General features: G+C 72.4%; 49 protein-coding genes and 1 other RNA gene. 35 read left to right on the forward strand and 15 right to left on the reverse strand.

Annotation, left to right across the window (positions count from 1 at the left end):
- Positions 1-123: 123 nt before the first annotated feature.
- From AB0I91_RS09710 to nudC, 4 genes are all read left to right on the forward strand, one after another.
- Complete coding sequence (locus AB0I91_RS09710) at positions 124-1,764, forward strand: DUF2207 domain-containing protein (protein WP_499636318.1); 1,641 nt, start codon at positions 124-126, stop codon at positions 1,762-1,764.
- A gap of 330 nt (positions 1,765-2,094) precedes the next feature.
- Positions 2,095-3,381 carry a M16 family metallopeptidase gene (locus AB0I91_RS09715; protein WP_498774497.1) on the forward strand — a complete coding sequence of 429 codons (1,287 nt, stop codon included), beginning with the start codon at positions 2,095-2,097 and terminating at the stop codon, positions 3,379-3,381.
- Positions 3,378-4,766, forward strand: coding sequence for a M16 family metallopeptidase (locus AB0I91_RS09720; RefSeq protein WP_498774499.1), 1,389 nt, complete (start codon positions 3,378-3,380; stop codon positions 4,764-4,766). The genes AB0I91_RS09715 and AB0I91_RS09720 overlap by 4 nt, the downstream gene beginning before the upstream one ends.
- Entirely contained in the window at positions 4,763-5,713 is a 951-nt protein-coding gene (gene nudC, locus AB0I91_RS09725) for an NAD(+) diphosphatase (protein WP_498774501.1), read from the forward strand. The genes AB0I91_RS09720 and nudC overlap by 4 nt, the downstream gene beginning before the upstream one ends.
- A 265-nt stretch (positions 5,714-5,978) precedes the next feature.
- On the opposite strand, the gene AB0I91_RS09730 is transcribed toward nudC, so the two are convergent.
- Positions 5,979-6,842, reverse strand: a complete 864-nt coding sequence (locus AB0I91_RS09730; RefSeq protein ID WP_499610113.1) for an NmrA/HSCARG family protein — start codon at positions 6,840-6,842, stop codon at positions 5,979-5,981.
- A gap of 58 nt (positions 6,843-6,900) precedes the next feature.
- On the opposite strand from AB0I91_RS09730, the gene AB0I91_RS09735 reads away from it, so the two are divergent.
- Both AB0I91_RS09735 and AB0I91_RS09740 read left to right on the forward strand, forming a co-directional pair.
- Positions 6,901-7,374, forward strand: coding sequence for a MarR family winged helix-turn-helix transcriptional regulator (locus AB0I91_RS09735; protein WP_499636320.1), 474 nt, complete (start codon positions 6,901-6,903; stop codon positions 7,372-7,374).
- 49 nt (positions 7,375-7,423) lie between these two features.
- Positions 7,424-8,626: an ROK family transcriptional regulator gene (locus AB0I91_RS09740; protein ID WP_499636322.1), complete on the forward strand. Its 1,203-nt coding sequence runs from the start codon at positions 7,424-7,426 to the stop codon at positions 8,624-8,626.
- Positions 8,627-8,644: 18 nt separating this feature from the next.
- Here AB0I91_RS09740 and AB0I91_RS09745 read toward each other — a convergent pair whose 3' ends face one another.
- Positions 8,645-9,718, reverse strand: coding sequence for an alkene reductase (locus tag AB0I91_RS09745; protein ID WP_499610109.1), 1,074 nt, complete (start codon positions 9,716-9,718; stop codon positions 8,645-8,647).
- A 114-nt stretch (positions 9,719-9,832) separates the two neighbouring features.
- Here AB0I91_RS09745 and AB0I91_RS09750 point away from each other — a divergent pair, with 114 nt between their 5' ends.
- Positions 9,833-10,204: a MerR family transcriptional regulator gene (locus AB0I91_RS09750; protein WP_498774511.1), complete on the forward strand. Its 372-nt coding sequence runs from the start codon at positions 9,833-9,835 to the stop codon at positions 10,202-10,204.
- 4 nt (positions 10,205-10,208) lie between these two features.
- On the opposite strand, the gene AB0I91_RS09755 is transcribed toward AB0I91_RS09750, so the two are convergent.
- Genes AB0I91_RS09755 through AB0I91_RS09765 form a run of 3 tightly spaced genes read right to left on the reverse strand, consistent with a single transcriptional unit; the run spans position 10,209 to position 17,235 of the window.
- The gene (locus AB0I91_RS09755) at positions 10,209-14,591 is read right to left on the reverse strand and encodes an SbcC/MukB-like Walker B domain-containing protein (protein ID WP_499636324.1); all 4,383 of its coding nucleotides are present in this window, start codon (positions 14,589-14,591) and stop codon (positions 10,209-10,211) included.
- Complete coding sequence (locus tag AB0I91_RS09760) at positions 14,588-15,754, reverse strand: TIGR02678 family protein (RefSeq protein ID WP_499610104.1); 1,167 nt, start codon at positions 15,752-15,754, stop codon at positions 14,588-14,590. Before AB0I91_RS09760 ends, AB0I91_RS09755 begins: the two co-directional genes overlap by 4 nt.
- Complete coding sequence (locus AB0I91_RS09765) at positions 15,754-17,235, reverse strand: DUF2397 domain-containing protein (RefSeq protein ID WP_499610102.1); 1,482 nt, start codon at positions 17,233-17,235, stop codon at positions 15,754-15,756. The genes AB0I91_RS09760 and AB0I91_RS09765 overlap by 1 nt, the downstream gene beginning before the upstream one ends.
- Before the next feature lie 51 nt (positions 17,236-17,286).
- Here AB0I91_RS09765 and AB0I91_RS09770 point away from each other — a divergent pair, with 51 nt between their 5' ends.
- Positions 17,287-18,255, forward strand: a complete 969-nt coding sequence (locus tag AB0I91_RS09770) for a cobalamin biosynthesis protein (protein WP_498774519.1) — start codon at positions 17,287-17,289, stop codon at positions 18,253-18,255.
- On the opposite strand, the gene AB0I91_RS09775 is transcribed toward AB0I91_RS09770, so the two are convergent.
- Genes AB0I91_RS09775 through AB0I91_RS09790 form a run of 4 tightly spaced genes read right to left on the reverse strand, consistent with a single transcriptional unit; the run spans position 18,197 to position 20,870 of the window.
- Positions 18,197-19,000, reverse strand: a complete 804-nt coding sequence (locus tag AB0I91_RS09775) for an SURF1 family cytochrome oxidase biogenesis protein (protein ID WP_498774521.1) — start codon at positions 18,998-19,000, stop codon at positions 18,197-18,199. The two genes, AB0I91_RS09770 and AB0I91_RS09775, sit on opposite strands and share 59 nt — an antisense overlap.
- A gap of 16 nt (positions 19,001-19,016) precedes the next feature.
- On the reverse strand, positions 19,017-19,580 hold the full coding sequence (locus AB0I91_RS09780) for a DUF1349 domain-containing protein (protein ID WP_499610096.1): 564 nt from the start codon (positions 19,578-19,580) through the stop codon (positions 19,017-19,019).
- A 4-nt stretch (positions 19,581-19,584) separates the two neighbouring features.
- Positions 19,585-20,418, reverse strand: a complete 834-nt coding sequence (locus AB0I91_RS09785; RefSeq protein WP_499636327.1) for a fructosamine kinase family protein — start codon at positions 20,416-20,418, stop codon at positions 19,585-19,587.
- A complete protein-coding gene (locus AB0I91_RS09790) occupies positions 20,415-20,870 on the reverse strand; it encodes a low molecular weight protein-tyrosine-phosphatase (RefSeq protein ID WP_498774652.1) in 456 nt (151 codons plus the stop codon). Before AB0I91_RS09790 ends, AB0I91_RS09785 begins: the two co-directional genes overlap by 4 nt.
- Positions 20,871-20,934: 64 nt before the next feature.
- On the opposite strand from AB0I91_RS09790, the gene AB0I91_RS09795 reads away from it, so the two are divergent.
- The 6 genes from AB0I91_RS09795 (at position 20,935) to AB0I91_RS09820 (ending at position 26,537) form a co-directional block, all read left to right on the forward strand.
- Positions 20,935-21,408, forward strand: a complete 474-nt coding sequence (locus AB0I91_RS09795; protein WP_498774527.1) for a hypothetical protein — start codon at positions 20,935-20,937, stop codon at positions 21,406-21,408.
- 362 nt (positions 21,409-21,770) lie between these two features.
- On the forward strand, positions 21,771-22,775 hold the full coding sequence (locus tag AB0I91_RS09800; RefSeq protein ID WP_498774529.1) for a polyprenyl synthetase family protein: 1,005 nt from the start codon (positions 21,771-21,773) through the stop codon (positions 22,773-22,775).
- Between the two features lie 27 nt (positions 22,776-22,802).
- Entirely contained in the window at positions 22,803-23,846 is a 1,044-nt protein-coding gene (gene cobC / locus AB0I91_RS09805) for an Rv2231c family histidinol phosphate aminotransferase CobC (RefSeq protein WP_498774531.1), read from the forward strand.
- Positions 23,843-24,670, forward strand: coding sequence for a Nif3-like dinuclear metal center hexameric protein (locus tag AB0I91_RS09810; RefSeq protein WP_498774533.1), 828 nt, complete (start codon positions 23,843-23,845; stop codon positions 24,668-24,670). The genes cobC and AB0I91_RS09810 overlap by 4 nt, the downstream gene beginning before the upstream one ends.
- Positions 24,667-25,404, forward strand: a complete 738-nt coding sequence (locus AB0I91_RS09815) for a zinc ribbon domain-containing protein (RefSeq protein WP_498774535.1) — start codon at positions 24,667-24,669, stop codon at positions 25,402-25,404. Before AB0I91_RS09810 ends, AB0I91_RS09815 begins: the two co-directional genes overlap by 4 nt.
- Entirely contained in the window at positions 25,401-26,537 is a 1,137-nt protein-coding gene (locus AB0I91_RS09820; protein ID WP_498774537.1) for a bifunctional RNase H/acid phosphatase, read from the forward strand. Before AB0I91_RS09815 ends, AB0I91_RS09820 begins: the two co-directional genes overlap by 4 nt.
- Here the strand turns inward: AB0I91_RS09820 and AB0I91_RS09825 are convergent.
- On the reverse strand, positions 26,534-27,094 hold the full coding sequence (locus AB0I91_RS09825; protein WP_498774539.1) for an NAD(P)H-dependent oxidoreductase: 561 nt from the start codon (positions 27,092-27,094) through the stop codon (positions 26,534-26,536). The two genes, AB0I91_RS09820 and AB0I91_RS09825, sit on opposite strands and share 4 nt — an antisense overlap.
- A gap of 218 nt (positions 27,095-27,312) precedes the next feature.
- Between AB0I91_RS09825 and rnpB the strand changes: the two genes are divergently transcribed.
- An RNA gene (gene rnpB / locus AB0I91_RS09830) (RNase P RNA component class A) lies at positions 27,313-27,713 on the forward strand.
- Between the two features lie 200 nt (positions 27,714-27,913).
- Entirely contained in the window at positions 27,914-29,524 is a 1,611-nt protein-coding gene (locus AB0I91_RS09835; RefSeq protein WP_499636329.1) for a DUF6345 domain-containing protein, read from the forward strand.
- A 79-nt stretch (positions 29,525-29,603) separates the two neighbouring features.
- Here AB0I91_RS09835 and AB0I91_RS09840 read toward each other — a convergent pair whose 3' ends face one another.
- Positions 29,604-29,828, reverse strand: a complete 225-nt coding sequence (locus tag AB0I91_RS09840; RefSeq protein ID WP_498774543.1) for a ParB family protein — start codon at positions 29,826-29,828, stop codon at positions 29,604-29,606.
- Between the two features lie 503 nt (positions 29,829-30,331).
- On the opposite strand from AB0I91_RS09840, the gene AB0I91_RS09845 reads away from it, so the two are divergent.
- The 14 genes from AB0I91_RS09845 (at position 30,332) to AB0I91_RS09910 (ending at position 46,712) form a co-directional block, all read left to right on the forward strand.
- Positions 30,332-30,607 (forward strand): hypothetical protein, encoded by a 276-nt coding sequence (locus tag AB0I91_RS09845; RefSeq protein ID WP_053721548.1) that lies wholly within the window; start codon positions 30,332-30,334, stop codon positions 30,605-30,607.
- A gap of 3 nt (positions 30,608-30,610) precedes the next feature.
- Positions 30,611-31,084, forward strand: coding sequence for a hypothetical protein (locus AB0I91_RS09850; protein ID WP_498774546.1), 474 nt, complete (start codon positions 30,611-30,613; stop codon positions 31,082-31,084).
- Positions 31,085-31,109: 25 nt separating this feature from the next.
- The gene (locus AB0I91_RS09855; RefSeq protein ID WP_498774548.1) at positions 31,110-33,926 is read left to right on the forward strand and encodes an ATP-binding protein; all 2,817 of its coding nucleotides are present in this window, start codon (positions 31,110-31,112) and stop codon (positions 33,924-33,926) included.
- Entirely contained in the window at positions 33,923-35,818 is a 1,896-nt protein-coding gene (locus AB0I91_RS09860; protein ID WP_499636331.1) for a hypothetical protein, read from the forward strand. The genes AB0I91_RS09855 and AB0I91_RS09860 overlap by 4 nt, the downstream gene beginning before the upstream one ends.
- The gene (locus tag AB0I91_RS09865) at positions 35,818-36,426 is read left to right on the forward strand and encodes a hypothetical protein (protein ID WP_499610074.1); all 609 of its coding nucleotides are present in this window, start codon (positions 35,818-35,820) and stop codon (positions 36,424-36,426) included. Before AB0I91_RS09860 ends, AB0I91_RS09865 begins: the two co-directional genes overlap by 1 nt.
- A gap of 2 nt (positions 36,427-36,428) precedes the next feature.
- Positions 36,429-37,430 carry a C40 family peptidase gene (locus AB0I91_RS09870; RefSeq protein WP_498774554.1) on the forward strand — a complete coding sequence of 334 codons (1,002 nt, stop codon included), beginning with the start codon at positions 36,429-36,431 and terminating at the stop codon, positions 37,428-37,430.
- 12 nt (positions 37,431-37,442) lie between these two features.
- Positions 37,443-37,973, forward strand: a complete 531-nt coding sequence (locus AB0I91_RS09875; protein WP_498774556.1) for a hypothetical protein — start codon at positions 37,443-37,445, stop codon at positions 37,971-37,973.
- A gap of 37 nt (positions 37,974-38,010) precedes the next feature.
- Positions 38,011-38,199, forward strand: a complete 189-nt coding sequence (locus AB0I91_RS09880) for a hypothetical protein (RefSeq protein ID WP_157621353.1) — start codon at positions 38,011-38,013, stop codon at positions 38,197-38,199.
- A 21-nt stretch (positions 38,200-38,220) separates the two neighbouring features.
- Positions 38,221-39,630, forward strand: coding sequence for an RNB domain-containing ribonuclease (locus AB0I91_RS09885; protein ID WP_498774558.1), 1,410 nt, complete (start codon positions 38,221-38,223; stop codon positions 39,628-39,630).
- A 327-nt stretch (positions 39,631-39,957) separates the two neighbouring features.
- Positions 39,958-41,550 carry an FAD-binding oxidoreductase gene (locus AB0I91_RS09890; RefSeq protein ID WP_499636333.1) on the forward strand — a complete coding sequence of 531 codons (1,593 nt, stop codon included), beginning with the start codon at positions 39,958-39,960 and terminating at the stop codon, positions 41,548-41,550.
- A gap of 21 nt (positions 41,551-41,571) precedes the next feature.
- Positions 41,572-42,576, forward strand: a complete 1,005-nt coding sequence (fgd, locus tag AB0I91_RS09895) for a glucose-6-phosphate dehydrogenase (coenzyme-F420) (protein ID WP_498774562.1) — start codon at positions 41,572-41,574, stop codon at positions 42,574-42,576.
- 150 nt (positions 42,577-42,726) lie between these two features.
- On the forward strand, positions 42,727-44,292 hold the full coding sequence (locus AB0I91_RS09900; protein ID WP_498774564.1) for a 4-hydroxyphenylacetate 3-hydroxylase family protein: 1,566 nt from the start codon (positions 42,727-42,729) through the stop codon (positions 44,290-44,292).
- 84 nt (positions 44,293-44,376) lie between these two features.
- Positions 44,377-46,377, forward strand: a complete 2,001-nt coding sequence (locus AB0I91_RS09905) for a carbamoyltransferase family protein (RefSeq protein ID WP_499636335.1) — start codon at positions 44,377-44,379, stop codon at positions 46,375-46,377.
- Positions 46,378-46,379: 2 nt separating this feature from the next.
- Positions 46,380-46,712: a hypothetical protein gene (locus tag AB0I91_RS09910; protein WP_498774568.1), complete on the forward strand. Its 333-nt coding sequence runs from the start codon at positions 46,380-46,382 to the stop codon at positions 46,710-46,712.
- A 57-nt stretch (positions 46,713-46,769) separates the two neighbouring features.
- Here AB0I91_RS09910 and AB0I91_RS09915 read toward each other — a convergent pair whose 3' ends face one another.
- The 3 genes from AB0I91_RS09915 to AB0I91_RS09925 all read right to left on the reverse strand — a co-directional run bounded on the left by AB0I91_RS09915 (position 46,770) and on the right by AB0I91_RS09925 (position 50,535).
- Entirely contained in the window at positions 46,770-47,708 is a 939-nt protein-coding gene (locus AB0I91_RS09915) for an LLM class F420-dependent oxidoreductase (RefSeq protein WP_498774570.1), read from the reverse strand.
- 127 nt (positions 47,709-47,835) lie between these two features.
- On the reverse strand, positions 47,836-48,822 hold the full coding sequence (locus tag AB0I91_RS09920; protein ID WP_498774572.1) for a sigma-70 family RNA polymerase sigma factor: 987 nt from the start codon (positions 48,820-48,822) through the stop codon (positions 47,836-47,838).
- Between the two features lie 765 nt (positions 48,823-49,587).
- Positions 49,588-50,535, reverse strand: coding sequence for an LLM class F420-dependent oxidoreductase (locus tag AB0I91_RS09925; RefSeq protein WP_498774574.1), 948 nt, complete (start codon positions 50,533-50,535; stop codon positions 49,588-49,590).
- A 317-nt stretch (positions 50,536-50,852) separates the two neighbouring features.
- On the opposite strand from AB0I91_RS09925, the gene AB0I91_RS09930 reads away from it, so the two are divergent.
- From AB0I91_RS09930 to AB0I91_RS09950, 5 genes are all read left to right on the forward strand, one after another.
- Positions 50,853-52,493, forward strand: coding sequence for an amidase (locus AB0I91_RS09930; RefSeq protein WP_498774576.1), 1,641 nt, complete (start codon positions 50,853-50,855; stop codon positions 52,491-52,493).
- Positions 52,494-52,677: 184 nt separating this feature from the next.
- Entirely contained in the window at positions 52,678-53,067 is a 390-nt protein-coding gene (locus tag AB0I91_RS09935) for an SgcJ/EcaC family oxidoreductase (RefSeq protein WP_499618909.1), read from the forward strand.
- Positions 53,068-53,178: 111 nt separating this feature from the next.
- Positions 53,179-54,144: an LLM class flavin-dependent oxidoreductase gene (locus tag AB0I91_RS09940; protein WP_498774580.1), complete on the forward strand. Its 966-nt coding sequence runs from the start codon at positions 53,179-53,181 to the stop codon at positions 54,142-54,144.
- 13 nt (positions 54,145-54,157) lie between these two features.
- Complete coding sequence (locus AB0I91_RS09945; RefSeq protein WP_499636338.1) at positions 54,158-54,907, forward strand: SDR family NAD(P)-dependent oxidoreductase; 750 nt, start codon at positions 54,158-54,160, stop codon at positions 54,905-54,907.
- Between the two features lie 19 nt (positions 54,908-54,926).
- Entirely contained in the window at positions 54,927-55,796 is an 870-nt protein-coding gene (locus tag AB0I91_RS09950) for an NAD(P)H-binding protein (RefSeq protein WP_498774584.1), read from the forward strand.
- A gap of 105 nt (positions 55,797-55,901) precedes the next feature.
- Here AB0I91_RS09950 and AB0I91_RS09955 read toward each other — a convergent pair whose 3' ends face one another.
- A complete protein-coding gene (locus AB0I91_RS09955; RefSeq protein WP_499618904.1) occupies positions 55,902-57,551 on the reverse strand; it encodes an FAD-binding oxidoreductase in 1,650 nt (549 codons plus the stop codon).
- Between the last annotated feature and the right edge of the window lie 120 nt (positions 57,552-57,671).

Below are 57,671 nucleotides of genomic sequence, written 5' to 3' on the forward strand. Positions count from 1 at the left end.
AACCGGTCGTGGCGGCGGCCAGCCACCCGGCGGCGGTGGTTGCGTCATCGCTGGTGGTCCCCCATATCGCGGATGCCCGAATCAGCACAAGAGCTTAGGGGAACTCCGCTATTCTCCGCGGCCGTGTTGAAAAACTGGGGAGCGGCGGCCATCTGCGCGGTCGCGCTGTGCGCGGGCGTGGGCACGGCGACGGCGCAGCCGAGCGACACGGCCGGACTGCCCGGGACGGTCGGCGCGGACGTGCGGCTCAAACTGGAGCGCGACGGCAGGCTGACCGTGACCGAGGTGGTCACCGTTCCCGAGGGCAGGACCGCGACGCGGGTCGTCCCGCTGCGCGTGCCGGTCTCCGCGGATCGCGAACGGGTGTTCCAGGTCGGCGACGCGGCGGTGGACGGCAACGGCACGGCCACGGCATCCGACGACGAGCTCACGATCGCACTCCAAGCGGGCACGTCCACCGTCAAGTACTCCGTGGTCGGCGCCGTCGCCAAGATCGGCGACACGCTGGAGCTGCGCTGGCAGCCCGCGAGCGGCTGGGACACCCCGCTCGACTCGGTGAAGGCCTCCGTGATCACGCCGGACGCGCCGCGGTCGGTGAACTGCCTGGCCGGCGAGCCGGGCACGTCCAAGCCGTGCACCAGCGCGGACCTGGGCGACGGGCGCGGCGTGCGGGTGACCGAGATCGGCCTGGCCGCCGGCGAGCGGGTCGACGTGACGGTCGGGTTGGAGGAGGGCGCGGCTCCCGCCAACGCGCGCGTGGAGGAGTCGTCCGGGCTGGCGGCGGCGTTCGCGTTGACCCCCCTCACCGGCGCCGGGCTCGGTGGGCTCGTCGTGCTGCTGCTGGGCGGCGGGTTGTTGTTGTGGTACCTCCGCGGCCGTGACGCGCGGGCGCTGGCCGGTGAGGTCGGGCCGGTGAACGTGCTGGTCAGCGACGGTTCCGGGCGGGTGGCGTTCGCCTCGCCGGACGGCGTGCTGCCCGGCCAGGTGGGGACCGTGGTGGACGAGCACGTGGATGTGGTCGACGTGACCGCGACGATCGTGGACCTCGCGGTGCGCAACTACGTCTGGATCGAAGAGGTCGACGGGCACGACTGGCGGTTCGTGCGGCGCAACCCGGCCGACCCGGCGCTGTCGGCGTACGAACGCGCGGTGTACGAGGCGTTGTTGCCCGACGGTGTGGACGCGGTGTCGCTGTCGGAGCTGCGCGGCAGGCGGATCGACCTGTCTCGCGTGCGGGACGCGCTGTACGCGGACGTGGTGGCGAAGAACTGGTTCGCGCGCAGACCGGACGCGGAGCGCAACCTGTGGTGGTGGGCCGGTGTCGGGGTCGCGGTGCTGGGCGCGGTGCTGACGGTGGTGTTGGCGCTGGTCGGCGGGGCGGCGTTGTTCGGGCTGGTGGTCGTGGTCGCGGGGGTGGCGTTGGCGGTGGGCGCGCGCACCATGCCCGCGCGGACCAAGCGCGGCAGCGTGTTGTTGGAGCACGTGCGCGGGTTGCGCGGGTACCTGCACACGGCGACGCCTCAGGACATCCCGGAGTCCGATCGGGAGATGGTGTTCTCGCGGTCGTTGCCGTACGCGGTGGTGCTGGGGGAGACCGAGCGGTGGCTGGCCACGTTCGCCGGCACGCGGCCGGGGCTGTACTGGTTCGGCGAGGCGGAGCAGGGCGGTGACCTGCGGCGGTTCGCGCAGCGGTTCCCGACGTTCCTGGGCGCGGTGGACGGCGTGCTGGCGCAGGCGGGTCACCTGCGGTCGCTGCGGGGCTGACGTTCACCCGAAAGTGATCTTGCACATCTCGAACACAGGTTCGACACTGGAGTCATCCCCGAACCAGACCCGCGGGCGGCGGGCGAAGGTCCACGGGGGTCGAGGCCGCGGCCGACCCGGTGTCCACACGCGCCGGCTCCACCGGGTGGGCGGCCTGCTGAGACAGGTGGTGGTCCGGACCGGCGCGGGCGCGTGCCCGGCTCCGGATCGTCGGTCGAGTCGCTGGTGAGCCGGTCGGAACCCGGTCGGTTCGCGCTGGGCGTAGCGGGATGCTTCGGTGGGTGGGCGACCATCGAGCCCGGCGGTGGTGTGAACCCGTAGGCTGCGTTCATGGCGCTACCCGAACTGCACAGGTTCACGCTTCCCAACGGTCTGCGGGTGGTGCTCGCACCCGACCGCAGCGCCCCGGTCGTCGGGGTGAGCGTGCACTACGACGTGGGTTTCCGCTCCGAGCCCGAGGGGCGGACGGGGTTCGCCCACCTCTTCGAGCACCTCATGTTCCAGGGCAGCGAGAGCCTGGAGAAGCTGGCCCACTTCCGGCACGTGCAGTCCTCGGGCGGCACGTTCAACGGGTCGACCCACCCCGACTACACCGACTACTACGAAGTGCTGCCGTCGGCGGCGCTGGAGCGGGCTCTGTTCCTCGAGGCGGACCGCATGCGGGCGCCGAAGATCACCGAGGAGAACCTGCGCAACCAGATCGACGTCGTGAAGGAGGAGATCAGGCTCAACGTGCTCAACCGACCGTACGGCGGGTTCCCCTGGATCCTCCTGCCGCCGGTCCTGTTCCAGACCTTCCCCAACGCGCACAACGGCTACGGCGACTTCACCGATCTCGAGAACGCCACCGTGGACGATTGCGCCGCGTTCTTCGACACCTACTACGCGCCGGGCAACGCCGTGCTGACGGTGGCGGGCGACTTCGACCCCGAGGGGGCGAAGGCGCTCGTCGAGAAGCACTTCGGTGACGTGCCCGCCCGTCCGGTGCCGGCCCGGCCGTCGTTCGCCGAGGCCGCGCCGAAGGGCGAGCTGCGGGCCGAGCACACCGACAAGCACGCGCCGATGCCCGCCATCGCCGTGGGCTACCGCATCCCGGACCCGGTGAACGAGGTCGACGGCTACCTCGCGTACCTGGTCCTGGCCGGTGTGCTCACCGACGGCGACGGGTCGCGGCTGCAGCAGCGGCTGGTGCACCGCGACGCGATCGTGGTCGACGTCGGCGCCGGGTGCGGTCTGTTCGGGCCGCTGGAGGCGCGCGACCCCGACACGTTCAGCATCACCGCGATCCACCCGGCGGAGGTCACCTCCGAGCAGGTGCTCGCGGCGGTGGACGAGGAGCTGCTGCGGTTGGCCGAGGAAGGGCCGACGGAGCAGGAGCTGGCGAAGGTCACCGCCCGCTGGGTGTCGACCATGCACCGCGAGCACGACCGGCTCACCAGCCGGACCCTGGGGCTCGGGTCGGCCGAGCTGCTGTTCGGGCGGGCGGAGCTGCTGTACGAGCTGCCGGAGAAGCTGGCCGGCATCACCACCGACGAGGTCGCCGCGGCGGCCAAGGCGTTGCGGCCCGACTCGCGCGCCGTCCTGATCCTCAACCCCGCCGACGGAGGTACCGAGTGAGCGCCCCGACCAAGCACCGCAGCGCCGACGAGATCGGTCGTACGGAGCTAGGGCCTCGCCCGTTCCCGGAGCTGGGCGAGCAGCGGGCGGCGGCGGACCTGGACACGGTCGACACCACGCTGGCCAACGGCCTGCGGGTGCTGGCCGTGCGCCGGGACTCGGTGCCGCTGGTGGAGGTGCGGCTGCGGATCCCGTTCGGCGACCCGGCGGCGAGCAGCGTCGGCTCGACGCACGCGGCCCGGGCCGAGGTGCTGGCGAACACGATCCTGACCGGCACCGCCACCCGCAGCCGGGTGGACGTGGACACCGAGCTGGCCCTGGTCGGCGGCGAGCTGGACGCGGTGGTCGACCCGGAGCGGCTGGCGTTCTCGGGCAACGCGCTGGTGTCCGGTTTCGAGACCGTGCTGGACGTGCTGCGGGACGTGCTGACCGGCGCGACCTACCCGGCCGACGAGGTCGAGCGGGAACGCGCGCGGTTGGTGGAGCGGATCCGGTTGGCGCGGTCGCAGCCGAACGTGATCGCGCGGGAGGCGTTGCAGCGCCACCTGTACGGCGACCACCCGTTCGCCAAGGAGATGCCCGAGGCGGACGAGGTCGAGGCGGTGACGCGGGACGACGTGCTGGCGCTGCACTCGTCGGCCGTGCTGCCGCGCGGTTCGGTGATCGTCGTGGTGGGCGACGTGGCGCCCGACGCGGCGGTGCGCGCGGTCGAGGGCGCGCTGGGCGGGTGGACCGGCGAGGGCACCGCGGTGTCGTTGTCGCCGCTGCCGCCCGTGCGGGGTGGTGACGTGCTGTTCGTGCACCGTCCCGGCGCCGTGCAGTCCCAGATCCGGCTCGCCGGGCGCGGGCTGGAGCGCACCGACGACCGGTACCCGGCGTTGCAGCTGGCGAACCTGGTGTTCGGCGGGTTCTTCTCGTCCCGGCTGGTGGAGAACATCCGCGAGGACAAGGGCTACACCTACAGCGCGCGGTCGCACCCGGAGTTCACGCCGGGCGGCGCGACGCTGCTGGTGGACGCCGACACCGCGAGCGAGGTGACCGCGGCGGCGCTGCTCGAGACCCGGTACGAACTGGGCCGGCTCGGTCTGGTGCCGCCGACGGAGTCCGAGGTGGACACCGCGCGCCGGTACGCGATCGGGTCGCTGCTGACCGCGACGTCGTCGCAGGGCGGGCTGGCGTCGTTCCTGGTGAACCTCGCCGGGCTCGGGCTGGACGTCGAGTGGTTCACCGGGCACCCCGGCCGGCTGGCGGCGGTCACCGTGGAGCAGGTCACCGAGGTGGCGTTGGAGTTCTTCGCGCCGACGTCGTTCACCGGCGTGCTGGTGGGTGACGCGGACACGTTGACCCCGCAGCTGCGGGCGTTGGGCGGCGTGACCCTGCCGTGAGCTTCGAGTTGGTGGAACTGCCCGCCCTGTCGCGGTTCACGGTGGATCGGCGCGAGCCGTTGCGCGGCGACGCGGAGCAGCTCGCGCTGCTGTGGCCGAAGGCGCGCGTCCTCACCGTGGACGCGCACGGCCGCACGTTGGTGGCCGACCAGGCCTCGCGCCTGGTCGACCGCCCCGCCACCGAGTTCGGCGACGGTCCGCCGGACACGGCGGTGCTGCTCGGCGAGCAGGACGGCGTGGCGTACTGGGCGGTTCCGCTGACCGAGGACGAGACGGACGTCCGCGCGCCCTCCGGCCGGGCGTGGGTCCGGCCGGAGCTCACGGACGAGCCGCAGTGGCTCGACCTGCGGGCGTGCGGCGCGTTGTTGGACGACACCGGCGCGGGCCTGTTCACGTCGGCGGTGGCGTTGTTCCACTGGCACCGGTCGGCGAAGTTCTGCGCGGTGTGCGGCGGGACGACCGAGTCGATCAAGGCCGGCTGGGCTCGGGTCTGCGAGCAGTGCGGGCGCGAGGAGTACCCGCGCACGGACGCGGCCGTGATCTGCCTGGTGCACGACGGCGCGGACCAGGTGCTGCTCGCCCGTGGCGAGGGTTGGCCCGAGGGTCGGTACTCGGTGCTGGCCGGGTTCGTCGAGGCGGGCGAGTCGCTGGAGGCGTGCGTGGCGCGGGAGATCGAGGAGGAGGTCGGCGTCGAGGTCGTCGGCATCCGCTACCTCGGCAGCCAGCCGTGGCCGTTCCCGCGGTCGTTGATGGTGGGGTTCGAGGCGGTGGCCGACCCGACCGAGCCGCTGCGGCTCGCGGACGGTGAGATCGCACAGGCCCGGTGGGTGAGCCGGGCCGACGTGCGGCAGGCGCTCGCCGAGCCGGGCAGCGTGCCCGACCTGCTGCTCGCGCCGGGCGCCTCCATCGCCTACCGGATGATCCAGTCCTGGGTGGCGGCCGGCTGACCCGGTCCCACCCCACCGCCACGCCGCCCGCCGGTCAGCCCGGCAAGCGCAGGTCAGGCAGATAGGCGCAGGCCAGGCAGGCAAGCGCAGGCCAGGCAGGCAAGCGCGGGTCAGGCGGGCGCGGGTCCGGCTGGCACCTGTTGGGCTGGCGTAGTCGGGCGAGCGGCAGAGGGCGGCTGGCGGGCGGGCGCAGGGCGGGCCGGTGGAGGTTGGGCCCGCGCAGGGTGGCCGGCGCGGGTCGGGCGGTTCGGTGCAGGTCGGTGGGTCAGGCGGGCTGGAGCAGGGCGGGCCAGGGCAGTAGGCGCACGAAGTCCGCGTACCGGGTCCAGGTGATCTCCGGCAGCTCGGCGTGCAGTCGGCGCAGGTCGATGTCGGTGCCCACCTCGGTGAAGTAGCCGAACATCGCCGCGAGGTCCGCGGAGTACCGGGCCACCACCTCCAACGGCGGGCAGTGGTGGTGGATCGGGTGGCCGGTGGCCCTGGTCAGGGCCTCCGCCATGTCCGCCGGGGTGAGGGCCTCGCCGGCCAGGTCCAGGCGCCTGCCCGCGAACCGGTCGGGTTGCTCCAAGGCCAGCACGGCGACGGCGGCGATGTCCCGGACGGCGACCAGGTGCAGCGGGCGGTCGGAGGGCATGGGCAGGTAGAACGTGCCCTCGCGCAGGCCGCGCAACGTCCACTCGCCGAACTTGTCGTCGATGAACGCCGCCGGCCCGAGGGTCGTCCACCGCGGTCCGGCGGTGACCAGGTGCTCCTCGATGCGCTGCTTGCTGTCGAAGTGCGGGATGCCGGTGCGGCGGTCGGCGTTGGACGCCGAGGTGAACACGATGTGCTCCACGTCCCGCGCCGCGTCGACCACCGCGATGCCGTGACGGGTCTCGCCGCCCGGGTCGCTGCCGAACGGCGTCGTCACGACGAAGACCGCGCGGACGCCGCGCAGGGCCGCGCGAAGAGACGCGGGATCGTCGAAGTCACCGTGCGCGAGTTCGGCGCCGAGTCGGCGAAGTCCTTGCGCCGCAACGCTGTGCGGTGCGCGGGTGAGGGCGCGGACGCGGTGGCCGCGGGCCAGGAGAGCGCGGGTCACGGCTCCGCCCTGGGCCCCGGTCGCACCGGTGACGAGTGTGAGTTCCATGAGCAAAGGTTGACTCTGAAAGTGTTCGCCGGTCAAGCGAGTTTGCTAGAGTGCGACCGTGAGCCGACGCGAGCCGAGCGACGCCCTGCTGGCGTGGCTGTACGTCGAGCAGGGCGTGGACGCCGTGCGGGTCGCCGTGGAACGGCGGATCGAGGCCGTCGCCGGGTGCTCGCTGCTGGAGCACGAGGCGCTGTACCGGATCCACATGAACGGCCGGCTGCTCATGTCCGAGCTGTCCGACCTGCTCGCGGTCAGCCCGAGCGGCGTCACGCGACTGGTCGAACGGCTGGTGCGGCGCGGTTGGGTCGTGCGCGAGCAGCCGCCGGACAACCGCCGGGTCGTCCACGCCGTGCTGACCGACGCCGGGCGGCAGGTGCTGGCGGCCACGAGCGCCCCCGCGTACCGGGACGCGGTCGCCGAGGAATTCGCCGCGCCGCTGAGTGACCGAGACCTCGCCGATCTTCAGCGCATCGGGCGGAAACTGCTGGAAGCGCACGGCAAATGGGACGCCAAGCGGTTCGCGACCGACTAACGTCGGGACGTCTGCGCGCCCGTGTGGCGGCCGTGGTCCAACTCGCCCGATGGGGGTCGCCGTGCACCGCAAGCTGACCGTGCGCGACCTGCGTGCCGGCAACCGGGCGCGGGTGTTGCGCGCGCTGTACTTCGACCAACCGCGCAGCCGGCAGGAACTCGCGGGCGCCACCGGGCTCAGCCAGGCGTCGGTCAGCAACGTCGTCGCCGAGCTCATGACCGACGGCGTCGTGGTGGAGGCCGGGCAGGTCGACTCGGACGGCGGGCGACCTCGCGTGCTGCTGCGCGTCGACCCGGCGCACGCGGCGGTGGTGGGTGTCGACGTCGGCGAGACGCACGTGCTGGTCGAGGTGTTCGACCTGACGCTGCAACGGCTGGCGGAGGCGACGTTCCCGATGGAGCCGGACGTCCACTCGGTCGACGACGTGGCGCGGCGGGTCCTCGAAGGGCTCGACCGGTGCCTCGCCGTCAGCGGGGTCGGCGACGTGCTCGGCGTCGGCATCGGCGTGCCGGGGCAGGTCGAGCACGGGCTGGTGTACGCGCAGACCGTCGGCTGGCGGGGCGTCGCGCTGGAACAGCTGCTGCGGACCGGGACCGACCTGCCGTTGTTCCTGGACAACGGCGCGAACACGTTGGGGCAGGCGGAGGTCTGGTTCGGCGCGGGCCGCGGCACGGGTGACGCGGTGGTCGCGTTGATCGGGTCGGGCGTCGGCGCGAGCGTCATCACCGGCGGCGTGCTGTACCGCGGTTCGTCGGGCGGCGCGGGGGAGTGGGGCCACACCACGGTCGCGCTGGACGGCCGCCCGTGCCGCTGCGGCGCGCACGGGTGCCTGGAGGCGTACATCGGCGCGTCGGCCGTGGTGCAGCGGTACCGCGCGGTGAAGGCGGACGTGCCCGCCGAGCAGGAGGCGGCGTTGGCGGCGCTGGTCGCGGACGGTTCGCGGGCGGCGCGCGACGTCCTCGCCGAGACCGCCCGGTACGCGGGCCTCGGCATCGCCAACCTGATCAACCTGTTCAACCCGTCCCAGGTGATCGTCGGCGGCTGGGCCGGGCTCCTGCTCGGCGAGCGGATCCTGGACGACGTCCGCGCCCAGGCCTCCCGCCACGCCCTGCGCCGACCGTTCGAGCAGGCGTCGATCACCCTGTGCGAACTGGGCCCGGAGTCGGTCGCGCTCGGCGCGGCGACGCTGCCGGTGGCCCAGTTCCTGGCCGCGGGTGGTGTGCGCCGCCGCACCCCCAGTCACGTGGTCTGACGACGGCGCTCGCACCGGTCAGGCGGCGTGCTGGTACGCCGGGTACGTGAGGTAACCCGCGTCGCCGCCCTGGTAGTACGTGTCGACGTCGACGGGCGCGATCGGCAGGTTGGCGCGGAGCCGTTCCACCAGGTCGGGGTTGGCGATGAAGGCGCGGCCGAAGCTGATCAGCTCCGCGCCCAGGCCGAGCCAGTGGTCGGCGGCGGCCCGGTCGGCCTGCTTCGGGCCCATCGGGACCACCGGGTTCATGATCAGGGTGCCCGGCCACGCGCGGCGCAGCCCGATCAGCACCTCCTCGTCGGCGGTCGCCTCCAGGTGCACGTAGGCGAGGTCGAAGCGGGCGAGCTCGGCGAGCAGGGCCGCGTACAGCTCCGGCACCTCGGTCTCTTCGACGCCCCAGAACGTGGCCCCGGGCGAGAGCCTGATCGCGGTGCGCTCCGCGCCGACGGCGTCCACCGTGGCCTCGACCGCCTCGACGGCGAACCGGATGCGGTGGGTGATCGGGCCGCCGTAGCGGTCGGTGCGCAGGTTGGCGTTGGACGACAGGAACTGCGAGATCAGGTAGCCGTTCGCGCCGTGCAGCTCGACGCCGTCGAACCCGGCGTCGACGGCGCGCCGCGCGGCCTCGGCGTACGAACGGGCGTGCTCGGGCACCTCGGCGGTCTCCAGGGCGCGGGGCACCGGCGCGGGTTGTGGCCCGTTCGGGGTGAACACGTCGCCCACGGCGGCGACGGCGGACGGTCCGACCGGCTGGAAACCGGTGGTATCGGGGTGCGAGACCCGGCCGCCGTGCATGAGCTGGGCGAAGATGCGTCCGCCGTTGACGTGCACGGCGTCGGTGACGGGCCGCCAGGCGGCCACCTGCTCGTCGGTGTGCAGGCCCGGCGTGCCCGGGTTGGACTGCCCGATCAGGCTGGGCTGCACGCCCTCGGAGACGATCAACCCGGCTGTGGCGCGCTGGGCGTAGTAGGTCGCCATGGACGGGGTCGCGAGACCGCCGGCCGCGGCCCGGACCCGGGTCATCGGCGCCATCACGACCCGGTTGGGCAGGTCCAGACCGCCGAGGCGGTAGCGGTCGAACAGCGTGGTCATGCCGGAACTCCTTCGTACTGGTCGAGGGCCGCGACGGGCCCGACCGGTACGCTAAAACCTGACATCAACGTGAGAGGCAAGTCGTGCGGCCGGTGTCACAGTCGGGAGGGTCGGATGCGGATCGGTGATCTCGCGGCGCGGGCCGGGGTCAGTGTCCGTTCGCTGCGGTACTACGAGGAGCAGGGACTGCTCAGCAGCACGCGCAGCGCGGGCGGGCAGCGGCAGTACACGGAGGCCGACGTCGAGCGGGTCGCCTTCGTCCAGCGCCTGTACGCGGCCGGGCTGTCCAGCCGCACGATCATCGAGCTGCTGCCGTGCGTCGACTCGCCCAGCGACGAGAACTCCGACGCCGCGATGGAGCGCATGGCCGACGAACGCGACCGGCTCTCCGCGCACATCGACGAGCTCCTGCGCACCCGTGACGCGCTCGACGCCCTGATGGCCGCGGCCCAGGCCTACCGCGACGCCCGTCGGGTCCCCGCCTGACGTCCTAGGGGTCGACCCGGTCGAGCGCCGCGCCGTCCCACGTGGTCTGCGTGCACGCCACGCCGCGCCCGTTCTTGGGGCGCAGCACGTCGTAGATGTGCATGCGCGGGATCTTGTCGGACACGCCCCAGCCGCTGGGCCAGGTGATCACCCAGTCCATGTCGAGGTCGACGAGCAGGCCGAGCATGCGTGCGATCGTCGGGTCGTCGAGCCGCTCGAACGCCTCGTCCAGCAGCACCAGCCGCAACGGCGAGAACTCGCCGCTCACCGCGTCGTAGAACGACGCCGCCGCGGCGAACAGCGTCACGTACGAGATGAGCCGCGTCTCGCCGGACGACAGCTGCCGCAGCCTGCGTTCCCGCGGGTTGCCGTCCGGGCCGGTGTCGGCGACCGTGACGGTGAACTGGTGCCACGTCCGGTAGTCCAGGGCGCGGGACAGGATCTCGGCGTAGTTGCCGGTGTGCGCGTCGCGTTCGGCCTCGATGCGTTCGGTGAACACGCGGCGCAGCGTGGCGTCCTGCTCGGGATCGCGTTCCGCGTAGGGGAGGCGGACCAGCGCCAACGCGTCGCGCGTCTCCTCCTCCAGCGCCGACGACGGCTTCCACGCCAGCTTCACGTGCACGCCCTGGCTGGAGCGGGCCTTGCCGAGCACCTCGTTCATCCGCTTGCACAGGTCCTCGGCGACGGCGATCTGCCCGCGCAGCCACTCGGCCAGGTCGCGGATCAGGTAGTCGGCGAAGATGTTCTGGTACTGCTCGTCGAGGAAACCGCGCTGTTCGGCCAGTTTCGCGGTCACCTGCCGGGCGGCGACGGCGACCGGGCGGGCGCCCTCCTCGCCGGTGACGGTGACGGTGAGCAGGCCGACGTGCTGCTCGGCGGCGATGTCGTGGCTGCCGGCCAGCGACGTCTGGAGCGCCTGGAGCTTGGTGATCACCGTGGCCTCGCCCGCGCCGCGCCGGTCGGACGCCGCCAGGGCCGTGCGGACCGACGTGACGTCGTCCGGGGTGTCGGGCAGTGCGGCGACGAGGATGCCGGGCGCCTGCACGGTGGCCTTGAAGTGCTCGGTCGCGCGGGTCAGGGCGTCGCGGGCGGTGGCGAGCTGTTCGGCCGACGTTTCCAGTTGGGCGTTCAGCTTCGCGGCCTGCTCGCGTGCCGACGTGACTTGTTCGCGCACGCTCTTGAGCTCGTCGCGCATCTCGCGCCGTGAACGCTCCAAAGTGGACAGTTGGTCCGCGATTTCCCTTGCCTCGGCGCCGATCGCGTCGGTCAGCTCGGCCAACGTGGACGCCTGCGACGCGTAGTCGACGCACCGCGCCTCCGCGTCCGCCTCCGCCGCGGCCCGATCGTCGACGGCCGCGTGGTACCGGTGCGCCGCGTCGGTCAGGTCGGCCACCGTGCCGCGGCACTGGCGGCGCAGGACGTCGCCCAACCGGTCGGCCGTGCGCTGCGCCTCGGCCGCCGCCTGCTGGGCCTGGTGCAGGCCGTCGGTGGTGGCGGGCAGGCCCGCGTCGCCGGCCTGGCGCACGACTTCGGCGGCGGCGGCTTCGCCACGCGCCTGGGCGGTGGCGAGCTCGTCGCGCAGCTCCTCCGCGCGGCGGGCGGCGCGGTCGGCGGATTCCTGGGCGGCCTGGAGGCGGCCGTGGCGGGCGACCAGCTCGCGGTCGGCCGGGAAGCGGTCGAGGTGGGCCTCCCACTGCTCGACCAGGCCGTGCGCGGCGGCCAGGTCGGCTTCCGCCACGCCGAGATCGGCGCGCAGGGTGGCCAGCTCGTCCTCGAGTTCCGCGATCCGGCGCTGGCGGGCGGCTTCGCGGGCGCCCGCGCCGATGAACTCCGCCGCGTCCTTGTGCCACGCGCCGGTCAGCACGCCCGCCTGCCAGCGGCCGTCCGGGGACACCGCGAACGCGGCGCCGGCCGGGGCCAGGGTCCGCAGGGACACCGAGGCGAGCAGCTCCGCCACCACCGCGGCCGGGACCGGTGAGGCCGGTTCGACGGCCGGGATCAGCACCGTGGCCAGGGACGGGCCGTCGACCGGGGTGCCGGGGACGGCCAGCACGTCCGGTGCGGGTGCGGGTGCGGCCGGGGTGGCGGTGGGGTCTGCGGCAGGTGCGGTGGGTGCGGGGTCGGTCGGGGCGGCGGTCGCGTCGGGTTCGGCTGCGGGCTGGGGTGCGAGGTGGGCGGTGGCTGCGGGGTGGGTCGGGTTGGTGAGGTGGGTCGGGTTGGTGAGGTGGGCCGAGGCGGTGGGGTGGGCCGGGTCGGGGAGGTCGGCCGGGTCGGGGAGGTCGGCTGGGTCGGGGAGGTCGGCTGGGGTGGTGGGGGCGGCTGGGTCGGGGCGGTCGGGGGTGGTTTCGGCGGGTCCGCTGGTTTTCAACCGAGTGGTGGTAACAGTGTTTCCGTACATGTTCGGGGCAGGTTCACCCGTTTGTGTTACCCAGGCGTCCAGGAGGCCGGACGCTTCCAGGGCTGCTTCCAGGCCCGCTCGGGAGCGGTCGTCGATGGTGGGGTGGAAGTCGACCAGGCGGTAGAAGGGGGCGCCGGTGGTCTGGTCCCGGTCGGACGCGGTGAAGCGGCCTCGGGTTGGGGTTTGGGCCGTTCCGGAACGCAGGCGCGACAGTTCGGCGTCCCGGCCGTTGATCGACGTGACCAGGTCGGCCCGGCGTCCGGCGGACCGGTGCGCGTCGTCCCTGGCGGCGGTGACCAGGGGACCCACCCACTCGCGGGCGGTGGTGGTCAGGGTGCGGGCGGTGGCCGGGTCGACGGAGGTCGGCAGTGGGAGGGGTGAGTCCGGGTGGCAGGTGGCCAGGGGGCCGGAGGTGCGCCACGACTCGACGTCGGCCAACCACCCCTGGGCGACCTCGGCCAGTTCCTGCGCCTCCTGGTTGCGCAACGCCGCCGCCTCGGTCGCCGCGTGCTGCGCGTCCCGCGCCGTCTGCCGCAGCGCCTCCACCTTCCGCTGCGCCGCATCCAGCTCGGCCGCCCGCGCCGCCAGCGCCAACGCCAGCGCACCGCGCTGCCGCGCCGCCGAAGCGATCTCCGACGTCCGCGCCGCCACCTCCGCCAACGTCCCCTCGTCGACGGACGCCGAAGGCGGCACGCGGCGTTCGATCGGCAGCGGCTCGGCTTCCGGGTCCGGCTTGGCTCGCACCGACTCCGTGCGCACGACCGCGTCCGAACTCGACACCCGCGGCACGTCCGGCACGGTGTCCGCGGGGAGACCGGCCACGCGCAGGTGGTGGCGCAGCGGCTCGACCAGCTCCTGAGCCGAACCCAGGTCCTCGGCCAACCGCCGCAGCAGCCGCAGCACGCCGTCGACCGCGCCGTCCTCCTGCACCCGCTGCTTGTTCGCCATGTCCAGCGCCGCCACCGCCGACGAACGCTTCTCCGCCACCAGCTTCTCGCGCGTCTGCAAGTCCTGGAGGTCGCGGAACGCCGGCAGCTCCTTCAGCGCGCCGATGGTCTCCTCGGCCTGCTGCTCACCGGCCTCCAACGACGCCACCGAGTGCTCCGCCGCCGCACGCGCCGCCAGCGCCTCCTCCAACGACGCCGCCAGCCGGGCCGACGCGCGCTCCAGCTTCCGCACCCCGTCCTCGGCGCCGCCCAACCGCTCCGCCGCCGCGCGCAGCCCGCCGAACGCGTAGTCCGAGTAGGTCTTCAAGAACGTGCCCAGCGCCGCGTCCGCCGACGACAGCCGCGTGATGTTCTCCCGGATCGACTCCAGGTCGTCGAACGACGTCGCCAGCTGCTCGACCATCGCCTGGTCCAGCGGCGGCAGCGCGTCGGACAGGATCTGCTCCAGCTGCCCTTCCAGCACCTTCAACCCGACGTCCGGGTTGCGCAGCGTCCGCTGCAGGTGCAGCAGGTCGCCGTACCGGGGCGCGGGCACGCCGTACACGGTCTCGGCCACGCGCGCCCGGAACGCCGCCTCCTCCAGCACGCAGTCCGCGCCGATCAGGTCGCGCAACTGCGCCGGTCCCAGCGGCGTGCGGTCCGCGCCGACCAACGTCAGCCCGTGACCCACCCGCGACGAGGTGATGAACCGCCACGAGTCGGTGATCGCCTGCGAGGTCTTGGACGCCTTCACGCCCAGCCCGCAGGTCAGGTACTCCCCGGCACCGCGCGTCAGCTCGACCCACGCGTACCCGATCCGGTTCGGCCCGCCGTCGTAATCATCGAGCATGAGCCGCCGCAGCGACACCGTGTCGAAGCCCTTGGAGCCGACCTGCCGCAGGTCGCCGTCCAGGCACAGCGGCAGCAGCAGCTCCAGCGTGCGCGACTTGCCGGACCCGTTGGTGCCCTGGAAGATCGCGCGCCCACCCGAGAAGTCGAACGTCTGCTCGGTGTACTGCCAGATGTTGACGATGCCGCCCCTGTGCAGCCGCCACCTGTTCACGCGGTCTCCTCATCGAACAACGACCAGCTGGGCACGTCCGGCACGACCACCGGCTCCACTTCACGTTCGGGGTCGCCGTCGGGCGAGGGCAGCCACCGGTGCGCGGCGGCGTTGAGCAGCCACCCGTCCTCCGAGGCGACCGCCAACCCCATGCGGCGCAACAGCTCCAGCACCTCGTCGACCAGGCGGTCCAGGTCTTCGGTGAACTGCTTGGACCACGCGGTCGGGTAGTCCTCCACCAGCCGCGAGCACACCGACCGCAGCTCGCCCCGGTCCACGGCGTGCCGCCCGTCGGAGCGCGGTTCGCCCTCCAGCAGCTCCGGCAGCGCCAGCAACGCGATCCGCGCCACCGTGGACGTGCCGGGGAAGTACAGGTCGGTCAGGTAGTCCTCGGGATCGGCCGCGAGCACGCCCTCGACCCGGCACTCGGTGCGCAGGCCGAAGCACGTCTCCAGCACCGCGGACTCCTTGCGCTGGTTGCGCCGCAACCACTCCGCCTGCTCCGGCGGCAGGTCCGCGTACAGCACCACGGGGTTCTCCACCAGCTTGCGCCGCACCGCGTGCTCGACGCCGCGCGGACCGGGCCGGGCCGCCAGCTCCACCAGCCGGGACGGCGACGACGCCTCCGCGACCGGCCCGGTCAGCAGCTGCCCGAGCAGGTCGGTGTCGATGGTGATCAACGCCTCGGCCTGCACGTCCACCGTGCCCTCGGTCTCGTGCAGCACGCCGAGCGACACCAGGTGCCGCAACGCCGCCGTCAGCGCCCGCCGGTCCGCCACGTCGTCCACCACGGTCAGCCCGGCCTCCACCGCCGCCGCACGGATGTCCGCCACCAGCCGCGACAGCAGCGCCTGCCGCCCGATCCCGGTCAGCACCGCCATGGTCAGCGCCACGTACGCGTACCCGCGCGGCGACATGCCGAGCACGCCGCGCGAGTCGTCGGCGCCCGGACCCGCCTTGTAGAGCCGCGCGAACCGCCGTTCCACCACGAGCCGGTAGCCCAGCTGCCGGGCGAACAGGTCCTGCAACGCCGCCCGGTGCCGGTAGACCAGCGTCAACAGCTCGCCGTCCGGCCCGTCGGCGCGCAGCAGCGGTCGCCGCAGCAGGGTGCGGGCGCAGCGCACCACGTTCGCCGCGTCGATCTCGGAGAGGTCGTCGAACATCAGTCGAGCACCAACGTCGAGTCGTGCAGCGTCAACGTGCCCGCCGCCGAACGGATCCGCGTGGAACGCCCGGCGGCGTGCGAGACGGTCACGCGCAGCCCGCGCACCGGGTCGGTCGCCGAACCCGAGTCGGCTGCGGTGTCGCGCTGCGCCATCGCCAGGGTCAGCAGCTCGCACAGCACCTCGAGCGCCTCACCGGACAACGTCGTGGACGACAGCCGGGGAGCCGCCGCCGCCAGCTCGGCCACGGACGCCGCCCGCCGCTCGTCGGCCTCCCGCGCCTCGGCCAGCAGCGACTGCTCGGTCATCGGGTCGTCCAGGATCCGCGACGTCCGCCCGCGCGCGCCTCGATCGCCGCGGCTGCGCACGCTCACCTGCACGTCGACCACCGGCCCGTCGCGCCACGGCGTGCGCTCGTTGTCCCGGTCGTGCTCGGGCGCCGGCGACACGTGCCGCGCCGCGTACAGCCCGAACGCCGCCGCGTACAGCTCGTGCGCCTGCTCACGCGTGCCCGAGTCGAACCACCCGGCCAGCTTCAGCAGCTCGGCCCGCCGGCTCGGCAGCAGCCCGCCGCCGGACGTCGCCCGCTTCACGCTCGCCAGCAGCGACCCGATCGCGCGCGCCGTCGCCTCCCGCAACGCCGTCACCTGGCTCGGCCGCCCCGGCCGGTCCACGAACCAGTCGGTCAGGTCCTGCCAGTCCTCCGCGGACCGCCCGCGGGCCCGTTCGACCTGGTCGCCGAGGTCGGCGCGGCCCAGCAGGCGCAGCAGCTCGGACCGCGCGGAGGTGACCCGGGCCAGGGCGTCCGCGATGGCCGGCGTGTGCCGCAGCACGTCCTCCACGACCATCTGGATGTACTCGACCAGCAGGTTGCGGAACCCGGAGATCTCCTCCGGCGCGAGGTGGTGCCGCGTCACGACCTGACCGAGGTAGGCGTAGAAGTCGCGCACGGTCGCGGCCAGCTCGGCGTGCTGGAGGAACAGCGTGGTGACCTGCTCGGCCAGCACCTCGCGCGAGCGGGGCGCGCCGCTGATCAACGCCTCCGACAGCGACTGCCCGAGCCGGTCCAGGCCGCGTTCCACGGCCGGCAGCAGCTCCCGCGACACCTCCCGCGCGCCCTCGGGCACGCGCAGCAGCTCGTCCACGTCGCGCTGCACCCGGACCGCGAGCTTGCTGACCTGGTAGCGGACGCTGCCGTGCTGGAACTCGGCGATGCTGGAGGCCACCACCTCGCGCCTGCCCTGCACCAGGTTGCCCCACTCGACCAGCTGCCGGAGCCGGTTGATCACGTTCTCGATGCGCGACTCGCCCGCCTCGACCCGGCCCTCCCGCTCGGCGCCCGCCAACGCGCCCGCGACCTCGCCCGCCGACAGGTCGGCCAGCAGCGTGGACGTGAACAACCGCATGATCGCCAGGTACGTGCGCTGGTGATCACGGGCGTCCAGGTACGCGTAGAGCTTGAGGCGGCCGGCTGGTTCCACGGTGCGCCACCCTAATGCGGCGGTCCGACACGTGCGGGCTACCGTGCCCGTGTGAGTCTGGGGCGCGCGGTGGGGTTGGTGCTGGGCGTGGCCGCTGACGCGGTGTTCGGCGACCCCGAGAGGTATCACCCGGTAGCGGGATTCGGTCGGGCGGCGGCGGCGCTGGAGCGCAAGCTGTACCGCGACCACCGGGCGGGCGGGGTGGCGCACACGGCGGTGCTCGTCGGCGGCACGGTCCTCGCCGGCCTCGCGGTCGAGCGGCTCGGCAGGCGCAGCCAGGTCTTCGAGGCCCTGAGCACGGCCGCCGCCACCTGGATCGTGCTCGGCGGGTCGTCGTTGGCCGACGAGGGCACCGCGATGGGCCGCGAGCTGGACGGCGGCGACCTCGAAGCGGCGCGCAATCGTTTGCCCAACCTGTGCGGGCGCGAGCCGCGCAAGCTCGACACGATGGGCCTGGCGAAGGCGACCGTCGAGTCCGTGGCGGAGAACACGTCCGACGCCGTGGTGGCCCCGCTGTTCTGGGGCGCGGTCGCGGGCGTGCCCGGCCTGCTCGGCTACCGCGCGGCGAACACGCTCGACGCCATGGTCGGCCACCGCAACGAACGCTACCGCCGGTTCGGCTGGGCCGCCGCACGGCTGGACGACGTGGCGAACCTGCTGCCCTCCCGGCTGGCCGCGCTGCTCACGGCGGCCGGCGCGCCGGTCGTCGGCGGGTCCGCGGGCGAGGCGTGGCGGACCTGGCGGCGGGATGCGGCGGCGCACCCGAGCCCCAACGCGGGGCAGGTCGAGGCGGCGTTCGCGGGCGCGTTGGAGGTCCGGCTCGGCGGGCGCACGGTGTACGCGCACGGCGCGGAGGACCGGCCGGTGCTCGGGCACGGCCGCAACCCCGACGCGGGTCACGTGACCCGGGCGGTGGAGCTGTCGCGGGTGGTCGGCGCGTCGGCGGCGGCCGTGACCGCGCTCATCGCGCTGGCGCGGCCTCGTCTTCGGCGAGCTGTTCGGCGACGGACTTGCGCCTGACCTTCGCCTTGCCCGGCTCCTCGCCCAGCGCGCCGCCGGGCCGGATCTCGCGGACGGTGAAGTACAGCCAGCCGCCCAGCGCCATCGCGCCGAACGCGATCCACTGCAACGCGTAGGAGAAGAACGGTCCCGCGTCGAGCTTCGGCAGCGGCAGGGACTCCTCGACACCGGGCTGGCCCTCGGTGAGCTGGAAGTAGCCCGGCCGCAGCTCGAGCCCCGCGGCCCGGCCGACCACGGCGGAGTTCACCGAGTACACCTGCCGGTGCGCGTCCTCCTGGAACGCCTCCCGGGTGTCCGACTCGTCCCGGCGGACCAGCGCCACCAGCGTCACCTCACCGGTCGGCACGGGCTTGAGGTCGGGCACCTTGATGCCGTTGACCGGCCGCACGTAACCCCGGTCGACCAGCACCGTCGGCCCGTCGGCCAGCCGGAACGGCGTCAGCACCTCGAACGCCGCCTCACCCTGCACGGTCCGCAGCCGGGCCACCGCCTGCCCCTCGGGCAGGTAGCGGCCGGTCAGCGTCACGCGCCGCCACTCCACCTCGGCGGCGGGCCGGTCGAGCAGCGTGGCGACCGGCACCGGGTCGGTGCGCAGGGACGACGTGACCGCGTTGTTCTGGGCGTCGCGCTCGGTGTCGCGGTCGAACTGCCACGGCGCCAGCAGCGTGAAGCACGCGCCCGCGAACACCCAGACCGCCAGCGTCAACGCCAGCCATCCGGGCTGCAACAGGAACCTCAACCGCACGTGACCACGGTAAGCCCTAGGCCGTTGTGACCTGCACCCGGTCGAAGCGGACGGTGAAGCCAGGGCCCGTCGGCGCCGCGACCATCACCCCGACCAGCACCTCGACCTCGGGCGGGAAGTACGCGAGCCGCAGCAGGGTCGTCGGCTCGGCGTCGCCGACGCCGTAGCGGACGGTCACCGCGTCGCCCTCGCGCACCGCCGCGATCGTCACCCGGTCGACGCGCCCGGCCGGCACCACCGACCAGTCGGAGAAGTCCCTGGTCACGACCGTGCTCACCTGGAACTCGTCGTCCACGAGCTCCACGCCCGCCTTGATCCAGTTGCGGTCGTCGAGCCACAGCGCGACGCCGGCCTGGTCGTACTGGGCGGCGTAGTCCGCGGTGAACGAGGCGGTGACGGTGAAGTCGCCGGTCAGCGGCGCGCCGAGGACGTGGCCGCTGTCGCGGTCGTAGCCGTAGTGGGTGGTTCGCCAGAAGTCGGTCTCCGGGTCGCTGGTGACGGTGAGCCCGTCCCGGTCGCTCCACGTGCGCGGTTCGTTGAGCCAGCGCCAGTCGTCGCGGTCGAACGCCTTGATCCCCATGCGGTCATCCTGGCAGCGATCGCGCGGCCGACAAGGCCTGTTGGGCGTAGCCGCGGCCGAACAGCACGGCGTGCACGAGCACCGGGAACAGCTGGTGCAGCGGCACCCGTTCGCGCCACCCGTCGGCCAGCGGCGCGGCCTCGTCGTAGGCGGCGAGCACGCGGTCCAGGTGGGGGCAGCCGAACAGGGCGAGCATGGCCAGGTCGCTCTCCCGGTGGCCGCCGTGGGCGGCCGGGTCGATCAGCCAGGCGCGGCCGTCGGCGGCCCAGTGCACGTTGCCGTTCCACAGGTCGCCGTGCAGGCGGGCGGGCGGTTCGTCCGGAGCCTCGACCCGCACGCCCTCGATGGTCCGGGCCTCGGCGGCGGTCAACGCGCCCGCGTCCACCGCGAGCCGGGCGTAGCGGGCGATCCGGTGCACGGCGAACCACTCGGCCCAGTCGTCGGACGGGACGTTGCGCATCGGCGCGAGGCCGATCGACGCCTCGGTCGGCCCGCCCGGCGGCGGCGCCCCGAACGCCGGGGCTCCGGTCGCGTGCAGCGCGGCGAGGCGGCGGCCGAACTCCTCGGCGGCCGCGGGCGACGGCCGGCCGCGTTCCACCTGGTCCATCACCAGCCACTGCCCGCCGTGGCCGCGCACCCGCGGCACCGGCGGGCCCACGGGCTCGGCCAGCCACTCCAGTGAAGCGGCCTCCGCCAGCGCCGCGTCCGGCTCGTCGTGCCGCTTCACGACCACCAGGTCGCCGTCGGCGAGGTCGACCTCCCACACGGTCCCGCCGAGCCGCCGGACCCCGGTGGCCGGCACCCCGGTCAGCTCCGCCGCCGCCTCCGCCGGTGTCACAGGCGTTCGCGCACCCACGTCAGCAGGCCCGGGACCGCGGCCTCCACCATCTCCACCACGCGGTCGAAGCCCGCCTTGTCGCCGTAGTACGGGTCGGGCACGTCCACGCCGTCCGCGTCGGGGTCGAACGAGCGCAGCAGCCGGACCCGCTCCGGGTCGCCGACCAGCCGCCGCAGCGCCCGCGCGTGCCCGCTGTCCAACGCCACCAGCAGGTCCGCGTCGAGGTGGTTGTCGTCGACCTGGGCGGCGCTGTGCTCGGTCGGGTAGCCGTTGTCGGCCAACGACTTCGCCGCCCGGGGGTCGGCCGGGTCGCCGACGTGCCACCCGCCGGTGCCCGCGCTGGTCACCTCCACAAGATCACCCAGGCCGGCCCGGCGCAGGTGCTCGCGGAATATGATCGCGGCCACGGGGGAACGGCAGATGTTGCCGGTGCAGATGAACGAGACGGTCAGCGTCACGGCAGGGGAGTCTGCCAGGTGGAGCGCTCCGCGACCGCTCGCTTTGGGGGTCTTGGGCATGTCCGGGGTCGTGGTCGGTGTCGTCGTGGTGCTCGTGGTCCTGGCGACCGCCGGGGCGGTGGTGGCGGTGCGCCGCCGGTCGTGGCCGGAGACGCCCGCGTTCGCCCGACCACGGCCCGTGACCTCGCCCGGCGGACCGGCGCCCGACCCGAACGCCGGATTCTTCACCCACCGCCGATTCGGGTTCCGGAAAAGGCATTTCTTCGTCGGCACGGGATGTCCTCCGGTGCTGGTCGCCGATTTTTCGTCACTCGACGTGTTGCGTCGGGAACAGCCCGTGCGCATTGCCCGGTACGGCATTCGGGTGTGGTGGTGGTTCGAGGAGGATTTCTACCGGGAAGCGGTCGGCCTGGGTGCCGACGACGTGCGAGCATGGGTGCGTGAGCGGGAACGGAGGCGGCTGGCCCGGCAGGACCGGGCCCGGCTGCTGTCAGCGGTGGAAGAGAGTCTGCGAAAGCGTGATAACGAGTAACGGGTCGACCCGCGATTCCGACGCCAAAGGCGTGGGGAATGTGTCGGGAAGGAAAGTCGATGACTCGCACATGCGTGCTGCGGCGGGTTCGTCCGTCCTATTCGGAACGGGCGTCGCACTCGAGGACCGCGTCGTCCGGCCGGTGGCCGCGGCCGACGCCGCGAGAGGCAGGCTCCCGGTGGTGAGCGAGCCGGTGCGGTGCCCCGGCGGCCGGCCCGAGGTGCCCTCGCTCGTCCACCTGGTGCTCAGCCTTGCCGTGCTCTGCTTCGCGGTCGCCATCTCGGTGCTCTGAGCGCGGCGTTCGGCGGCGGTCGGGCGGCGGTCTCAGCGGGCTCTCAGGCGCCGCGAGCGACGATCACCGTGTGTCCACAGTGCAGTCGAACGAAGCGCAGTCGACCATGCCGACCATGCCGGCGCTCGCCCGGGCGCTGCCGAGGGTCGAGGACGAGATCCGGGCCTTGGCGACGTCGTCGTCCCTGCCGATCGTCAACACCTTCTCCGGCCGCATCACCGCGGCCGGCGGCAAGCGGTTGCGCTCGGTGCTGGTCCTGGCCGGGTCGCTGGCCGTGTCCGGTCGCATCACCGACAAGGCGGTCACCGCCGCCGCCTGCGTCGAGCTGCTGCACGCCGGCTCGCTGGTGCACGACGACCTGATGGACAACGCCGAGGAACGGCGCGGCGTGCGCACGGTCAACGCGGACTGGGGCACGGGCCCCGCCGTGCTGGTCGGCGACTTCATGCTGGCCCGCGCCAGCCAGGCCGCGCTCGACCGGATCTCGCCGTTCGCCGCGAGCAGGCTCGCCCAGGCCGTGACGGACCTGGTCGAGGGCCAGGTGCTGGAGGTCGTCGACCTCTACGACGCGCACCGCAGCCCGGAGAACGCCCTGCGGTCCATCGAGCTGAAGACGGGCGCGTTGTTCGAGGTCGGCTGCGTGCTGGCCGCGCACTGCGCCGACGCCGACGAGGCGACCACCGACGCGATGGCCCGCTTCGGCGCGCTGTTCGGGCTGATGTTCCAGGTCCTCGACGACCTGCTGGACCTGGCGTCCACCTCGCAGCGGCTCGGCAAGCCGGTCGGCAACGACCTCCGCCAGGGCGTCTACACGTTCCCGCTGCTGCGCGCGTTGACCGAGGACCAGCGCGCCCTGCTCGCGCGCCGCGGCCGTGAGCTGACCGACGCGGAGCTGACCGGGCTGCTGGCGCAGCTGCGGCAGACGAGCCTGGTCGCCGACACCCTCGCGCACTGCACGTCGCTGGCCGGGCAGGCGGTGCGCGCGCTGCCGGACCTGCCCGAGTCCGAGGCCCTCGGCATCCTGCGCGAGCTGCCGGGCGCCTACCTGGACTGGGCCGCCTCCCAGATCGGGTGACGGCGCTGATCGCCTAGACTCGCGGCGATGACCAGCCAGGATTCCGGCCGGGCGCTGCTGCGCCACCACGGGGACGTCGACGCCGCACCCGGGCTCGCGGACTTCGCGGTGAACGTGCGGACGCCCGCGCCGCCCGCGTGGCTGCGCGACCGGCTGGTCGCCGCGCTCGACGGCCTCGGCGCCTACCCGGCCGCCGCCGCCGACGAACGCGCCCGCGCCGCCGTCGCCGCGCGGCACGGGCGCACGCCGGACGAGGTGCTGATCCTCAACGGCGCCGCCGAGGGCTTCGCGCTGCTGCCGAACCTGCACCCCGGCCTGGCCGCCGTGGTCCACCCGTCGTTCACCGAGCCCGAGGTGGCGTTGCGCGACGCGGGCGTGCCCGTGCAGCGGGTGCAGCTGTGGCCCGAGGACGGCTACGGGCTGCGCGCCGACCTCGTGCCCGACGAGGCCGACCTGGTGGTGCTGGGCAACCCGACCAACCCGACGTCCGTGCTGCACCCGGCGGAGGTCGTGGCGTCGCTGAGCAGGCCCGGCCGGGTGCTGGTGGTGGACGAGGCGTTCGCCGACGCCGTGCCCGGCGAGCCCGAGTCGCTGGCCGGTCGCGCCGACGTGCCCGGGCTGCTGGTGCTGCGCAGCCTGACGAAGACCTGGGGCCTGGCGGGCCTGCGCGCGGGCTACCTGCTCGGCGCGCCGGACCTGCTGGCCCGGCTCGCGCTGCCCCGACCGCAGTGGCCGGTGGGCAGCCTGGTGCTGGAGGCCGTCACGGCGTGCTGCGAGCCGTCGGCCGTGGCGGAGGCCGAGGCGCTGGCGCGGGAGGCCCGGGAGCACACCGCGCACGCCGTCGCGCTGCTCGGCGACCTGGTGGTCGTGCCGCCGGACGCGCCGTTCGTGCTGCTGCGCGTGCCGCACGGGCCGCGGGTGCGGGAGGGGTTGCGGGACAAGGGGATCGCGGTGCGGCGCGGCGACACGTTCCCCGGCCTGACCGCCGACCACCTCCGGGTGGCGGTCCGCGCGCCCGAGGAGTTCGCCCTGCTGGCGGACGCGCTGCGAGTCGTGCTGGAGGAGCTGTGACCACGCTCGGGGACGTGCTGGACGTCCTGGAGGCCGCCTACCCGCCCGCGACCGCCGAGTCGTGGGACGCCGTCGGCCTCGTCTGCGGCGACCGCGCCGAACCCGTGTCGAGGGCGCTGTTCTGCGTCGACCCGGTCGAGTCCACTGTGGACGAGGCGCTGGCCGCGGGCGCGCAGCTGATCGTGGCGCACCACCCGCTGATGCTGCGCGGCGTCACGGGCGTGCCGGCCGACGACCCGAAGGGCGGGCTGGTCCACCGGCTCATCCGCGCCGGCGTCGCCCTCTACACCGCGCACACGAACGCCGACGTGGCCAACCCCGGCGTCTCCGACGCCCTCGCCGAGGCCCTCGGGCTGCGCGTCACCGGCCCGCTGGAGCCGGCAGACGCCGACCCCGCCACCGGCATCGGCCGGATCGGCGAGCTCGACCGGCCCGAACCGCTGCGCGACTTCGCCCGGCGCGTCGCCGAAGCCCTGCCCGCGACGGCGTGGGGCGTGCGCGCGGCCGGCGACCCGGACCGGCCGATCCGGCGGGTCGCGGTGTGCGGCGGCGCGGGCGACAGCTACCTGGCCGCGGCGGCGCGCGCGGGCGTGGACGCCTACGTGACCGCGGACCTGCGCCACCACCCGGCGGGCGAGCACCTGGCCGCGGGCGGGCCCGCGCTGGTCGACGTGGCGCACTGGGCCAGTGAGCAGCCGTGGTGCGGACAGGCGGCGCACATCGTGCGCGCCGCGTTCGGCGGTACGGTCGAGGTCCTCGTCTCGACCCGCCGGACCGACCCGTGGACCGTGGGCGTGACGAGCCGAACAGGAGGATCTCAGTGAAAGCCGATCCCGCCGTGCAGCGCAGGCTGCTCGACCTCGCGCAGGTCGACGCCGAACTGTCGCGCGTCACCCATCGGCGCCGCACGCTGCCCGAGATCGCGGAGATCGCCGAGGCGGAGAAGCAGTTCCGCGCCAAGCAGGACGCGCTGACCACGATCGAGACGACCCTGGGCGACCTCAACCGCGAGGTCAAGCGGCAGGAGACCGAGATCGACCAGGTCCGGGCCCGCGAGGAGCGCGACCGCAAGCTGCTCCAAGGCGGCTCCGTCGGCGCCAAGCAGCTCACCGACCTGGAGCACGAGCTGGCCACCCTCGGCCGCCGTCGCGGCGCGCTGGAGGACGACCTGCTGGAGCTGATGGAACGCCGCGAGGCCGTCGAGGCCGACATCCAGCACGCCCGCGTCTCGCTGGACAAGGCGCAGGAGGCCCTGTCCGACGCGGCACGTCGTCGCGACAGCGCGCTGGCCGACCTGGAGTCGACCGAGACCAAGCGCACCGCCGACCGCGGGCTGATGACCGGCCAGTTCCCCGAGCCGCTGCTGGCGCTCTACGACCGGGTGCGCGCGCACAAGGGCATCGGCGCGGCGCTGCTGCAGTCGCGGCGCTGCGGCGCGTGCCGCATCGAACTGGACCGCAACGCGTTCGCCAAGGTCAAGGAGTCGGCGGCGGACGAGGTCATCCAGTGCGACGAGTGCGGCGCGATCATGGTGCGCACCGGGGAATCGGGTCTGTGAGGGTCGTCGTCGAGGCCGACGGCGGCTCGCGCGGCAACCCCGGGCCCGCCGGGTACGGGGCCGTCGTGCTCGACGAGTCGGGCGCGGTGCTGGCCGAGCGGTCGGCGGGCCTCGGCGTCGTCACCAACAACGTGGCCGAGTACCAGGGGCTCATCGCGGGCCTGCGGGCGGCGGCCGAGCTCGGCGCGTCCGAGGTGGCCGTGCGGATGGACTCCAAGCTCGTGGTCGAGCAGATGTCCGGCCGCTGGAAGGTCAAGCACCCGTCGATGCAGCCGCTGGTCGCGCAGGCCCGCGAGGTGGCGCGGGCGTTCGACCGGGTGAGCTACGAGTGGATCCCGCGCGAGCGCAACCAGCGCGCCGACCGGCTGGCGAACCGGGCGATGGACGAGCAGTCGGGGGTGGCCCGGAAGGCGCGGCCGGAGGAACCCGAGCCCCAGCAGCCCGAGCCCCAGCAGCCCGAGCCGCGGCGGCCGGACGCGGCGGCGACCCAGTCACCGGTGTCGTGGACCGGCGCGGTCGGCGAGCCGACCCGGCTGTACCTGCTGCGGCACGGGCAGACCGAGCTGTCGGTGGCCCGCCGCTACTCCGGGCGCGGCAACCCGCCGCTGACCGAGGTCGGGCGCGGGCAGGCCGAGGCCGCCGCGCGCCGGCTGGCCAAGGTCGAGGGCCTGACCGCGATCGTGTCGTCGCCGTTGGGGCGGGCGCGGGAGACGGCGCTGGCCGTGGCGACGGCAACCGGCGCCGAGCTGTCGTGGGACGACGACCTGATCGAGACCGACTTCGGCGCGTGGGAGGGGCTGACCTTCACCGAGGCCGCCGAACGCGACCCCGACGTGCACCGGCGCTGGCTCGGCGACCCGTCCGTGCCCGCGCCCGGCGGCGAGAGCTTCGACCAGGTGCACCACCGGGTCCGGCGGGCGCGCAACGCCGTCGTGTCCCGCTTCGGCGGCGCGAACGTCGTCGTGGTCAGCCACGTCACGCCGATCAAGTCGCTGCTGCGGATGGCGCTGGACGTCGGCCCGTCGCTGCTGTTCCGGCTGCACCTGGACCTCGCGTCGCTGTCGGTGGTCGAGTTCTACCCCGACGGCCACGCCTCCGTGCGGCTGGTCAACGACACGTCGCACCTCGGCTAGCCGGCGGGGCGCAGCCGGGCGCGTCCGTCGCGCCGGGACCGGGCGTCCTCGACGGCCGAGGTGAACCGGTCCACCGCGTCGCGAATCGCTTCGGCGGCTTTCGGCGCGATGGTCCCGTCGGCGATGTCCGGGTCGAGCACGAATTCGCCGCGCAGCACCGAATCGGCGCCTTTGCCGGCGAGCAGCGGGTTCAGCGCGTAGTCCATCGCGACCAGGAATCCCTGGCTGCCGCCGGTCGCCAGGGGCAGGATCACCCGCCCCCGCAATGCTTTCTTCGGCAACAGGTCGACCAGCGCTTTCACGAGTCCGCTGTAAGCCGCTCGGTAGACCGGGCTGGCCACCACGATGCCGTCCGCGCGCAGCACCGCGGCGACCGCGTCACCGATCTCCGGGTCCCTCAGGTCCTCGGTGAGCAGCGGCAACGTCGGCAGTTGGCGCACGTGCAGGGTGCGCACCGCGTACCCGGCCGCGCGCAGGAGCCCTTCGACGTGCGTGACGACGACGCCGGTCCGGGATGTCGGCGACGGACCGCCGGAAATCATCAGAATGGAGGACATGGATCGCTGACACCTTTCGGAAAAAGGCTCGGAGTGCGAGGTAAAAGGTCAGCGACAACAGATCGCGGCGGCGGTGCGGCCGAAGTCGACGTGCCGGCGGCGGGTGAGTGCCCCGATTCCTGCCATGGTTGCGAGTAGAGCAGCACGCCCACAACCCGACAAGGTTTCCCGCCCTGGTTCCACAGCCTGGGAAGCCGCCGGTATCCTGGTGGCGCGGATGAGTCGGCAGGGCGGCCGCGTCGACGGGTCCCCGGATCCGTCGCCGAGGAAAGTCCGGACTCCACAGGGCAGGGTGGTTGTCAACGGCAACCAGGGGCGACCCTCGGGACAGTGCCACAGAGAACAGACCGCCCCGGCGCGAGTCGGGGTAAGGGTGAAACGGTGGTGTAAGAGACCACCAGCGCTCCCGGTGACGGGAGCGGCTAGGTAAACCCCACCCGGAGCAAGGCCAAGAGGGTGCCCCAGGGCACCTGCGCAGGCGTTCGAGGGCTGCCCGCCCGATGCCTGCGGGTAGGCCGCACGAGCCTGTCGGCAACGGCAGGCCGAGATGGATGGCCGCCGAACGGGACCGCCGCGAGGCGCCCGGGAACAGAATCCGGCTTACATGCCGGCTCATCCGCCCCTTTCCGCCCGTTCGGGCGCACCGATTGGTCCTCACCGGACCGCAAATCCCATGCGCCCGCCTATACATCCCTTGCGTGCCACGGGCGTTACACAAATGACGCCGTTCGAGTGGTTGTCGGTATCAACGCCGGCCGGCGCGCTTCCTCCCCGCAGACCACGGGCCCTGCCCCGCGGTACCACGAGGAGGGAAAGCACATGTCCACCAACGCGAGGCGAGCCGGCACCTGGCTCGCGCTCACCGGGCTGATGGGCGCGGCGGCGATCATGGGGAGCACCGCCACCGCCACCGCGGCCGCCGCCGAACTGCCGGTGTACGCGGTCCGGTCCACCGGGCTCACCCAGGACCAGGCCGCCGCCCTGCAACGCGCGTTCGGCCTCAAGGACGTCCAGCTCGCCGGGGACGGCTCGGTGGCGTTCGCCGACGAGTCGACCTACCTGCGCGTGCCCGGTCTCGACCTGGGCGCGGGCAAGCCGGACGAGGAAGGCGGCGAGACCACCCGGACGGCGCTCGACGTCGAGTCCCTGAGACGCTTGCGCGCCATCCCCGTCGAGGACGCCACCAAGCGCGCCCTCGAATCCCTGCGCGGGGCGGGGCTGCTGCCCGCCAACGGCACCCCGACCGCCGGCCAGACGACGTTCGAGGTCGTCGACGCCAACCAGAAGGCCGTCGTCACCGCGCCGCTGGACACCGCGGTGTCGTTCGCCTTCACCCTCGACGGCGTGCCGCTGGAGGGTCCGGGCGCGAAGCTGCGGATCGCGTTCGACGGCCAGGGGGCCGTCGCGGGCCTCACCCACGCCACCCGCGAGGTGGTGAAGGTCGGCAGCGTGCCGGTGCTGACCCTGGACGAGGGGCGCGAGCGGTGCGCCAAGGTGTTCGGCCAGAGCGTGCGGCCGACCGGCGTGTCCTACGTGTACGAGGCGCCGCCGCTGGCCGAGAAGGTCGAGAAGCTGGAGCCCGGGTTGCGGTGCGACGGCGTGAACTCCGACGGCGCGGCCGTGCAGTCGGTGATCGTCGGCGCGGCCGTGGACGCGCGGCTGCCGGAGCCCGGCCCGGTGGACCCGCCGCGCGAGGAGGGCGCGTTCACCCCGCAGTGGACGTGGCGGGTCGACGTCGGCAGCGAGGGCACCGGCCCGTGCTCCGGCCTGCCGTGGACGGCGAACAACCTCACCGCGTTCAACAACCGGTTCACCGCCGCCGGCGTGCCGGTGCAGTTCAGCTGGGTCAACCACAACGCGTGGGAGCGGGACTTCAAGGACCCGGTGTTCCCCGGCGGCCAGGACCACCTCTACGCCGACGACGTCGACCTGACCTACTGGCAGGGCCACGGCTCGCCCAACGGCTTCTCCTTCGCCGGGTGCAGCAGCAACACCGACACGTTCCTGTCCAAGGACGAGGCGCGCTGGGGCAACAAGGACGTCGAGTGGATGAGCCTGTTCACCTGCTCGATCCTGCAGAGCTCGGCCGGCGGGCAGAGCTGGGCGGCGCGCTGGGGCCAGGCGTTCCGGGGGCTGCACCAGATCAACAGCTTCGACACCGTCTCCTACCACAGCGCCGTGCACGGCGGGAAGTTCGCGAACTACCTGGTGCGGACGCCGTTCCTGTGGTGGAACCGGCCGATGAAGGTCCGCGACGCGTGGGCGCAGGCGTCGATCGACACCCAGCCCGCGTCGGTGCGGTGGGCGACCATGGGCGCGATCGGCGGCGGCGCGGTGGCCAACTTCAACGACTACTTCTGGAACAGGGGGCCGGTCGGCCCGGACACCCTGCCGACGTCCGGCTACTGGCGCATCTCCGGCATGAGCTGACGGATGGGCGGACGGGGTCCCTTCCTCACCTGGGGGTGGGAAGGGGCCCCGTCCCGCGTCGGCGTTCCCGTCGGCCGGGTCAGGCGCGGCGGGCCGGGCGGCCGGGCGGCATGCGGAACACCGGGCGGAACGCCGCGCCGCCGTTGTAGCGGCGCTCCAGCTCGGCCACGTACGCCTCGACGGCCGGGTTCACGATGTCGGCCAGGCTGCGCACGCCGGCCTCGGCCTCGTACGCCGCCAGGTAGGTCGCCGCCGCCCGCGCCCGCTCCAGCACGTCCTGGTCGAAGTTGACCGTCCGCTGCACCCGCCGCCCGGTTTGCCGGTCCCCACCGGTAACCTGATCATCGTCCGAGACGGCCACGGAGACGGTGATTTCGTTCACTCCGCCGGCTGGTTCGGGCGCGGCCTCGGGCGGCTGGGTCATCGGCGAGCCTCCTCGGCGTCGTCACTCCGGCCTGCGGACCGTTCGGGTGCCCGCCGCTGCGCCGGACGGGGGATTCGTCGTGGCCGGCGGGAAGTGGGCTGATGGTCTTGCACACTGTGCGTGACCAGGGGCTTCGCAGGCGGGTGAACTATCTCAGCAATCGGGAGAATCCCGGGACGTCGGTTCTCCACCGGCTCCCCCCGATCCATGATGTCCGTGGTCAGATTAGACGTAATCGACTACCAGGGGAACGGTTATTGATCTACGCACCGCTGATCGCCAGATACACCTGGTGACGAAGACGTGTTCTACTCGATAGCGCACCAACCGGACGGGCACCCCTCGGCCCGCCCGGCGAAGTCCTGCGTACTCAGGAGTACGAGATGACCGCCATGACCCTGGTAACACTCGCCCAGCAGCCGCCCGCTTTGGGCACAGGCGGGGTGCGCCAGTGGATCCTCGACAACCTGGTCCCCCTCCTCTTGCTGACCGTCGCGGTCCTGCTGCTCTGGCTCGGCGGCGGCAAGGGTGACAACGCCGGGGTCATGCGCCGCCTTGGCGGCGTCATCATCGCGTTGGCGATCATCGGCCTGGCCGTCACCACGAACGCGGGCGCCAACATCGGCCAGTGGATCGCCGGCCTGTTCACCGGCGGGTGACCCTTGCGGGTACGCACTGACGACGAGGTCTACCGGGTCGACGCCGTCTGGCTCGGCCCGCCCAAAGCAACCTTCCCGTGGCGTGCGCGGTACGTCGCGTGGGGTGTCGGCATCGTGGTCTTCCTGCTGGTGACGGCTGTCCAGCGGCAGGTCGGCTTCGGTTTCGACGTCATCAACACCGGCTGGGGCTTCGTGATCACGGTCGCCCTGACCAGGTTCATCTGCGCGCGGATCAGCCACGAGCGCCCGCTGTCGTCAGTGGTGGCGATGTGGGTGCGCGAGCTGACCGCGCCGCGGGAGACCACGGCGGGCCGGGGCGGCGCGGCCAGCGCCGCGCGGATCCGGGTCAACGCGCACCGCCCGCGCAAACGTCCCAAGAAGGGTGCGAAACGCGCGAGCGCCGCCACCCGATCCCAGCACCGCACGCAGCAAGACCGCCGTCAGAAGGAGGTGCGCGGTGTTCGGACGCCGGCGTGACCGTGACCGACGATCCGCTGCGCACGTGGCCCAGCACGCGGCTGCGGCGCGCGACGACCGCAAGGTCTACAGCAAGCGCGGTCGCCGCCTGCCGGGCGAGCAGGCCGTGCCGAGCTACACCCCGTCCATCGCGGCCCGCAGCATCGACGGCCACCTGCTGCGCACCGGCCAGGAGGTCTACGCCTGGTACCGGCTCGCGCCGCAGCGCTGGTCGTTCCGGTCGGACTCGCAGCGCCAGGACCTGATCGCGGCGATCGCGGGCCAGTACGCCGAGCTGCAGGGCCGCTGGATGCACCTGCGCGTGACGAACCGGCCGTACCCGATCCGGATGTGGGCCGAGGCGCACGTGCACAACGCCGTGCGCCGGCTGCCGGACACGCCCGGCACGCTGAGCTTCGACGACTACATGGTCGGCGAGCAGCAGCAGCTGATGGGCCGGTCGATGGCCGAGAAGGAGGTCTACCTCGGCGTCCAGGTGCAGACCCGCAACATGATGGACCGCGCGGTCGAGCGCGCCGCGCCCGTGCTGCGCAAGGTCTTCCCGGACGCGGTGGACGCCGAGCTGGTCGCGATCGAGTCCGAGATCGACCACCTCGACCAGGTGATCGGCTCCGCCGGCCTGGAGGGCAGGCCGGCCACGGCCGAGGAGATGGCCTGGCTGATGCACCGGTCGTGCTCGCTGGGCCTGCCCGCGCCGCGCAACCTGCCCGCCGTGCCCGGCGCGCCGTGGGAGCCGGAGGACCTGGCGTCGTTCACCGACGCGGCGGACTTCCACCAGGAGCCGTACTCGCCGACGGTCACCGTGCGCGGTCGCACGGGGTCGAACGCGGGCATCAAGCGGCACGTCGCCGTGCTCACCGTCGGCCTGATGCACGGTCTGCAGATCCCCGAGCAGGACGACCCGTGGGTGCAGCGCTCGGACCGGCTGCCCGCGGCCGTCGAGTGGTCGGCGCGGATCTACGTGCGGCGGCCCGAAGAGGTCTCCGGCGAGTTGCAGCGGCAGATGAGCAAGGTGCGCTCGCAGGTGCGCCACTACACCGACGAGCACGAGCTGGACCCGCCGCAGTCGCTGGCCCGCCAGGCGTCCCGGGTGCTGGAGATCGACGACGAGATGACGTCGGGCTTCACCGCGCTGGGCACGCGGGTGCGCAGCTGGTGGCGGCTCGCGGTGTCCGGGCCGACCGAGCGCGAGGCGCTGCGGCTGGCGCAGGGCCTGCTCGACCTCTACAAGCCGAAGGTGGCCATCGAGCACCCCGAGGCTCAGTACGCGATCGCGCGGGAGTTCATCCCGGGCGAGCCGCTGTCCTCGTCGGCCTACCTGCGCCGCGGCTCGGTGCTGTGGGCGGCCTCCGCCGTCCCCACCGCCACGGCCGAGGTGGGCGACCGCCGCGGCATCCTCCTGGGCGAGACGGTGACCGCGACCCGCCGCCCGGTGGCGTGGGACCCGTGGATGGCGCAGGAGCTGCGGGACTCGTCCGGCCTGACCGCGATGGTCGCCGGGCTGGGCGCGGGCAAGTCGTTCCTCGGCGGCGGCATCGTCTACAAGACGTTGCGCGCCGGGGCGCACTGGACGCTGCTGGACCCGTCCGGGCCGCTGGCGGCGCTGTGCGAGCTGCCCGAGCTCAAGCCGTACGCCCGGCCGATCAACCTGCTCAACGCGCAGGCGGGCATCCTCAACCCGTACCGGGTGGTGGCCGAGCCGCAGCTCGACCACTTCCTGGACGAGGAGGACCCGGAACGGGCGTGGCGGCGTGAACGCGCGCTGGCCGCGGCCACCCGCCGTCGGCTGGTGCTGGACGTGCTGTCCGGCCTGCTGCCGTACGAGGTGTCGCGGCTGCCGCAGACCCGGATCGTGCTGCTGCGCGCGGTCCGCACGGTCGGCGGCCGGCCCGACGCGCACCCCGGCATGGTGTTCGAGGCGCTGCGGCGTGACGCGAGCGAGCACCACGAGCACGCGGTCGTCGTCGCCGACTTCCTCGACGAGATGCGGGAGCGCATGTCGCTGCTCATCCCCGAGCAGGACCTGGACCCGTACAACGAGGCGCGTGACGACCGGCTGACCGTGCTGACCATGGCGGGGTTGAACCTGCCGAAGGACGGCGTCGGCCGCGAGCACTGGACGGACGCGGAAGCGCTCGGCGTAGAGATGCTGAACCTCGCCGCGTGGCTGACCCAGCGCTCGATCTACGAGCGGCCGAAGGACCTGCGCAAGGGCGTCTGGATCGACGAGGCGTTCTTCCTGTCCGAGGTGCCGACGGGTCGCGTGCTGATGAACCGGTTCGCGCGCGACTCGCGCAAGTGGAACGTCCGCGTGCTGCTGTCGTCGCAGATCCCGGCGGACTTCCTGAAGATCCAGGGCTTCGTCACGCTGCTCGACTCGGTGTTCGTCGGCCGGTTGGACGACGACCAGGCCCAGTCCGACGCGCTGCGCCTGCTCAAGGTGCCGATCGGGGCGGGCTACGAGCAGGTGGTGGCGTCACTGGGCCGTCGTCCCGGCGGCGTGCGCACCAACCTCGAACGCGACCGCGCGCCGCGGCAGTTCATCTTCGGCGACGGCGCGGGCGGCGTGGAGCGGATCCGCATCGACTTCTCCGGGCCGCACCTGGAGCACCTGCGCAACTCCCTCGACACCACCCCGGACGCCATGCGCGAGGGCTCGGAGTCGACCGAGGTGGAGGTCTCCTCCCCGCCGCAGGACCCGTTCGCGTATGCGGAGCAGTACACCGACGAGTACGACGACGAGCTGGCCGCCGACCTGGAGGTCGGCCTGACCGACGAGCTGGTCGACTCGGCGCATGGCGAGGGAGGAAACCGCCGACCGGGCCGGGAAGGCGTCGCATGAGCACTCTTCTGCTGGTGGCGCTGGTCGCCGTCGCGCTCTACGCGCGACGGCGTTTCAGACACGCTCAAGAGCACGCCGAGGCGCACGGCCGACCGGCGCGCGCCCGGTGGCGTGCGATGGCCGTGGTGGTCGCGATCGTCGGCCTCCAGGTGGTCATCGGCGCCACGCCCGCCAGCGCCGCGCCCTGCGGCGAGGCGCCCAACCCCGAGCGGCCCGGCTCGGGCATGGTCGGCGCGATCGACCCGCCGATCGGCAACGGCCTGCCGGAGACGCCGTACCTGAACCACGGGTACGCCGGCATGGTCTGGCACACCTACCAGGAGAAGTGCCTGGTGCCCAACGCCAGCCCGGTGCTGGACACCTGGATGGGCAACGAGCTGTTCAACATCGGCAAGAACATCGTCGGCGCGACGAACGCCCTGCACTACACGGTCGTCGGCCAGGGCCTGCTGCAACCGCTGGACGAGGCGGTGAAGACCGGCGTCCAGAAGGTCTACGACAACGTCTACCTGCGCTGGTTCGGCCTGGTCGCGCTGATCCTGGCGGTGTTGATGTTCCGCCAGATCTGGCAGGGCGACCTGGCCTCGATCAGCAAGCGCGGGCTGTGGGCGCTGGCCGCGATGTGGCTGGCGACCTCGACCCTGGCGCTGCCGCAGTTCTACAACCTGCTCGACAGCACCCTGGTCACCAAGACCTCGGAGATCCAAGCCGGGTTCATCGACGTGGACGCGAACCAGGACACCCTGGACAAGCTCCCGTCGGACCTGCACCAGACCGTCGTCTACCAGAGCTGGCTGCGCGGCGAGTTCGGCACGCCCGACGCGCCGCAGGCCAGGGACTTCGGCTCCCGGCTGCTGGCCGCGCAGTCCTGGACCGTGCAGGAGCTCGCCGACCACAAGGACGGCGACCAGGCCGCGCTCGACGCCAAGAAGGCCGAGTACAAGAACATCTACGCGCAGCTCGGCCCGACCAAGGGCTACTTCAGCGGCGAGGACGGCGGCCGCACGGGCGCCGGGTTCCTGTCGTTGCTGCAGGCCGTCGCGTTCTCGCTGTTCCAGCTGTTCGCGAAGGCCGCCGTGCTGCTGGCCCAGCTGCTGCTGCGGGTGCTCACGCTGGCGGGCCCGCTCATCGGCCTCGTCGCGCTGATCCACCACGACCTGCTGCGCAAGGTCGCCCGCGCGGCCGCCGTGACCGTGTTCAACGTGCTGGTGCTGGCGGTGCTGGCGGGCACGCACGCGCTGCTGCTCCAGGCGATCTTCAACGCCACCGGGCTGACGCTGCTGACCAAGGCGCTGCTGGGCCTGATGCTGACCCTGGTCTGCTTCATGGTCGGCAAACCGCTGCGCCGGATGTGGCAGATGGTGGAGATGTCGGTCGGCTCGGCCAGCAACGCGCTGCCGATGCGCGGCGGCGTGCTGTCGCGGCTGCGCAAGAAGAAGGAAGGCCCCTCCCCGCAGGAGGAGTTCTGGGACACCGTGCGCGACGCGGACCCGGACGGGCCCGAGGTGCCGCAGCGCGACCGGCGGCGGGTGCGGCCCGAGGCGGCCAACCCCGTGGCCGCCACGGCGCAGCGGTTGGACCGGGCCGGGAACAGCGTCGGCGAGCTCGGCAGCGGCGGGAACGGCGCGCCGGCGTTGCCCGGTGGCGGGTACGCCGGTCCGGCGGCGCTGCCGTCCGGGCGCTCCAGGGTGGTCGACGCGGCGCCCATCGCCGACCGGAGCTACGACCGCGTGGACGACGCCGTGCTGGTGCCCTCGCGCGTCAACGGCCGGGTCCTCGACGCGCCGACCGCCGTGCCGGGGCCGCGCCGCGCCGAGACGGAAGTGGTGGCGGGACGGCAGGTCCACGTGATCTACCGGCCGTCACGCGGGCTCGAGGTCAGGGACAGCTGATGCCGATCCGAACCAATCGCGGCCGGGCGGCCGTGTACCGACGCCTGTGGGGCTGGCCCCTGCGCTCGCCGCGCCACCTCGTGGCCTCGATCGTCGGCGTGACGGTCCTGGTCACGACGATCAGCGTGGTCATCCCGAACGCGATCAAGCCGCGCCAGGGCGGCGGCACGGCGGGCACCACGTCCACCGTCGTGACCGGTGGCAGCGGCGGCAACCAGGTCGGCGTGCTGCCGACCGCCACCTCCACCGCGCTGCCGACCAAGGCGCCGAGCCCCACCGCCGCGCCCACCTCGGCCCCGGTGAACCCCAACGCGCAACTGGTCGCCGACATGTGGGTCGACGCGTTCAGCGCGTACCAGCCGGGCAAGACGACCAAGGAGCAGTGGCTGGCCGGCCTCAAGCCGCACACCTCGAACGAGAAGTTCCCCGCGCTGGAGTCGGTCGACCCGGTGAACGTGCCCGCGGTGATCGACGAACCGGTCAAGGCCATCAAGTCGTTCACCGAATCGGCGGAGTTCGAGGCCAAGTTGGAGGACGGCAAGCTGATCGTCACGGTGGCGAAGCTCCCCGAGGGCTGGGTCGTGACCGAGTGGACCAAGGTGGGGTGACCATGCTCAAGATCGGGCTCGTGGTCGTCGCGGTGGTGGCCGTGGTCGCCGTGACCGTGACCAACGGCGTGTCCACCGTGCTCAGCGAGAACACCCCCTCGGAGGAAGCCGCCGGCATCCGCATGGCGAGCTGCAACGCCTCGATCGGCCCGTGGGGCGGCGGCGGCGAGGAGAAGGGCCGCCGGGAGGCGGAACGGCTCACCGACGAGCAGCGCACCACCGTCGCCAACATCATCTCCATCGGCCGCGACCGCAAGCTGCCGCCGCTGGCCTGGCAGATCGCGATCCAGGCGGGCATGACCGAGTCGGGGCTGCGCAGCCTGGACTACGGCGACCGCGACTCGCTCGGCATCTTCCAGATGCGCCCGTCGATGGGCTGGGGCACGCCCCAGCAGGTCACCGACCCCCACTACGCGATCAACAAGTTCTACGACGTGCTGCTCAAGCTGCCGGACTGGGAGGAGCAGCGGCCCGGCGACTCGGCCCAGGACGTGGAGCGGTCGGCGTTCCCCGACCGGTACCACAACTGGGAGGCCATGGCCGCCTTCCTGATCAGCAAGGAAGGCGACGTCAGCGACCCGGCCGGGTGCGGTGAGAACGTCGGCGACTTCCTGCTCGCGTCGAACGCGGCCGGCACCGCCATCGAGTTCACGAAGCAGCAGCTCGGCGAGCCGTACCTGTGGGGCGGCAACGGCCCGGACGCCTGGGACTGCTCCGGCATCCTGGTCAAGGCGTTCGCGGCGGCGGGCGTGAAGATCCCGCGGGTGGCGAACGACCAGTACATGGCAGGCGGTGCCTACCTGCCCGTGCGGGAGGCCAAGGCGGGCGACCTGATCTTCTGGGCGACCAACCCCGCGAACCCGGTCACCGTCCACCACGTGGCGATGTACCTGGGCAACGACGAGTACATCCACGCGCCGCAGACCGGTGACGTGGTCAAGATCAGCAAGGTGAACTGGGACTACCACGAGTTGATGCCACTGGCCGTCCGGCCGGGCGTGTAGGGAGGCACGACGGTGTTCAACCACGAACCCATCCAGCGCCACGCCGGGCCGCCCGCGTCGAGCACGCCGACGCGGGACTACCTCAACACCCGGCCGCCGGGCACCGACCAGTCCTACGCGGTGCTGCCCCGGTCGCTGGTCGAGGCCATGCCGCTGCCGTGGCAGCAGCAGATGGCGCACCTGCTCGCCGACTTCCACCGCACGTACGGGCACCTGAACTGGCCGGTCTACCGGGTGGTGCCGTCCCGGGTGGAACGGCTGGTCGACCTGGACGAGGACCAGCTGGCCGAGGTCGGCGCGATCGTGGAGATCGACTCGGACGGCGAGCTGGTCTACCGGGACCGCAGCGGCGCGCTGATCGCCGACCCGGAGCACAAGACGGTGCTCGTGTCGGTGCTCGACCCCATCCCGGGCGAGTTCGCCAACGCCAACCAGAACACGCCGCCGCGCGGCTTCCCCCAGCCGCCGCCGGTCGTGCCGCAGCCGACGTTCCCGCAATCGGGCCCGGTGCCCGTGCAGGCGCCCCGACCGCCCCAGTGGTGAACATGACATGCGCTCCGGCGCATGGAAGCCTGGTGGCATGGCTTCTGACCCGAACGCTTGGTACTACTGCCTGACCCACCAGACGGTCGAGCACGGTGTTGGCTGCCGGGGCGGTGACCGCATGGGCCCCTACCCCGACGAGGCCACGGCGCAGCGCGCGCTGGAGCTGGCGCGGGAGCGGACGAAAGCCGAGGACAAGGCCGATAAGGACTGGGGCAAGCGCTGAGGCCGGCTTAGGGTGCACCCCATGGTGGTGATCCGCACCGGCCGAGCGGACCTGGACTTCGGCGGCATCCGGACCGAGTTCGGCCTGCCCGAGGAGTTCCCGGCCGACGCGCTGGCCGAGGCGCAGGCCGCGGTGTCGCGCGACGTCGGCCCGGCCGGCCGCGAGGACGCGACCGACCTGCCGTTCGTGACCATCGACCCGCCCGGCGCGAAGGACCTGGACCAGGCGCTGCTGGTGCAGCGGGTTGGGTCCGGCTTCCGGGTGCACTACGCGATCGCCGACCTGGGCGCGTTCGTGGTGCCCGGCGGCGCGCTGGACGCCGAGGTGCGCAAGCGCGGCCAGACGCTGTACCTGCCCGACGGCAACGTGCCGCTGCACCCGCCCGTGCTGTCGGAGGGCGCGGCGAGCCTGCTGCCCGGCCAGACGCGGCCGTCGGTGCTGTGGACGTTCGAGTGCGGTCCGGACGGCGAGCCGGTCGAGGTGCGGGTGCGCCGGGCGGTGGTGCGCTCGACCGCGCAGTTCGACTACGAGGGCGTGCAGGCGCAGTTCGACGCGGGCACGCCGCACCCGTCGATCGAGGCGCTGCCCGACTTCGGCCGGTTGCGGCGGGAACGCGCGGCCGAGCGCGGGGCGGTGGAGCTGCAACTGCCCGAGCAGGAGATCGTGCCCAACGGTGACGGCGACTGGAAGCTCGCGGTCCGGCCGCGCGCCGACGTCGACTCCTGGAACGCGGAGATCTCGCTGCTCACCGGCATGTCGGCGGCGCGGATCATGATCGAGGCGAAGGTGGGTGTGCTCCGCACGCTGCCCGACGCGGACGACGGCGCGGTGGACGCGCTGCGGCGGTCCGCGCACGCGCTGGGCGTGCCGTGGCCGGACGGTGTGACCCCGTCGCGGCTGCTCGCGGGCCTGGACCCGAGCCGGCCCGAGGCGTTGGCGCTGTTCGTGGACGCGACCCGGCTGCTGCGCGGCGCGGGCTACACGGCGTTCAACGGCGAGGTGCCCGCCGTCTCCACGCACGCCGGCCTGGCCGCGCCGTACGCGCACGTGACCGCGCCGCTGCGCCGGCTGGTGGACCGCTTCGCCACCGAGGTGTGCCTGGCCGTCACGGCGGGTGAGGCCGTGCCCGAGTGGCTCACCAAGGCGCTGCCCCTGCTGCCCGGCCTGATGGGCGGCTCGGACGCGCTGGCGAGCAAGGTCGACCGGGCGTGCCTGGACCAGGTCGAGGCGTGGGTGCTGGCCGACCGGGTGGGCCAGGACTTCGAGGCGGTGGTGCTGAGGGCGGACGGGGGAGGCGCGGACGTCTTCGTCGCCCAACCGCCCGTGATGGGCCGCTGCACGGGCGAGGACCTGCCGGAAGGCGAGCGGATCGCGGTGCGCCTGGTGGAGGCCGACCCCGAGCGCCGGAAGGTCGTCTTCGAACGCCGCTGAACCCGCCCGCCGAACCGACCGCCCGCCGCGGCCGGACCGGCCGTAGTCACGCGCGCCACCGGCGGGCCCGGTCCGATCACCTGTGGTGTGATGACCCGATGACGGGGTCCTCGCGTGCCCGTTCAGCGCGCTCAGCAGCGCCGATGAGCCCGGCGGTGCGCGGCCGCGTTGCCCGAACGTGCCAAGTCGACCGAAGGCATGGGGGGAGTTGACCGAAGCCGATTCTTTTGCCGTCCCGCTGTGGTCACATACGGCAGTCGGAACAAATGGGGTCGGGGGACCTGGCGGTGGCCGCCATCGCCGGGGCGACCAGGGATGGGGATTGCCATGATCGAGGACGTGGCACAAGGGGCGGTCGCCGTGGCGCCGCCCGCCGACGACATCGCGATCGGTGTCGTGGACCGTCAGTACGAGGACCTCGTCCGCGGGGTGAACCAGCGGTGGGTGGCCGCGCCCGAGCGGGTGGTGGTCGTGACCTCCGCGGAGGACGTCCGGCGGACCGTGCGCGACGCGGTCCGGGACGGCAAGCGGATCACCGTGCGGTCCGGGGGGCACTGCTTCGAGGACTTCGTCTACAACTCCGAGACGCAGGTCGTGATCGACCTGACCGAGCTGGACGAGGTCTACTACGACCGCAGGCACCGGGCCGTCGCCGTCGAGGCCGGGGCCACGATCCTGCGCATGTACGAGACGATGTACAAGAAGTGGGGCGTCACGGTCCCGGCCGGGTTCTGCCCGACCGTCGGCATCGGCGGGTACGTCAGCGGCGGCGGCTGGGGCACGCTGGGCCGCCAGTTCGGCCTCGTCGTGGACCACCTCTACGGCGTCGAGGTCGTCGTGGTGGACGCCTCCGGCAAGGTGCGCATCGTGGTCGCCACCCGCGAGGAGCACGACCCGAACCGCGACCTGTGGTGGGCGCACACCGGCGGTGGCGGCGGCAGCTTCGGCGTCGTCACGCGCTACCTGTTCCGCACGCCGGGCGCGAAGGGCGACGACCCGCGCGCACTGCTGCCTCAGCCGCCGCGCGAGGTCATCCTCGCCGCCGTGGGCTGGTCGTGGGCGAGCATCGACCGGGCCGAGTTCGGCCGGCTGGCGCGCAACTACGCCCAGTGGCACCTGGAGAACTTCGCGCCGGACAACCCGAACCGCGACATCGCCGCGTTCATGGGCCTCAACCACCGCTCCGCCGGGCAGATCGGCCTGATCGCGCAGATCGACGCCGACCGGCCGGACGCCGAGGCGCGGCTGACCGAGTTCTTCCGGTACATGAACGAGGGCATCAACGTCGAGCCGGAGGCCCTCACCGCCTCCGTGGGCGACCTCGGCGCGCTGCCGCAGTTCTTCTTCCAGCGCAGGCTGCCCTGGCTGCAGGCCACCCGGTTCTTCGGCATGACCAACGTCCAGGTGACCGACCCGACGTTCCGGGCCGAGTACAAGTCGACGTTCATGGTCGGCAACTTCCCGGACAGCCAGCTCGACGCCCTGCACGCGCACCTGACCCGGGACGACATCAACAACCCGAACGTCACGGTGCAGCTCACCCCGTACGGCGGTGAGATCTCCGCGGTCGGCCCCGCCGACACCGCCGCGGTCCACCGCGGCGCGGCGTTCAAGATGCTCTACTCCGCGTACTGGACCGACCCGGCCGAGGACGACCGGTACGTCGGCTGGGCGCGGGACATCTACGGCGAGGTGTACGCCGCCACGGGTGGTGCGCCGGTGCCGAACGACGTCACCGACGGCTGCTACGTCAACTACGCCGACATCGACCTGAACGCCCCGGAGTTCAACCGGTCCGGCGTGCCGTGGCACGACCTGTACCACAAGGAGAACTACCCGAGGCTTCAGCAGATCAAGGAGAACTACGACCCGCTCGACGTCTTCCGCCACGGCCAGTCGGTCCGGCTGCCGGGGGCGTAGGGGCGAGCGGCAAGGAGCGTCATGGCATTGCAGATCGGCTACAAGGCGTCCGCCGAGCAGTTCGCACCGCGGGAGCTCATCGAGCTCGCGGTGCGCGCGGAGGAGGTGGGCCTGGACAGCGTGATGGTGTCCGACCACTTCCTGCCGTGGCGGCACAAGGGCGGGCACGCGCCGTTCGCCCTCGCGTGGCTGGCGGCGGTGGGTGAGCGCACGTCCCGGGTGCGGATGGGCACGAGCGTGCTCACCCCGACCTTCCGGTACAACCCGGCGGTGATCGCGCAGGCGTTCGCCACCCTGGGCCTGCTCTACCCGGACCGGGTGATCCTCGGCGTCGGCACGGGCGAGGCCCTCAACGAGATCGCCGTGTCCGGGCGGGAGTGGCCGGAGTTCAAGGAGCGGCTGGGCCGGTTGCGCGAGTCCATCGCGCTGATCCGCGAGCTGTGGACCGAGGACCAGGTGAACTACAAGGGCGAGTACTACACCCTCGTCGACGCGAGCATCTACGACCGGCCCGAGCGACCCGTCCCGATCTACGTGGCGGCGGGCGGTCCGCAGATGGCGAAGTTCACCGGCCGGGTGGCGGACGGCTTCATCTGCACGTCGGGCAAGGGGATGGAGCTGTACTCGGAGAAGCTCCTGCCCTCGCTGGCCGACGGGGCGGAGGCGGCCGGCCGTGATCCGGCGCAGATCGACCGGATGATCGAGATCAAGCTGTCCTACGACCGCGACCCGGCGGCGGCGCTGGAGAACGTCCGCTTCTGGGCGCCGTTGTCCCTCACCGCCGAGCAGAAGCACACCGTGCACAGCGCCGAGGAGATGGAACGGCTCGCCGACGAGCTGCCCATCGAACAGGTGGCGCAGCGGTGGATCGTTGCCTCGAACCCGGACGAGGCGCTGGCCGGCATCAAGCCCTATGTGGACGCGGGCCTCAACCACCTGGTGTTCCACGGCCCGGGCCACGACCAGGAGCGCTTCCTCACGCAGTTCGCCGAGGACGTCGTGCCGCGGTTGCGCGAGCTCGGCTGACGCCCTTCCCGCCGGGCACTTCGGTGCCCGGCGGGAAAGGCAGTTTGGAAGTAGCCCCACGCCTCCGACCAGCGACAGGATGATTCCAACCGAGAGGGCACCCGCGTCGTGCCCGCCGGCTCGGAGCCCCACCTCTGCTGGAGGCCAGCGATGACGATGACCGAAGGGGCAGCCGAGACCGTCGCGGCGCCCAACGACATCAGGCCGATGACCGGTCAGGAATACCTGGACTCGTTGCGCGACGGCCGGGAGGTCTACGCGTACGGGGAACGGGTCACCGACGTCACCACCCACCCCGCGTTCCGCAACAGCGCCCGCTCGATCGCCCAGCTCTACGACGCCATGCACGCGCCGGGAGCCGAAGGCGTCCTGAGCGTCCCGACGGACACGGGCAACGGCGGCTTCACCCACCCGTTCTTCAAGACCCCGTACTCCGTGGACGACCTGGTCCGGTCGCGCGACGCCATCGCCGGCTGGCAGCGGCTGGTCTACGGCTGGATGGGTCGGACCCCCGACTACCAGGCGGCCTACTTCGGCACGTTGGTGGCCAACGCCGACTACTACGGCCCGTTCAAGGACAACGCCCTGCGGTGGTACCGCGACGCCCAGGAACGGGTGCTGTACTTCAACCACGCCCTCGTGCACCCGCCGATCGACCGGAGCAAGCCGGCCGACGAGGTCGCCGACGTGTGCGTGCACGTGGAGAAGGAGACCGACTCCGGGCTGGTCGTGTCCGGCGCGAAGGTCGTGGCGACCGGCTCGGCGCTGACCAACGCCAACTTCGTCGCCCACTACGGGCTTCCGGTCAAGGACAAGAGGTTCGGCCTCGTGTTCACCGTCCCGATGGACGCGCCGGGGCTCAAGCTGATCAGCCGCACGTCCTACGAGATGGCCGCCGGGGCGCTGGGCAGCCCGTTCGACTACCCGCTGTCGAGCCGGTTGGACGAGAACGACGCGATCATGGTGATGGACAAGGTCCTGGTGCCGTGGGAGAACGTCTTCGTCTACGACGCGGAAGCCGCCAACGGCTTCATGAACGTCTCCGGCTTCGCCGAGCGGTTCACCTTCCACGGCTGCACGCGACTCGCCGTCAAGCTCGACTTCATCGCCGGCTGCGCGATGAAGGCCGTCGAGCTGACCGGCACCTCCGGCTTCCGCGGCGTGCAGGCGCAGATCGGCGAGATCCTGAGCTGGCGCGACCTGTTCTGGGGCATGTCCGACGCGATGGCGAAGTCGCCGGACACCTGGCTCAACGGCATGGTGCAGCCCAACGTCAACTACGGCTTCGCGTACCGGATCTTCATGGGCATGGGCTACCCCAGGGTCAAGGAGATCCTGCAGCAGACCCTCGGCAGCGGCCTCATCTACCTCAACTCCCACGCGAGCGACTGGCGCAACCCCGACGTGCGGCCGTACCTGGACCGGTACCTGCGCGGCTCGGACGGCGTCGAGGCGGTCGACCGGGTGAAGCTGATGAAGCTGCTGTGGGACGCCGTCGGCACCGAGTTCGGCGGGCGGCACGAGCTCTACGAGCGCAACTACTCCGGCGACAACGAGTCGATCCGGGTCCAGACGCTGATGATGTACCAGGCGACCGGCCGCGCCGACCCGCTGAGGGCGTTCGCGGATCGCTGCATGGCCGAGTACGACCTGGACGGCTGGACCCGGCCGGACCTGTTCGACGGCAGCGACCTGCGCCTGACGGGTGGCCTCTGAGGTCGTTCGGACGGGCGGTTCTTTTCACCGCCCGCGACGGTCTCTACTGCGACGGTGCGAGTTCCGGATTGGATCGGTGACGCGATGCTGGCATTGGGATTGAGCGGTCATTTCGGCGGAGAGGACTCCGACCTCGTACCCGGACTGCCCGAGTCGTACTCGCACGACGCCGCGGCGTGCCTCGTCGCGGACGGCAAGCTCGTGGCCGCGGTGGAGGAAGAACGCTTCAACCGCATCAAGAAGACCACCAAGTTCCCCGTGAACGCGGTGCGGGCCTGCCTGGAGATCGCGGGCGTCGGGCTCGACGAGGTCGACGTCGTGGGCTACTACTTCGACGAGACGTTCAGCGACAACGCGCTCAACACCTGGTACGCGGCCATCCCGCAGATCCCGGTGCGGTCCGCGCGCCGGCTGATCCAGGACAAGCTCGCCGAGGGCCTCGGGGTGGAGGTGCCCGACGAGCGCGTCCTGTTCACCGGGCACCACTACGCGCACGCGTGGTCGTCCTTCCTGCGGTCCGGGATGGACGAAGCGCTCGTGGCGGTGCTCGACGGCCGCGGCGAGGAGGAGTCGGGCACGCTCTTCCGCGCCGACGCCGACGGCATGCACCCGTTGACCACGCACCCCGTGCACGCATCGCTGGGCCTGTTCTACCAAGAGGCGATCAGCATGGTGCGGTACGGCTTCGGCGACGAGTACAAGGTGATGGGCCTCGCGCCCTACGGGGACGCCAAGAAGTACCGCGAGGTCTTCGACAGCCTCTACACGCTGCACGACGGCGGGCACTACGAGCTGACGCCGGGCACCCCGTGGCTCAACACGGTGGCGTCGCGGTTCCTCGCGGAGGGCTTCGAGCCGCGGCGGGCCGGCGAGCCGGTCACCCAGCAGCACAAGGACTTCGCGGCCGGCGTGCAGCAGATGCTGGAGGACGTCGTCCTCCACGTGCTGCGGCACTGGGCGGAGGTGACCGGGCTGCGCACGTTCTGCTTCGGCGGCGGTGTCGCGCACAACAGCAGCCTCAACGGCCTGCTCCTGCGCTCCGGCCTGTTCGACGAGGTCTTCGTGCACCCGGCGTCGCACGACGGCGGCGCGTCGGAGGGCGCGGCGCTCGCCGTGGCCCTGCAGGCCGGCTGGAACCGCCCCAAGCTGTCCCGCATGCGCACCGCGAGCCTCGGCCCGGACCTCGGTGACCGCGACGTGATCGGCAAGCGCCTGCACGCCTGGCGCGACCAGGTGGAGGTCGAGCACCACGAGGACATCGTGGAGGTCGCGGCGAACCTGATGGCCGAGGGCAACGTGCTGGGCTGGGCGCACGGCCGGTCCGAGTTCGGGCCCCGCGCGCTGGGCAACCGCAGCATCCTCGCCGACGCCCGCCCGGCGGACAACCGCACCCGGATCAACGCGATGGTGAAGAAGCGGGAGGGCTTCCGCCCCTTCGCGCCCGCCGTCACCGCGGAGGCCGCCGACACCTACTTCGACCTCACGGACACCAAGGCCGACCACGACTTCATGTCGTTCGTGGTCTACGTCCACGAGGACCGCCGCGAGGAGCTGGGCGCGGTGACCCACGTCGACGGGAGCGCGCGGGTGCAGGTGGTCGACCCGGAGCACAGCCCGCGGTTCCACCGGCTGATCCAGCGGTTCGGCGAGATCACCGGAACGCCGGTGCTGCTCAACACCTCGTTCAACAACAACGCCGAGCCGATCGTGCAGTCGGTGGACGACGTGGTGACCAGCTACCTGACCACCGACCTGGACTACCTGGTGGTGGAGGACTTCCTGGTGCGCCGCCGCCCCGAGGCCGTGGTGGACGACCTGGTCGTGCGGTTCCGGCCGGTCACCCGGCTGCGCAAGTCGTGGAACCACGTGGTCGGCCCGGACGCCGAGCACGAGATCTACCTCGACTACACCAACGGTCCGCGGTCGACGGTGTCGGCGGAGGTCTTCGCCCTGCTGGGGGCGGTGGACGGTCGCAAGACGCTGGCGGAGCTCGTCGGGGGCGAGGTGCCCGACGAGGTGCGGAAGGTGTTCTACGACCTCTGGCACAGCAGGCTGTTCGAGCTGCTGCCGCGGGAGGACGGCTGACGATGACCGCGTCCGACCTGGATCCCGACCTCCCGCCACCGGTCCACCTGGGCGTGCAGCGGCTGCTCGACACCGTGCGCCAGCAGGCGGAGCTGCCGTGGATCGACGCCGCGGGCCAGTGGGACGACCCGCTGTTCGACGCCTGGGTCAACTGCCTGGAAGCCGCGACGACGGTGGGCCGGGCGTTCTCCGCGCGCAACGCCAGGGACGGCGCGGACGAGCCGGACGCGAAGCTGGTGGACGAGCTGCGCGGCGCGCTGTCGGCGGCCCGGGCGGCGACCGCGTCGATCAGCTTCTCCCTGGTGGACACCACGGACCGGCAACGCCGGGGCTGAGGCCCTCGCGACACCGCCCGCGTCACCGGCACGACCGGTGACGCGGGCGGTTCGCCGTCAGGCGAAGGCCGTGGCGAGCTCGCGGATGACGTCGAGCCGGGTCGGGTCCTCGAAGCTGATGGACAGCTCCTGGATCCCGACCGCCTCGTACGCGGCGATGCGCTCCCGGATCGTGTCGATCGTGCCGATCAGGCCGTACTCGCCGAGGTCGCCGGGGTAGTTGTCGGGCGCCCACACCGGGATCGCGGCGCGGGCCTCGGCGTCGGTGTCGCGGATGATGCAGTGGGTCGTGGTCGTCTTCCAGATGTGGTCGTAGTCGCGGCCCAGGTCCTCGCAGTGCTTGCGGAGGATGTCGAGCTTGCGCCGGATGCCGTCCGGTGACTCGATGACGTTGCAGGCGTCGGCGAACTCGGCGACGATCTTGAGCGTCACCTTCTCGCCGGAACCCGCGATCAGCATCGGGATGTGCGGCGACTGCACGCCCTTCGGCTGGTTGATCGCGCCGTTGACCTGGTAGTACTTGCCCTCGAAGGTCGCCTCGTCCTCCGTCCACATGCGGTGGATCACCTGGACCGCCTCGCGGAGCTGGCGCAGGCGCTCGCCGGGGGTGCCGTACTCGTAGCCGTAGCCGACGTAGTCCGCCTCGTACCACCCGGCGCCGATGCCGAACGTGAGCCGCCCGCCGGAGATGACGTCCACAGTGGACGCCATCTTGGCCTGCAGCGCGGGGTTGCGGTAGTTGTTGCCGGTCACCAGCGGTCCGAGCCGGACGTTCTCGGTCTCCCTGGCCAGTGCGGTGAGCGTGGACCAGACCTCGAAGAAGGTCTCCTGCGACGGCGGCACGGTGTGGAAGTGGTCCGGCGCCCACAGCGAGTGGTACCCGCTGTCGTCGGCGGCCTTCGCGATCCGGACGATCGTCTCGAAGGCCTCCGCCGGGTCCGGGATACCCGCCAGGTCGTGGCCGAAGCCGGTGGGAAGGAACAGGCTGTACTTCATGCTCACGGCCTCCTGTGGTCAACGCACGGCGTGCGGACATCCGACCGGGGGAAGAGCAAGCAGCCCCCGGGAGTTGAGACCGGCCAGGGGGCCGAAAAGAACCGCGCTCGCGGTGCGGGAAGACGAATCAGGCCGGCGCGGTGGCGGGCAGCCCGAACTTCGCCACCAGGCCCGGGTCGACGAACAGCACGATCCTCGCGATCCCGTCGGTGGCCAGCGTGAGCACGGCGATCCCGAACGCCCGTCGCACGCCGTCCTCGTCCCGCCGGTACACCGCGGTCCCGGGCTGGCCGTTCGCCTCGACCGGCAGCAGGCGCCACTCGCCGGGCGTGCCGATGGCGTGCCGGGCGATGAACGGCGCGCACGTGCGCTTGCCGGCGAACCACGTCGCGCTCGGCACGGTCTCCAGGCGGGCGTCGGCGCGCAGCAGCCGTTCCAGCGCGGCGGCGTCGGACTCCTCGAAGGCCTTGATGTACTGGTCCACCAAGGCCCGGATCTCCGGCTCGTCGGGCTCGGTGACCCGGTCCATGTCGGCCGAGACCTCCTCCAACCGCGCCCGCGCGCGTTGCAGCATGCTCTTGACCGCCGTCGTGGTCGTGTCGAGCATCTCGGCGACCTCGCTGGCCGGGAACGCGAGGACGTCCCGCAGCAGCAGCACGGCCCGCTGCCGACCCGGCAGGTACTGCAGGCTCGCCACCAGCGCCAACCGCAGGCTCTCCCGCTCGCTCACGATCACCGCCGGGTCACCGGCCTCGCGGGCGCCGTCGTGGCCCCAGGCGGCGGAGGTGGAGATCGGCTCGAGCCACAGCACCCCCGGAGCGGCCGGGACCTGCGGCGTGTCCGGGTCGCCCGCCGGCCCGCCCAGGCCGGACGGCAGCATCCGCCTGCTGCGCTGCTGCAACGCCGTCAGGCTCGCGTTCGTCGCGATCCGGTACAGCCAGGCGCGCACCGACGAACGGCCCTCGAACCCGCCGTAGGACCGCCACGCCCGCAGGTACGTCTCCTGGACCACGTCCTCGGCGTCGTCGACCGAGCCGAGCATCCGGTAGCAGTGCGCCAGCAGTTCGCCCCGGTAGCTCTCGGTGTCACTGGCGAACTGCGTGTTGTCGGGCATTCAGCCTCCCGTGCGTGGCCGCCGACGCCCTTGACCCCGGCGGCGGCGCTGCGGTCGGCGGTCATGTGGGACGCTTCTAGGTGCACACGGTACTCGCTGGGTGACGCTCGCGAGGGCGGCCCGACGATCGCGCCCGCTCACCTCGGGCGACGCCTGGGGCCGTGCCGGGACGGTCGCGGCGGGTGTCCGCACAAGGGCGGAGGCCGGGGCGAGGCCCGCTGTCGGCGCGTGGGACGGGTGCCGGCACGAGGCCTGTTATTCGCACGATTGCAGCTGCCTGCGCAAGGCCCCGCTTTCGGCAGGTGGGCAGTCTCTGGTGCAAGGCCTCTGCTGTCGGCGCGTGGGGCGGGTGCCGGCGCAAGGTCTGTCATCAGCGCAACTGGGGTCCGCCGCCAGGTCCCCTGTCAGCGCAACGGCGGGTGCCGCGGCCAGGTCCCGCTGGTGGCGCGAGGGTAGGTGCCGCCGTCAGGCTCAGCTGGCGGTGCGAGGGCGGGTGGCGGTGCGAGGCCAAACTGTCGGCGCAAGGGGCGGCTATCAGCCGCGAGGGCGGGTGTCTGTGAGAGGCGAACACCCGCGTGCCCGGACCTGCGGTCTCGCCGTGGCCGGCCCCGCCGTGGCCCGGCCTGTCGCCGTGAGCCGGTGTCGCCGTGGGGTCGGTCTCGCCGGCCGATCCGCGGCCCGCCTGCGGAGCGCAACGGCGCCGCAGGCGGTGCGGCCGGGCGTCGGGGCGCCCTGAGCCGACTGCCGCTGATCAGCGAGCTGCGATCACTTGATGAACTCCGACGCGTAGCTGCGCAGCAGGTCGTGGTCGAACGGGTTCAGGAACGACACGGCCAGCTCCTGCACACCGGCCTCCTCGTAGGCGGCGATCCGCTGGTGGATGGTCTCCACCGTGCCGACCAGGCCGTACTCGGCGACGTTGCCGGGGTAGATGGCGCCCATGAACGGCGGGGTGGCGGCAACGGCCTCCTCGTCGGTGTCGGCGATGATGCACAGCGTGGAGGTCGTCTTCGTGATCGCGTCGTAGTCGCGACCGACGGTCTCGCAGTGCTCCTTGAGGATGCCGAACTTGCGCTTGAGGCCCTCGGGGCTCTCGATGACGTTGCAGGCGTCCGCGAACTCGGCGACGATCTTGAGCGTCACCTTCTCGCCGCCACCGGCCACCATCATCGGGATGTGCGGCGACTGCAGGCCCTTGGGCTGGTTGATCGCGCCCTTGATCTGGTAGTACTTGCCCTCGAAGGTCGCCTCGTCCTCGGTCCACATGGCGCGGATGACCTGCACGGCCTCGCGCAGCCGGCGCAGGCGCTCACCGGCGTCGTGGAAGTCGTAGCCGTACCCGACGTAGTCCGGCTCGTACCAGCCCGAGCCGATGCCCATGGTGAACCGGCCGCCGGAGATGACGTCCGCGGTCGAGGCCATCTTGGCCTGCAACGCCGGGTTGCGGTAGCTGTTGCCGGTCACCATGTGGCCGAGCCGCACCCGCTGCGTCTCCCGGGCCAACGCCGTCAGCACCGACCACGACTCGAACAGGAACGCCTGCGAGGCCGGGACGGGGACGAAGTGGTCCGGCACCCAGGCCGCCTCGTAGCCGGCCTCGTCGATGGTCTTGGCGACACCGACCAGCGCCTCGAACGCCTCGGCCGGGTCGGTGAAACCCGCCAGGTCGTTGGTGAACCCGGTGGGCAGGAACGTGCTGTGTTTGATGGCCATCCTAGCTCTTTCCTCGTGGTGCGATCGGGCCGCGTCGGCCTGGCGGCGCGCGACGTCGAGCGGTGTTCTGGAGTAGAGACCGCGCGGTGGGCCGAAAGGAATCGCGCATCCCGTACGCCCCTCGGTATTCGCCCACGACGTGGAATATCGGCCCGCCGATCGGGTGCCCCGCAGGCCGGCGCTTGACAGCCGTCCCCCGGACGGGGGAAATGTGATGCGCGCCCACGCGGAATTCCCGGCTCGGCGCGGGTTCCCGCGTCCACCCGCTCGGCTCGCGCCCACCTTCACCCAGCACCGGACGAGGAAGCAGGCCCGTGATGCCCGAACTGCCCCTGACCCTGACCGACGCCGCGGCTGCACTGCGCTCCGGCGAGGTCACCAGCCTGGAGCTGACCGAGGCGGCCATCGCGGCCGCCGAGAGAGCCGACGACGCGCTCGGCGTGTTCCTGTCCCGCTTCGACGACGAGGCCCGCCGGGCCGCCCGACGCGCGGACGACGAACTGGCCGCCGGCACCGACCGCGGGCCGCTGCACGGGATCCCGATGGGCATCAAGGACATCATGCCCACGGTCGAGGGCCCGACCACGTCGCAGAGCCTGGTGTTCGACCGCGACTGGGGCGACGGCCACGAGGGGCCGGTCATCGCGCGGCTGCGCGCGGCGGGCGCGGTGATCACCGGCAAGACGACCACGATGGAGTTCGCGCTCGGCCTGCCCGACCAGGACAAGCCGTTCCCGCTGCCCCGCAACCCCTGGGACCTCTCGACCTGGGCCGGCGGGTCGAGCTCGGGCAGCGCGAGCGGGGTCGCCGCGGGCATGTTCTACGCGGGCATGGGCACCGACACCGCGGGCGGCATCCGCATGGCGGCGGCGTTCAACGGGGTCAGCGGGCTGATGCCGACCTTCGGCCGGGTGCCGAAGTCCGGCTGCCTGCCGCTCGGCTACAGCCTCGACCACATCGGCATGATCGGCCGCTCGGCGCGGGACTGCGCGGTGGTGCTCGCCGCCGTGGCGGGCCGGGACGAGAGCGACCCGGACTCGGTGGACGCGCCCTTCGCCGTGCCCGAGCAGCTCGACCACGACCTGTCGGGGCTGCGCATCGGCGTCGTCCGGGACGGGCATTTCCCCGACCACGGCGATCCCGCCACGGCCACCGCGTTCGAGGCGGCGCTGGCCCGGTTCGAGGAGGCCGGGGCGGAGCTGGTGGAGGTGTCGCTGCCGTACCGGGCCGAGGTGATGACGGTCCACCAGATCACGATGACCAGCGAAGGCCTCGCCTACCACCGGCCGGACCTGCACAAGCGGTGGGACGACTACTTCGCCGCCACCCGGTGGATGCTCGCGCAGGGCGCGCTGGTGTCGGGCGCGGACTACGTGCAGGCGCAGCGGGTGCGTCGGGTCGCCCAGCACGCGGTGGCCGAGCTGTTCGGCACGGTGGACCTGGTCGTGTGCCCCACGGCGTCGATGGGCGCGCCCTCCTACGCCGACCTGTCCGGCGACATCACCGCGCTCGGCGCGCTGATCCACACCGGCTACTGGGACTGCATCGGCAACCCGGTGCTGGCCGTGCCGATGGGTTTCACCGCCTCGGGGCTGCCGCTGTCGCTCCAGATCGCCGCGCCGGCGTTCGGCGAGGCGACGGCCGTGCGGGCGGGCGAGGCGTTCCAGGCGATCACCGACTGGCACCTGCGGGTGCCGGGGCTCGACCCGGGTACCGAGGTCGAGCCGCCGGCGCCGGGCGCCATGCCCGCCGCCGATCCCGCCGAGCTCGCCGCGGTGCGCGTGCTGTTCTCGGGCGCGACGCTGGCGCCGGCCGAGGGTGAGCTCCAGGCCTTCGCCCTCGGCTACCCGGACGTGCGGACTGCCGTAGCGGCCCTGTACGCGGTGCCGGAGGCCCGTTACGCCGATCCCGCGCTGCGCTTCGTGGCGGGTGGCAGGATCGTCGACTGGCGGAGGTGACGTCGGCCGGGAGTCGCGACCACGGTAATTCCGCGCAACCGGGAATTACTTCGGTGCGGCAATTTAGAAGTAGGCCGCGCGATGCCGAAGTCAAGACTATGGAGTCACGGGTCCGGCCACCAGGCCGGGCAGCTCAGCCGGATTCCAGGGGGTTCCCCAAATGACTGTCCAGGAAACTACGGGTGTGCGGGAAGTGATCGACGGTATCGCGAAGGCGTGGGCGAACAACGACCCCGACGCGTTCGCGGACCTGTACTCGGCGGACGCCAGCATGATCCTCTCGGGCGACCGCTACCTCAGCGGGCGCGAGGTCATCCGCGAGGTCGTGACGCAGCAGTTCAAGTCGGCCCACTCCGGGACGACCCTCCTGCAGAACATCGTGGACGTGCGGTCGATCGGCGAGGACGTGGCCGTGGCGATCACCGAGGGCGGCGTGCTGGCCCCCGGCGAGAACGTCCCGTCCGACGAGCGCTCCATCCGCGCGACGTGGGTGCTGCGCAAGGACAGCGACGGCTGGCTGATCGCGGCCTACCAGAACACCCGCACCTCCGAAGCCGCGCTGCCCGGCCTGTAGCCGACAGCCTCACCATCCCCCTGGCCGGCGTGCCGGGTGGTCCACGTCGTCGCACGACATCGGAAGCCTCGTGAGCCGTAGCGGTCGGAGGCGTTGAGGAGGATCAGGGTCATGGCCGCTGTGCAAGTCGGCATCGCGTTGCCGGTCCGGGAGACGGCGATATTGGGCTACCCCGACGCCGGCCCGCTGATGAAAATGGCCCAGCAGGTTGAGGAACTCGGTTTCGACTCGGTCTGGGTCGGCGATTCGTTCGTCGCCCGGCACCGGCTCGAGCCGCTCACCCTGCTGGCCGCCATCGCGATGCTCACCAACCGGGTCACGATCGGCACGGCGGCGCTGACCGCGGTGCTGCGCGACCCGCTCTACCTGTCCCACATCCTGGTGACGCTCGACCAGCTCGCCGGGGATCGGCTGCGGATCGCGCTCGGCACCGGGTTCCCGTTGCCCGCCAAGGAGGAGCTGGACGCGGTCACCACGACCTACGGCCAGCGGGCGGGTCGGATGGACGAGGCGGTCGAGTTCTGGAAGCGCCACTGGAGCGGCCGGGACGGCGACTTCGTCGGCAAGTACGTCGACCTGTCCGAGCTGGTCAACCAGTCGCCGCCGACCACGCCCGGTGGGCCGCGGATCTGGTTGGCCAGCAACGGGAAGCCGCGCGCGGTCGCCCGTGCCGGTGCGCAGTACGACGGGTGGCTGCCGGTCCGGATCGAGCCCGACGAGTACCGGAAGTCGCTGCGCGCGATCCGGGACACGGCGGAGGCCGCCGGCCGCGACCCCGGCGACATCGAGCCGGCGCTGTACGTCACCGTCAACATCAGCGACGACCCGGCCGAGGCGCTCGCGGGTCTCGAGGACTACACCGACCGGTACAACAACATGCCCATCGAACCCCTGCGGGCCTACCAGCTCTACTACGGGGGTTCCGCCGCGGACTTCACCGACTGGCTGGCGGAGTACGTCGAGGCGGGTGCGCGGCACATCGTGCTGCGGATGGGTTCCTTCGACCACTACGAGCGCAACGTCCGGGCGATCGCGGACGGCGTCATGCCGGGCCTGCACGCCATGAAGGTCGACTGAGATCGGGAGAGCGATGCGTTTCGCGGGCAAAGTGGCGCTGGTGACCGGTGGCGGCACCGGCATCGGCAGGGCGACGGCGGAGGCCTTCGCCGCGGAGGGCGCGACGGTGGTCGTGGCGGGCCTCGACGAGGAACCGCTGCGGCAGACCGTGAAGGCGATCGAGGCGGCGGGCGGCGAGGCCAGTTCGATGGTCCTCGACGTCACCGACGAGGCCGCCGTCGCGGAGATGGTCGCGACGACCGCCCAGCGGCACGGCGGCCTGGACGTCGCGTTCAACAACGCGGGCGTCATGGTGGGCGGCCGGGTCGCCGACCTGGACGCGGGCACCTGGGCGAGGGCCCTGTCGGTGGCGACCGGCACCTGGCTGTCGATGAAGCACGAGATCGGCTTCATGCGGGAGCACGGCGGCGGCGCCATCGTCAACATCTCCTCGATCATCGGCCCGCACAAGAGCATTCCCGGCACCGGCGGTTACGCGGCGGCCAAGGCCGCGATCACCGCCCTGACCAAGACCGCCGCGCTGGAGCACATCCGCGACGGCATCCGGATCAACGCGGTCAGCCCCGGCCCGATCGCCACACCGCTGTCGCTGATCCGCGGCGAGACCGAGGCCCAGCAGGCCGAGCGGATGAAGACGACCCTGCCGATCGGCCGGATCGGGGCCGTCGAGGAGGTCGCGCGCGCCGTGCTGTGGCTGGCGTCGCCGGACTCCTCGTTCACCGTCGGCGCCGACCTCGTCCTCGACGGCGGCGCGACCGCTTGAGCTCAACGACAGGAGAGACATGATTCTGGTGGTGGGAGCGACGGGCGTCGTCGGGCGCGAGGTCGTCGCGCAGTTGGTCGAGGCCGGGCAGGAGGTGCGGGCGCTGGTCCGCGACCCCGGTCGCGACCACGGGTTCGGCGGCGAGGTGAAGGTCGTCACCGGCGACCTCGGCTCGGTGGCGACCCTGACCGACGCCCTGACCGGCGTGGACAGCGCGTTCCTGCTCAGCGGCGGCGGGCCGGAGACGCCCCTGCACGACGCGAACTTCGCCGCCGCGGCGGCCCAGGCCGGTGTCCGCCACGTGGTCAAGCTGTCGATCATCGGCGCCGAGTACGGGTTCACCGACCTGGTCAGCACCTGGCACCTGGCCGGTGAACGGGCCGTCCGCCAGATCGGGCTGTGGCCCAACGGTCCGCAGTGGACGTTCCTGAGGCCGGGCGAGTTCAGCTCCAACGCGCGGCTGTGGGCCGTGCCGGTCCGGGAGCGCGGCGCGGTGTTCTGGTCGCAAGTGGACGTCAAGGTGGCCGTCATCGACCCGCGCGACGTGGCTGCCGCGGCCGTCACGGCGCTCACCACGCCGGGTCACGAGGGCAAGACCTACCGGATCGGCGGTCCGCGGGCGCTCGACGTCCGCGAACGGGTCGACATCCTCGCCGCGGCGCTGGGCAAGCCCCTCAAGCTGATCGAGGTGCCGATCGCCGACGTGGCGGACGCGGCGGCCAGGGCGGGGCGGCAGAAGCTCGTCGTGGAGACCACGATGGGCAACCTGGGTCGGCCGGAGTTCCAGGAGAAGGCGTCCCAGGTGCTCCCGACGTTCCAGGAGCTGGTGGGCCGGCCGCCGCGCACCTTCGAGGAGTGGGTGAACGACCACGTGGGTCTGTTCCGCTGAGTTCCGGCGTGCGCGGCGCTGCACCGCGCACGCCCCGACCCGAGCGGAAGCGGTGTGCCTGTCCTCGGGCACACCGCTTCCGCGTTCGTCGGCCGGAGCCTCTCCTCAGCTCGGCAGCCGGATCGACTGCTGGTGGTTGAAGACGTTGCGCGGGTCCCAGGTCTTCTTGGCCCTCTGGAGCCGCGGGTAGTTCCCCTTGTAGTACAGGTCGTGCCACGGGACGGACGACCTGTTCCACGTCGGGTCGCCGAGATCGGTGTCGGGGTAGTTGATGTAGCAGCCGTCACTGCGGCCGTTGGGCACCGGAACGCCGCCGGTGTCGGCGAAGACCGCGCCGTAGAAGTTGCGCAGCCACGTCCGGAACTTGGTGTCGTCGGCCGGGTTCGGCCAGTGGGTGATCCACAGCAGCTGGTAGGCGGAGTCGCGGTGGGAGTGCGCGGTCGTGTCGGGCGCGATGGCGTTGACCGCGCCGCCGTAGGAGGACAGCCCGACGCTGATCGCGGTGGTGTCCATGCCCGGCGCGGTCAGGTAGGTGTAGAACGCGTCGATCTGGGCATCGGTGAACGTGGTCCGCATGTACGCCGACTTGTAGTCCGCGCGCAAGGTGGGGTCGTTGAACGAGATGACGGCCTTGCCGACGTACTTCGTCGCCTGCAACCACGGCAGGGTGCGGGTTCCGCCACCCGAGGGCCCGACGCCGTTGAGCACGGTCCGCAGGTAGTCGTCCAGGATGGCCTGCGCGTTCGGCGCGGCGGCGTCCACCTGGGTCAGCAGCCCGAGGAAACCCTTCGACTGGTGGTTGAGGGTGATCTCGGCGTGCAGCACGCTGCCGGGGCTGTTGGGCGCGCTGTTGGCCACGTGCCACGTGCCGAAGTTCCGCAGCAGGTTGGCCAGCCCCGTCTTGGTCAGGCTCGCCCACGGGATGCCGATCTCGCTGAGCAGCACCTTCGCGGGCGGTCGGGGCAGGATCTTCGCGGGTTCGGTCGCCGTGACGCCGGGGGAGCGGAACAGGTAGCGCGTGACGACGCCGAAGTTCCCGCCTCCGCCGCCGGTGTGCGCCCACCACAGCTCGCGGTTGGGGTCGGTCGGCTCCCGGGTGGCGGTGACCGTGGTCGCCTTGCCGTCCGCGCCGACCACGACCACTTCCACCCCGTAGAGGTGGTCCACGATCAGGCCGTGGCGCCGGCACAGCATCCCCCAGCCGCCGCCGACGATGTGCCCGCCCATCCCCACCGAGTGGCAGATGCCGCCGGGCACCGTCACCCCCCAGGCGTGGTAGAGCTTCTCGTAGGCGTCGAGCAGGGTCGCGCCGGACTCGATGGCGACGGCGTTGTACCGGGAGTCGTAGTACACGGCGTCGAGGTTGGAGACGTCGAGCACGACCTTCACCGTGGGCTCGAACGGGAATCCCTCGAGGCAGTGGCCGCCGCTGATGACGCTGATCCGCTTGCCGGCGTCCACCGCCGCCTGCACGGCGGGCGCGACCTGGGAGGCCGCGCCGACGACCCGCACCATCTCGGGTTGTCCGATGAACCGCTGGTTGAGCTGCCTGCGGACCAGGTCGGCGTAGTGGGGATCGCCCGGCAGGACGGTGGCCGCGTCGATCGTCGTGCGGGAGCCCAACTCGGTCTCCGCCGTCGCGGTGGCGGTGCCGAGCACCGGCGCAGCGGTGATCGCGACGGCCGCCGAGCCCTTGAAGAGGCGACGGCGGGAGAGTCTGTTGGACGGTAACTCAGCGTTACGTTCGTGGGGCATCCAGTAGTCCTTTCTCACTGCTTCATAACCCGATAGGAGCATCGGATCGAGAAAAGGAGCACGGATAGCGAACTTTACGCCTCGGGAGTAATAAATGTTACCCGCGAGTATGTGGTCGGA

Source organism: Actinosynnema sp. NPDC049800 (assembly GCF_040656635.1).
Taxonomy (GTDB): domain Bacteria; phylum Actinomycetota; class Actinomycetes; order Mycobacteriales; family Pseudonocardiaceae; genus Actinosynnema.

Coding starts and splice junctions, on each gene's coding strand:
- AB0I91_RS09780 (WP_499610096.1), bottom strand. CDS start 19,580: ATGGGGATCAAGGCGTTCGACCGCGACGACTGGCGCTGGCTCAACGAA.
- AB0I91_RS09900 (WP_498774564.1), top strand. CDS start 42,727: ATGACGATGACCGAAGGGGCAGCCGAGACCGTCGCGGCGCCCAACGAC.
- AB0I91_RS09910 (WP_498774568.1), top strand. CDS start 46,380: ATGACCGCGTCCGACCTGGATCCCGACCTCCCGCCACCGGTCCACCTG.
- AB0I91_RS09880 (WP_157621353.1), top strand. CDS start 38,011: ATGGCTTCTGACCCGAACGCTTGGTACTACTGCCTGACCCACCAGACG.
- AB0I91_RS09950 (WP_498774584.1), top strand. CDS start 54,927: ATGATTCTGGTGGTGGGAGCGACGGGCGTCGTCGGGCGCGAGGTCGTC.
- AB0I91_RS09885 (WP_498774558.1), top strand. CDS start 38,221: ATGGTGGTGATCCGCACCGGCCGAGCGGACCTGGACTTCGGCGGCATC.
- AB0I91_RS09865 (WP_499610074.1), top strand. CDS start 35,818: ATGCCGATCCGAACCAATCGCGGCCGGGCGGCCGTGTACCGACGCCTG.
- AB0I91_RS09825 (WP_498774539.1), bottom strand. CDS start 27,094: ATGTCCTCCATTCTGATGATTTCCGGCGGTCCGTCGCCGACATCCCGG.
- AB0I91_RS09945 (WP_499636338.1), top strand. CDS start 54,158: ATGCGTTTCGCGGGCAAAGTGGCGCTGGTGACCGGTGGCGGCACCGGC.
- cobC (WP_498774531.1), top strand. CDS start 22,803: ATGACCAGCCAGGATTCCGGCCGGGCGCTGCTGCGCCACCACGGGGAC.
- fgd (WP_498774562.1), top strand. CDS start 41,572: ATGGCATTGCAGATCGGCTACAAGGCGTCCGCCGAGCAGTTCGCACCG.
- AB0I91_RS09760 (WP_499610104.1), bottom strand. CDS start 15,754: ATGTTCGACGACCTCTCCGAGATCGACGCGGCGAACGTGGTGCGCTGC.
- AB0I91_RS09745 (WP_499610109.1), bottom strand. CDS start 9,718: ATGACCACGCTGTTCGACCGCTACCGCCTCGGCGGTCTGGACCTGCCC.
- AB0I91_RS09925 (WP_498774574.1), bottom strand. CDS start 50,535: ATGGCCATCAAACACAGCACGTTCCTGCCCACCGGGTTCACCAACGAC.
- AB0I91_RS09835 (WP_499636329.1), top strand. CDS start 27,914: ATGTCCACCAACGCGAGGCGAGCCGGCACCTGGCTCGCGCTCACCGGG.
- AB0I91_RS09905 (WP_499636335.1), top strand. CDS start 44,377: ATGCTGGCATTGGGATTGAGCGGTCATTTCGGCGGAGAGGACTCCGAC.
- AB0I91_RS09890 (WP_499636333.1), top strand. CDS start 39,958: ATGATCGAGGACGTGGCACAAGGGGCGGTCGCCGTGGCGCCGCCCGCC.
- AB0I91_RS09750 (WP_498774511.1), top strand. CDS start 9,833: ATGCGGATCGGTGATCTCGCGGCGCGGGCCGGGGTCAGTGTCCGTTCG.
- AB0I91_RS09740 (WP_499636322.1), top strand. CDS start 7,424: ATGGGGGTCGCCGTGCACCGCAAGCTGACCGTGCGCGACCTGCGTGCC.
- AB0I91_RS09860 (WP_499636331.1), top strand. CDS start 33,923: ATGAGCACTCTTCTGCTGGTGGCGCTGGTCGCCGTCGCGCTCTACGCG.
- AB0I91_RS09870 (WP_498774554.1), top strand. CDS start 36,429: ATGCTCAAGATCGGGCTCGTGGTCGTCGCGGTGGTGGCCGTGGTCGCC.
- AB0I91_RS09955 (WP_499618904.1), bottom strand. CDS start 57,551: ATGCCCCACGAACGTAACGCTGAGTTACCGTCCAACAGACTCTCCCGC.
- AB0I91_RS09730 (WP_499610113.1), bottom strand. CDS start 6,842: ATGGAACTCACACTCGTCACCGGTGCGACCGGGGCCCAGGGCGGAGCC.
- AB0I91_RS09795 (WP_498774527.1), top strand. CDS start 20,935: ATGTCCGGGGTCGTGGTCGGTGTCGTCGTGGTGCTCGTGGTCCTGGCG.
- AB0I91_RS09920 (WP_498774572.1), bottom strand. CDS start 48,822: ATGCCCGACAACACGCAGTTCGCCAGTGACACCGAGAGCTACCGGGGC.
- AB0I91_RS09940 (WP_498774580.1), top strand. CDS start 53,179: ATGGCCGCTGTGCAAGTCGGCATCGCGTTGCCGGTCCGGGAGACGGCG.
- AB0I91_RS09915 (WP_498774570.1), bottom strand. CDS start 47,708: ATGAAGTACAGCCTGTTCCTTCCCACCGGCTTCGGCCACGACCTGGCG.
- AB0I91_RS09715 (WP_498774497.1), top strand. CDS start 2,095: ATGGCGCTACCCGAACTGCACAGGTTCACGCTTCCCAACGGTCTGCGG.
- AB0I91_RS09845 (WP_053721548.1), top strand. CDS start 30,332: ATGACCGCCATGACCCTGGTAACACTCGCCCAGCAGCCGCCCGCTTTG.
- AB0I91_RS09930 (WP_498774576.1), top strand. CDS start 50,853: ATGCCCGAACTGCCCCTGACCCTGACCGACGCCGCGGCTGCACTGCGC.